Below are 57,671 nucleotides of genomic sequence, written 5' to 3'. Positions count from 1 at the left end.
ACGATGTCGCTCCGCAGGCAGGCGAGTTCGAGATGCCGCAGACGTTCTGCGTTGAGGTGGTGCGGGACAGCGCTTTGCAGCAGGCTGGCCGGGTTGGCCACCCAGATCAGCGCATCGACCAGCTCTCGGTCGGTCGCGTGCCGGGGGCAGACGCTCCACACCGGACAGCCGTGGTCGGACCGGGAAGCCTCCAACTCCATTGCCCCCGCACCCTCCTCCAGCCTCCCGGATTCGTCATGCCGGTACACGGGCATCGGGATGTCCTCGACAGCGGTCGGACGGGGCTTCTTGACTGGGCGCAGTTCCGTGCAGGGGGCGTCGACGTAACGCAGAGGTTCGGACGCTTCCAGTCCGCGCTGCGCGTCGAGGACACACACCGTACTCAGGTCGTCGAAGGCCGGATCATCGTGCTGGAGCAGTGAGGCTTGGCCACGTGCGGCGAGTCGGCGGTGCAGCCGGGACGCGTGCTGCTCGCGGGTCGTGCCGCCGATGACAGGGGCAGCTGTCAGCCCCAGGTCCCTGAACTGACCTACCAGGGTGAGCTGTTCGGCGACGTCACCGACGACCAGAGTGGTACGCAACCCCTTGCGCGCGCCCCAGACGGCGATGAGGTTCATCAGGGTGCTCTTCCCCGCGCCCACCATGCCGACCAGGTGGAGCAACCGGTCCAGGCTCAGCACCAGCGACCCTTCGAAGCGCAGTCCGTCGACGGACAGGACATCGAGCTGCAGGTCCTCCAGGCGTCGCACCCAATGACCGGAGGGGAGACCGCGAGCGGCCTCCACCGCCTCCATCCAGCGTGCTGTGTCGGCGAGTTCAGCCAGGGGGACGTCCAGCGGCCGCCCTGCGGTGTCCGGGACCCGGCTCAGGTCATGACCGGTGGCCGGTGGAAAGCACAACTCGTCAAGGATGGTCACGGAAGCCGGCCGGTGCCGCTCAGTGAACCGGGCCTGGCCTGCCGGTGCGAGCTGCAGCTGGCGCTGGTCGAAGTCCGGAAGCCTGGAGAGCGCACGCTCGAACCGGCCGAAGCGGTCGCCCGCGACCGTCGGTTCAACTCTCCGCGCCGGTACTCCCTCCTCGGGCAGTCGGTATCCGCGGAGCCGTTCGGGCACCTGCCCATACGTCTCCAGGCACTGGTGCCACATGCGGCGACGACGCAACTTCCACAGCAGGTGGCGCGCCACGTCCAGCCGGTCACGCTGGGCCGGCGTGGTCACGATCCCCGCGGCCGCAGCGAAGGGGTATCCGCCCAGCAGGGTGTAGACACCTCGGGCGTCGAGGGACGGATCGAGGCTCTCCATCAGGTAGAGGCCGAGTTCCACCTGGCAGAGCAGGGAGGGGCTCACATCGTGAAGTTCCTGGGGCCATACCGGCTCCAGGGCTTTGGCCAGTGGCTGGTACCACTCGCTGCTGTTACGCACGGGAGGATCCGTTCGTCGGTGCGGAGTCCGTCAGGTGAGGGCCGCCTGCTCCTAGGAGCCGGGCGGTGGCGAGTGCGACGAGCCGGTCGTTGGTGAGCAAGGGCAGGCCCTCGGCCGTGGCAGGCCGGTTTCGCCGGTAGGTGCCGAGGTAGTCGCGATGGGCTTCGGCCTGTTCTCGGGGGACCACCCAGCATGACTCGTCATAGGGCGGCTCTGGGCGAACGGGTTTCGCGGCACGGCCGAGCAGACCGGGATGTTTCCAGTCCTTGACGTCGATGGCCCAGACGTGCCCGTCGGGGAAGATCACGCGCAGGTCGTAGGCGTCGAAGCCGGGCCAGAGCTGGACTTCGAGTCCGAGCGCGCTCAGCCTGGCCTCCAGCTCGACCTCCGCGCGTCCGGGGCTGGTGACAAACTGCCTGAGTGGCCGCATGAGTTGAAGCAGCCCGGCCGCGTCCGCGCCGGCCAGGGTCCGCCCGTGCGGCGGCGCGCCTCGGCGTCGGCATCGGTCGCGTTCGCACCACCATGATGCGCCGCCCGCGACTGGGGTGAGCAGGGTCAGGCAGCGACCGCAGGTGATGTAGGCGCCCTCGCTTTCGTAGGAGGCCGGGACCGGCGCGTAGCACTGATCCAGGAGCTCTTGCACAGGGGCGAGGAACAGGTCGGTCTCGGCCTCGAACCGTTCCACTCCGGTGAGCACCGGACGTTCCACGAGGAGCCTGCGGAAGGCCACGTACGACTCGGGCGACGACGCCCGGCGGCACAGGCGCATCGCTGCGTGGATGACCTCCCGGTCGAATTGCGCGGCACCGGCGTCCTTGCCCCTGATCCACCACTCGTGGCACAGCTGGGTGGGTACCAGCGCCTCGGGGTCCACCAGGTAGTCATCCGGCCCGAAGGCATCCGGCGGCAGGTCGAGGGGCCAGTCCTCAAGGGGACGGCTGTGGCACCAGAAGAGGAGTTCCGGAAGGCTGCGGGGGATCTCCTCGACGCCCCTGAGGAGGCAGGCGAGGACGGTCCGGTCCAGGGCGCGCTGGGCCTCGGCCGGGTAGGGAAGCCTGAAGGAGGAAAGCGGCCCGAGGTCGGCGAGCTGGATCACCGCGCCGGCCAGCGTACGGACGAGTCGTACGTCGGGAAATTCGAGCCAGTCGCCGCTCCGGGCGGCGGAAGCATCAGTTGCGATGGTCATCGGGGCTCCTGCTCCGTCGTGGCCAGATGTTCGAGGCCCGGGTGGCACCATTCGAGGGCTTCGCAGCCGCCGCAGTGCCGGCCTGGTGTGGCCGGGTAGTCCTGGTCCTGGGCCCAGGGCTGGGCGAGTTGCGCGATCACTTCTCTCGCTTCGTCGACGGTTCGCGGGTGCGAGGGGTCCAGCTCCTCGAAGGTCACGTCGTCGGTGTGCAGTAGTTCCAGCTCCACCCTGGAGCGCGCCACGTCACCGCCCAGGACGCCGGCGGCCAGCATCAGCACGCCGAGTGCCAGCTGGGGATAGCGCTTCAACAGCGCCTCCCCTTCGTAGAGATACCTGCTCGCGGTTTTGGTCTCCCGCCAGATCCAGCCCCCGCGACGGGTGTGGAGCAGATCGGGGGTGGCTATCAGCACGAGATCCAGTTCAGAGTCGTAACAGACCGCCTGATACTGGACTCGCACTTCTTCCTCCGCGGCAAGGCCGTCCAACGGGCAGTAGAAGGCGTGTTGTTCGAGCATGGCGGCACCGTCGAGCGCTTCCTTGCCGGTCAGATGGAGGCGGCCCGCGCCCCAGGACGCCGGGTCCGCTGGGCCGAGGAGCGCCTTACAGCTCTGGTAGGGCGTACTGCCGTGCCGTTGGTTCAGGACGTCGTCGACTACGCGGCCCCGCCGCACTTCCGGGCTCTCGGGTTGCGAGGAGCGCAACTTGAGCTGCCTGGTCGCGTGGTATTTCGCCGGGCAGTCCCGGTGGGCACGCAGATCGCTGATCGAGACGCTGCGCCGCGGCCGCCGGGGCTCCGGCGGCGTGATTCGCAGCAGTTCCGGGGCGTGCGGGAGGGCGTTGCATCCGGCCATCGCCTTGCAGTCGACGCAACCGCTACCGGGGCGGGTCCCGGTGCCGTCGATGGCATGGAGGAGCGCAGGCCACCCCTCCCCCGTGAAATGCTGCCGCGCCTGTTGCCCGTTCCAGTCGAGCAGTTCCTTGTGTTTGCCATCTCCACAGCCGAATTCGAAGACCCTGACCTGCGCGGGCTGAACGGTGCGGTAACGCTCCGGCTCGTCGAACCTATCGAGCGGGACCGGTGTGTGCCGCTTGCGCCAGCCGTCGACCGCCGGCCGCCCCCGGGCAGCTACGTACGCGGCCACGGCCTTCTCCCCCTCGGGCCGATTGTCCTTGGCGGCGCCGAAAGTCAGCAGCCACAGGTCCCGGGTGGAGCCGTCGCGGGCTGCGTATCGGCGTCCCCAGGCGGTCATCTCATAGGTGTCCACACCCCGGGCGTCCACCGGCCCAGGCCCCTTGCCGACCACCCAGTTGTCACGGACCGGAACAGTGAGCGGCAGGCCGGCGGCCAGGCGGGCATGCTGGTCCGCGGCTCGGGCCGCCAGGTAGCGCCGAACCGCCGCTGCCGACCAGGACAGCAGAAGAGGGTGCGCCACGGGACGGCGATAGAGCCCGAACGTTCCCTTCGTACGCCAGAGTTCTCCGATCACCTGCTCCGGATCCTTGGGGCCGTGTTCAATGAGGTCGAGCGCGTCCATGAAAACCTTGAGAGTGAAGTCCTGGAATTTTTCGGCGAGTTCGGGGGGTTCGGGATCCGCGATCAGCATCGGGCGGGCGTCGCTACTGCGCTTTGCCGAACAGTCCCGAGGATCGAGCCGCGCCGCACCGAGGTTCGTGCGCACCAGCTTGATGTCACCGCTGGTTCCGGCGGGATGCAGCCAGGTACTCATGGTCTCCTCCAAGCGGTACGACAGGGCAGCCCGACGCGACACGGCCCAGAGCGCCTCGCCGGGTTCTCGACGACTCCAGCATGACACATGTTCCTGTGAACTCAGTCTATGCACGAATTGAACGGTGCTCGCTTTACACTGGGGCGCATCCGCCACGCAACGGTCCGGCGGAACCGGAAACCTGTCACCGCCACGCCTTGCCTGCGTGACGGACGCGGGACGCTTCAGAGGCAAGGGGCGGGCATGAAGAAGGACGATGTGCTGGGCGGCCGTTACAGGCTGCTCAAGCACCTGGGCAGCGGCGGCATGGCCGTGGTCTGGCAGGCGGAAGACCTGCGGGACGGGAGGCTGGTAGCCGTCAAGTGCCTGCGCACGACCGGCGATCTCCTGGACTCACTGGACGAGGACGAGGCGCTCGACGAGCTGAGGCGTATGCGCGGCCGCTTCCGGCGCGAGGGCGCGCTTCTCGGACGCCTGCGCAACAGGAGCATTCCCGAGCTGTACGACCAGGGCACCCACGCCTCCGAGCCCTACCTCGTGATGCGCTTCGTCGACGGCAAGCCCCTGCACCTCTTCCTGGACCAGTACACGCCGACTATCGCGGTCGCCGCAGCCATCGGGGTCCAGATCGCCGAGGCGCTGGCCTGCGCCCATGACCTCCCGGTCGTGCACCGCGACCTCAAGCCGTACAACTTGATCATCGATGCGCACGGTGTGGTCGTCCTCATCGACTTCGGCATCGCCAAGCCGCTCTGGCCCGGCGTCACGGACTACACGCAGCACGGTTCCACCGTGGGCAGCAGGGGGTACGAGGCCCCGGAGCAGATCCTGGAGCGTCAGATCACCCCGCGGACCGACCTGTACGCACTGGGCTGCGTCCTCTACCACCTGCTGACCGGCCACCCGCCTTTCTCCGGGGACGGCTTGAAGCACCAGCACGTCAACGATGCTCCGATCCCGCCGACCTGCCACATCGGGCACATCCCGGCGGAACTGGAAGCACTCGTCCTGAAGTTGCTGGCGAAAGAGCCGGAGGACCGCCCCATGGACGCCCGCACGGTCGCGGAGGTGCTGCGGAAGCACGCGCCCCAACCGGGGGACGCCGCCCCTTCGCCCCGCCTTGAGCCGGACCCTACGCGTCCGTTGCGTCTGCCGGACGAGTACGACCTGCCCGCCGCACCCGCGGCACCGCCGCCCGCGACCAGGCCGAACAGGAGGCATCGCGCCTCCGGATTCCTCAGCCGCAGGGCGTTTCAGGAGGTCACCTCCGAGGCCGAAACCGAGATCGATGCCGGCGAGCCCGCGAGCGCGGTGGACAGGCTGCTGGAGCTGCTGCCGGCCGCCCGCCGGGACTGGGGGGCTTCCGACCCACGGGTCCGAGCGGCCCTCCGCGTGGCCGCGAACGGCATGCGCATCGCAGGGCGTTGCAAAGAGGCAATCGCGCTCTACGAGGATCTGGCCCTGCGGATGGAGGGCAGTGCGGACCCAGATGATCTGGCCGACTATCTGGAGGGCACGCTCGGCGCGGCGGAGTGCCGTATTCCCTTCGGTGACCTGCTCCCTGCGGCAGCGGCGCGGGACATGGTGCTCGAAGAGCTGCCCCGCACCACCGGCTCGCGCGCCGAGGTGCTGGTCGAGCGATGCCACGAGGTAGGTATCGAGCTCGACGAGCTGGGCTACGAGGCATAGAGGGGACGATCGGGGGCGGGCGCCCCGCCGCACTCGCCGGGATGACGCGGCACCGGCAGGCTCACCGGCGCGATCGGTGCAGCCTTCCCGCCGCGAGCCCGTCCCCGAGGCCCCGGAGTAGGTCCTCGCCCACCGCCACGACGGAGCGGAGCGACTCCTCAAGTGCGAGCAGTTCCTTGAAGGCCTCGGCGTACGGCCGCTGTTCATCGAGGGAGAGCTGGAGCACCTGCAATTTACGTACGTCGATGCGGGCCGAACTGGAGGTGTGGGAACCAGCCTGCCGCGCGTTCGCCGGAGCGCGCAGGCAGCCCGCGAGGAACCAGGGATCGAGCATGTCAGGGTCCGGGCGCAGCGCGTAGAGCTGGGGACCGAGCACCAGAGGCGTGTCCGCCTGCACCCACACGCGATAGGCCCGCTCGACGCCCACCACAACGACGTCCCCGGGCTCGGCCACGGTGAGCGTGCCGGTTCCGGCACCGCTCTCCACCTCGGCCCCGGCGAGCCAGCCGCCAGGCCCCTCTCCCAAGACCAGGTCGGGAACACTCAGGACCGGGACCGCACCATGCGGCAGTGCGTCGCCGTGCAGCAGCTCACCGGGAAGTGTCTGTCCCTGCCGCAGCCTGAGCGCCCGGGCGCGGTCCAGGTCCGAGACCGTAACCGTGGATGCGGCGTCGCCGCCCGCCGACAGATCGATCGCTGCGAGGGTGCGTGAGCGACCTCGCACTTCGTCGAGCAGACCGTCGAGGTGTCCCCAGGATTCATGGAGCTTGTCCTGGGCCTCCGTGGCCGCCTCCGGGACATAGCGCGCTGGTGTGAGATCCGTCTGCTCGTCGAGCAGGTCCATGACGGGGACGGTGACGCACCTTTCGGGCAACCGCTCCTCTGCTCCCGGCCGCCGTTCCCCGGACCAGGAGTGGGCCTGTACCGCGTCGAGGACCTGACCGCTCAGTCGCGGCCAGTCAATGCCCTGAGCTCCCCGGACCGCACCATGCGAGGTCGCCGCGTCGAGCAGAAACAGGCGCTCGCCCGGAGCCGTCCCGCCCTCGGAGGCGGGCGCCCGGAGAATCCACAACTGAAGCGAGACGCTGTGCGGTTGCGCGGCGCCGGCTGGCAGCGCGACGACACCCCGCAGCGCGCCGGTGCGCAGCAGCGCCCCGCGGATACGCCTGCCCGCACGCCGGGAGGCCACCGCCGGCGGCAACAGGAGTACGGCCACGCCACCGGGTGCCAGGCGCGCCAACGCGTGCTCGACCCAGGCGAGTTCGGGCTCGGTCCTCGGCGGCAGTCCGTAGATCCAGCGGGGGTCTGTGGCCAGTTCCTCGTGACCCCAGTCGCGTGCGTTGAACGGCGGGTTACACAGGACGACATCGGCCCGTACGGCACCGTTCGGGTCGGCGCGTAGCGAGTCTCCTGTCCGGATCTCCGCGCTCGCCCCGCTCCCGCCCACGCGCGCGAAGCCCAGCCGGGCCGCCGCCAGTACGGCGAGGGTCGGGTCGAGATCGGTCCCGAGGAGCGCCGGAGCGAGGGAGCCGGCCTCCACACCTCGCTCTCCCATGTGCTCGCTGGCGGCCAGGAGCAGCCCACCGACACCGCATGCAGGGTCGAGGACGGTCGTCCACGCAGCCTCTTCCCCCGGCTCGCCGGCCCCGACTGCAGCAGCGATGTCCACCATCAGCCGGGCAAGTGGAACCGGGGTGGTGCTGATCTGCCGCACATGCGCATCGAGCCAGCGCGCCAACAGAAAGTCGAAGGTCTCTCGGTTGCCTTCATGGTGCGCAGCCTCGACCGTCGCATCCACCACACGGACGGCCGCTTCCGGAAGGGACGACAGACCGGGCATGGCCCAGTCCACGCCTTCCGCAGCAAGCAAGCGGCCGCCGGCTTCCGCGAGCGCAGCACCCATGACCGCACGGTCTCCCAGCGCCTCGTAGCGCGGCCACAGCCGCTCGCGCATTCCGACCCGCTCGATCTTCCCCTGGGCGTGGAGCCATCGTTCGACGTCGTCAAGGGAGAAGAGCGGACTGGCGTCCGTCCCTCCGACCGGCGTCGGGAACGAGTCATGACGGCGTCGCCAGTTGCTCACCGCCGCCCTGCCGACACCCGCGATGCGTGCGATCCCCGCCAGGGTTACGGGCGCGTCGATGGGCTCTGCCATGTGGTTCTCCGAGCGGATGGTCGAGGTGCGGACGGGCCCGGCACGGGACGCCATCACCGTAGCTCAGCCTCCCCTAACAAAGCCAATCATTGACAGAGTTCACAGCTGTTTCGTCGATCGAGCTTTCTCCTGTCCGCGCCGCCTCTACACTGACGTCCCAGGAGGATCGATCATGGAACCCATCGGGCGTGGAACCGTCTTCGGCGAGCGCTACCGCCTTGAGAAGCCGCTGGGTCATGGCTCCATGGGCCAGGTCTGGCGCGGCATCGACGAGCATCTACTGCGCCCGGTGGCGGTGAAGACCCTCGCCTCCGCAGTGCTCGACGATCCCGCCGACCGCTCGCGGCTCAAGCTCCGGTTCGAGCGCGAGGCGAAGGCCGCAGCAGCGCTCGACCACGTCAATGTCGCCACGGTGTACGACGCCGACATCACCAGCGAACTGTGCTGGCTGGTGATGCAGTTGATCGACGGCGCAACCCTGGGCATCGTCCTCGACGAGCGGGAGCGTCTCGACACGGAGTCGGCGGCCGCAGTCGCCGCCCAGATCTGTTCGGGGCTTTCGGCCGCGCACACGGCCGGTCTGGTGCACCGCGACCTGAAGCCGGAGAACGTCATGGTGCGGCGCGACGGGGTGGTGAAGATCCTCGACTTCGGCCTGGTGAAGCACATGACGGAGCAAGGAGCCCGCCTCACCGCGAGCGGGGAGTCGCCGGGCAACTTTCGCTATGCCTCCCCGGAGCTGCTCACGGGCTCCGGGAGTCTCGACGCCCGCAGCGACCTGTACAGCGTCGGCTGTCTGCTCCATCACATGCTGGCGGGCTCGACGCCCTTCGGTACGGAGCCTCCCGTCGTCCAGCTCCGAGGCCGTCTGGCCGGTCCTCCGCCTCCGCTCGCCACGCTTGGGGTCGCAGTCCCACCCAGCCTCCAGAACCTGATCGACGCGCTCCTTGCCGCTGATCGCAAGGACCGGCCGGCATCGGCCCGCGAGGTGTACGCCGCCCTCGGCCCCTATCTTCCCGAGTCCCGGTGCGGCGCCGCGCAGGCGCTCGACGCCTACGGCACCGAGGATCCCCGGCGTCCGTTCGCACTGCCCCAGGGGCCGTACCTCGTATGACGGCGAGGGCAGAATGGCAGGATGCCGGAACAGGGGCTGCGAGGGCGCGGGGTCGCCGAGAGTACGCAGGGGGCGGCCGGGGCCCGGTCGCACCGAATACAGGGGACGCGGGGACGGGGCATGGACGAGAAAATTCTGGGACGTTACGAGTTGACCGGCCGGCTCGGCCGCGGCGGCATGGGCGAGGTGTGGGCCGCCCATGACCACAGCCTCGACCGGCAGATCGCACTGAAATTCCTGGCCCCCACCGGGCAGCACAGCACCCCCACCCTCCTGGAGGAACGCTTCCGTCGCGAGGCCCGCTACACCGCCCGGCTGCAGCACTCCGGTGTCCCCGAGATCCACGACGTGGGCAAACTCCCCGACGGCAGGCTGTATCTGGTCATGGAGCTCGTCGAGGGGCGGACTCTCACCGCGCTCCTCAGGGAGCACGGCAGTTGCCCCGTCGACCAGGCCCTCTCGATCGCGGGGCAGATCGCCGCTGTACTCGTCCGCGCTCACCGCTCCGGGCTCGTCCACCGCGATCTCAAGCCGTCCAACCTGATGCTCACCCCCTCCGGCAGGGTCAAGGTCCTCGACTTCGGAATCGCTGCCGCCCTCACCCCTTCGCCGGCCGAGCCGCGTCTGACCCACACCGGCGGGGTCCCCGGCACGCCCGGCTTCATCTCGCCCGAGCAGGCTCTGGGGAAGCCCGCCACCGATCGCAGCGACATCTACGCCCTGGGCTGCGTCCTGTACGAGATCCTCACCGGTCGGCCGCCGTTCACCGCGGCCACGCCCCTCGTGGTCGCCTACCTGCATGTGCACGAACAGCCCGCGCCGGTCGTCGAGCTGCGTCCGGAGACGCCGACCGAGCTGGCCGCTCTGGTGATGCGGATGCTGGCGAAGGAGCCAGCGGAGCGCCCGTCGGCAGAGGAGGTCGTGGCCGCGGTGCGCGATCTACGGAGGGCGGCGGGGGCGGCCACCAGCGCGGCGGCGGTGATACTGCCCCGGCAGCCGGTCCGGGCAGCGAACGAGGTTCCTACACGTGCCACGGCAGCCGAGCGGAACCCGCACGCGCGGGAGACGGAACGGCGAAACCTCGAACGGGACAGTCCGTACCACGTGGCTGAGGACCTCGAACGATGCAGGTCGTACTACGAAGCAGAGGACTACGTACGGGCGTACGCCGGCTACCGCGACCTCGCCGAAGAGCTCGCCGAGGATCCGCACGCGCCGGAACACTTGGCCGTCTTCTACCAGAAGGCCATCGGAGCGTGCCTGCTCAAGCTCGGCCAGGCGAACCAGGCCCGGACCCTGTACAGCTCACTCGCCTCCCGCCTGGTGGAGCTCTACGGGCCGGTCGACGACGGCGTGCTGAGCGTCCGTCTCAATCTGGTATCGGCGCTGGGGCAGTGCGGGCGGTACTCCGAAGCCGTGGAGGCCGCTGTTCTCCTCCGGGCCGATCTCCAATCTCGCCGTCCGGACGATCCCAAGATCACCGACCTTGACGGCCTGATCGCTCGCCTGGCCCGGCTCCAGCTCGCCGCGCAGCGCACGCACCAGCCACCCGCCTGAGCCCTCCCCGCCCCCCGCCCCCTTACGTCCGCTTTCACCGCATTGCGTAGGCTCGACGTCCTACGCCGAGGTTCCGAAGAAGGCCACCCACCGATGACGCAGACCGCACCCACACCCCGCCGCACCATCGCCTCCACCTCGGCGCTTCCCGAGCCCGGCGCTCTCGTCGAGGTCCGCGGCCAGAGCTGGGCCGTCGTGAGCGTCGATCCCTCCCCGGCCTCCGGGGACCGCGCCCCCGCCACCCTCGTGCATCTCCAGTCCGTCGCCGACGGCCGCTTCGGCGACACCCTCTCGGTGATCTGGGAGGTCGAGCCGGGCCGCCGCATCCTCCCTGCCGGCTCCCTCCCCGACGCCTCCACCGGCCGCTTCGACCCACCGTCCCGGCTCGCCGCCTTCCTCGACGCGGTGCGCTGGTCGGCGGTCGCCTCGGCCGACGCGAAGAACCTCCAGGCGCCGTTCCGCTCCGGCGTCGCCGTGGAGCCCTACCAGCTGGAGCCGGTCTCCCGTGCCGTCGGCGCCCCGCGTGTGAACCTCTTGCTCGCCGACGACGTCGGTCTCGGCAAGACCATCGAGGCCGGCCTGGTCGTCCAGGAGCTTCTCCTGCGGGGACGGGCCCGCCGCGTCATGGTGGTCTGCCCCGCCGGTCTGACCCTGAAGTGGCGCGACGAGATGGCTGAGAAGTTCGGCCTGGACTTCACCATCGTCGACTCCCAGCACTGCGCCACGCTCCGCCGTACGCACGGCACGGCCGCCAACCCGTTCCGCATCCACCCGCTGACCATCGTCTCGCTGCCCTGGCTGCGCCGCCCGAAGGCCCAGCGTCTGCTCGACGAGGTACTGCCGCCCGACTCCCCGGACGACAACGCCGGTACGGGCCCGGACCGCCGCTTCTTCGACCTGCTGGTCCTCGACGAGGCCCACCATGTGGCCCCCGCCGCCCCCAAGCAGGTGTACGCCGTCGACTCCCAGCAGACCAAGCTGATCCGCCGCCTCGCGCCCCACTTCGAGCACCGGCTCTTCCTCTCCGCCACCCCGCACAACGGATACCCCGAGTCGTACACCGCGCTCCTCGAACTCATCGACAACCAGAAGTTTGTCCGCGGTGTCGAGCCGGACAAGGCGGCCCGGGACGAGACGGTCGTGCGCCGGCTGAAGTCCAGGGTCACCCGGCCCGATGGCACCCCTCAGTTCCGTACCCGGCGCACCGAGGAGCTGGAGGTCGAGTACACCGACCGCGAACGCGAGATCCACACCCTCCTGGCCGACTTCGCCGCCCTACGCAAGAAGCGCATCACCTGATACCCCCGAGCGCGCCCAGTTCGACCGCCTGCGCGCCCACCACGCCGACTGGCAGTCCGACCCCGTGGCAGGCCAGGGCGCCTGGATCGCCCACCTCCTGCGCGACCTCCTCGAATGGGGCGACGCGCTGACGCTGCGGACCGGCGAGACGGATGAGGCGGCCGAGCGGCTCCTGGACCGCTTCACTGCCCACGTCCCCGAACACGACGCGACGCTGCGCGCCGACTTCTGCCTCACCGACCCCGGCACCGACCCGCTCACCGAGCCGGACACGGCGACCGCGGCCAAGCACGTACGCCTGCTCGGCATGGTCCTGCCCGCCGGCACCGTGCCCACCGTCCGCGACAGCGGCGCGGGCGGCGGTGCCTGGTCGGCAACCCCTGCCGACCGGCTCGCCCGCCTGTGCCGCCACCACGGCGTCCCGCTCGGCCTGGCCACCGACGGCCGCTGGTGGTGCCTGGTCTGGGCCCCGGTCGGCGGCGTCACCACCACCGCCGTCTTCGACTCCGTCACCTGGAACGACTCCGCCGACCGCAATGTCGTACGCGCCTGGGTCTCGCTCCTGCGCCGCTCCCGCTTCTTCCAGTACGCCGAGGCCGAGACCCTTCCCGGCCTGCTCCGCGAAAGCCTGGAGGCGGGTGAGGAAGTCACCAACGCGCTCGGCGTCCAGGTCCGCCAGGCCGTCGAACTCCTCGTCGACGCCATCGGCCGCGCGGACGCCCGCGCCATGAATCGGGGCGCGCCCGGCCTGTACGCCGACGGCGTCAGCGCCAGCGAGGTCTACCGCGGCTCGGTCGCCGTCATGATGCGCGTCGTCTTCCTCCTCTTCGCCGAGGAGTGCGGACTGCTCCCCGCCGACAACGAGGTCTACGCCCACGCCTACTCGGCCCGCTTCCTGCGCACCGAGCTCAAGTCCCGGTCGGACGCCGAAGGCAAGGGCTCGCTGGAGCACACCACCTCCGCCTGGCACCGGCTGATCGCGCTGTTCCACGCCGTGCACGGCGGCGTCGACCACCCCGAACTGTCGCTCCCCGCCTACGACGGCTCGATCTTCGACCCCACCACTTACCCCTGGCTCGAATCCGACACTGCCCCACTGCCCATCGACGACCTCACCGTCCTGCACATGCTCCAGGCCGTCCAGGAGGTCCAGGTCGGTAAGGGCAACAAGCGCGAGAGCCGCACGCTGAGCTTCCGCGCGCTGAGCGTCGAGCAGATCGGTTACGTATACGAGGGCCTCCTCTCCTACGGTGGTGAGCGCGCGACGGAGGAGGTCGTGGGCCTGATCGGCCCAGTCGGCCGAGAACACGAAGTTCCGCTGCGGGAGCTAGAGTTGATGGCCTCCGAGAGTCGCGGCGACGTGAAAAAACTGGCCAGGCTGGTCTGCGAGGCGTACAAGGAACCGAAGCCCGGTATCGGCAAGCCGCCGACCATTGAGAAGCTGCTCGCCCCACTGACCGGCGCCGAGCGCGAGGCCGCCGACCACAAGCTCTTCGCCGCTTGCAAGGACCGCGGGCTCACTGAGCGCCTACTGCCGTTCTTCCGGCTGCTGCGCATGGACCTGCGCGGGCTGCCCCTGGTCATCCCGGCCGGACGCCTGTACGTGACGGAGTCCGCGCTCCGCAAGAACACCGGCACCCACTACACGCCGCGCTCGCTCGCCGAGAACGTCGTGAAGCACGCCCTGGAGCCCCTGGTCTACGAGCTGGGCCCGCTCCAGACCGCCGAACGCAGCGAATGGCGCCCCAAGTCCCACGGCCGAATCCTTGAGTTGAAGGTCGCCGACATCGCGATGGGCTCGGCGGCCTTCCTCGTCGCCGCCTGCCGCTACCTCGCGGACCGCCTCATCGAGGCGTGGGAGCGGGACGAGAACCACGAACGGTACGAGGCCGCGATCCGCTACCGGGCCGGCCGCCAGGTCGACGCACGCACGGCCGTGGACGCCGAGTCCGACCCGATCGTCATCGAGGCCCGCCGCCAGATCATCGAGCACTGCCTGTACGGGGTGGACATCAACCCAATGGCCGTCGAGATGGCCAAGCTGTCGCTGTGGCTGGTCTCCATGGACCCCACCCGGCCGTTCACCTTCCTCGACGACCGCCTGATCGCGGGGGACTCGCTGCTCGGGGTGACGAGCCTGGAGCAGTTGAAGGCGGTCCATCTCGACGTGGGCAAGGGCGACCTGATCGCCTCGATGGCCGACGCGGAACAACGTGTCAAAGCTGTCGCCCGCGAACGCAAGGCCATCATCGAGATCGCGGGCGACGGGATCAAGGCCCTCAGCGAAAAGCGGAAGCTGCTGGGCGAGGTCGTGCGGCACACGGCCCGACTGCGGCTGATCGGCGACCTGCTGTCGGGCGCGGCACTCGCGACCTGCGCCTCGGGACGGACCGAGTGGTACGAGGGTGGGGAGCGACTGCGGGACCTCTTTCCGACGGCGGCGGAGGTCGCAGCCGAGCTGGGGGCGGAGGGCGCGGGCGAGGGGAGCGGGCTCGGGGAGTTCGTGGAGGCCGCGCAGGAGAAGGCGCGGGAATGGCTGGCGAGCGAGCTCCCGGAGGGCGGGCTCGAACGGGAGCCGGTGCACTGGCCGTTGGTGTTCCCGGAAGTGTTCGTGGACCGGGGCGGATTTGACGCGGTGGTGGGGAACCCGCCGTTCCTGGGCGGCAAGAAGATCACAGCAGCAATGGGGGAAGCATACCGCGAATTCTTGGTCGACTACCTTGCCAACGGAAAGCGCGGAAATGCAGACTTGGTTGCTTATTTCGAACTCCAAGCACACGCACTACTTAACCCTGACGGGCAAAGCGGACTTATTGCCACCAACACCCTGGCACAAGGCGACACTAGAGAAGTAGGATTGGATCAACTGGTCAGCCAGGGTGCAGAAATTCGACGGGCGGTCAAGAGTAAGCCATGGCCGTCCAGTTCGGCAGTATTGGAATATTGCGCAGTATGGACGACTCGACGCAAAGTATCGACAGCGGCCGAGCGTGTGATCGGTGACGTAGTAGTCCCGCTGGGCATCTCGACCTCACTCAACCCGGCCACAAGAATGGCCTCGTGGGCCGAGGCGCTAAAGGGAAGCAGCGGGGTAGCCTTCATCGGGAACTTCGTAAACGGGATCGGGTTTGCGATGAGTGAAGACGAAGCGATGCGGATTCTAAACGAATCGCCGGAGTCATCTGCCGTCCTGTTCGACTACCTTAACGGTCACGACCTCAACAACAGCCCGACCCTACAAGCCAGCCGGAAGATCGTTGACTTCCACAACTGGCCTCTCCATGAAGCGGAACGATTCCCTGCAGCACTCGAAAGAGTTCGCATGCTCGTGAAGCCGCATCGCGATACCCTTAAAGACGATAAAAAATCCGTGCGCGAAAAATGGTGGCAGTACGAGAAGCTGGCGCCCGGAATGCGCAAAGCGATTTCCCCACTTCAAAACTGCATCACCATGGCCCTGGTGAGTAAAGTCGTGATGCCAGCAAGAGTTCCAACCGGGTCGGTATTCTCCCACAAGCTTGCCGTGTTCGCTTCGAACGACTTCGCCCTACTTGCATTTCTCAGCAGCGCTCCTCACTACTGGTGGGCGCTCGATCGCAGCTCAACGATGAAGGCCGACCTTAACTACAGCCCGTCCGACGTCTTCGAGACGCTGATCCGTCCGCCGATGACGGATGACCTCCGCTCGACAGGCGTTCGACTCGACGACTTTCGTCGCGAGCTGATGCTCCGTCGCAATATCGGCCTGACCGCCACCTACAACCTCGTCCACGACCACAAATGCGATGATCCCGACATCGCTGAACTCCGCGCCATCCACGAGGAGATCGACCGCTCTACCGTCGCCGCCTACGGCTGGCATGATCTCCTCGATCCGACTGGCCAGACACCCCCGGCCGGTCCCACCCACCTCAGCTTCCCGCTCGATCACGGCTTCCACGAGACCGACCAGGGCACTCGCTACACCATCGGTCTGCTCGCACGCACCGAGATCATCGACCGCCTTCGCCAGCTGAACCACCAGGCGTACGCGGACGAGGTCTTCCTCGGCAAGCACAAGAAGCCGAAGCAGCACCCCGACATGCCGCCCGCCTCCGCCAATGCCCGAGCCGAGCGTGGCGCGCAGCCTATCGCCGCCCAAGGCTTCGACGACGGCGGCCTCTTCACCATTGGCGACACCATCTTCTGAGCCGCCAACGTGGGTGTGCCCTTGCCCTCCACCCGGCTTCCCGGCGGAGGGCACCCACAGAGGCCGCCTGGTCAGATGACTCGCCCACTCGCGAACCGCACGAACTCCGCCCACTCCCCCGCCGCGACACTCAGCACCGGGCCCCACCCGCGCTTCGAGTCGCGGACGTACACCGCGCTCTCGGCGGTGGCCACCTCCACGCACTCACCTCCGCCGGTGCCGCTGTAGCTGCTCTTGAACCACTTCAGGTCCGAAGTGCCATGCGGGGACTGGTTGTTGCTCATAGCTCTCCCATGACGCGTTCGATCAGGCGCGCAGACTCGCCGATGTTGAGGGCCTGCGACCGCAGCATCCCATAGCGCAGCCAGAGGTCACTGACCTTATCCGGCTCCGAGACGACCATCCCGATGTCCTGCGACTCCACATAGGCCACCTGCTTCCGCTCCGCTGTTTCAAGGAGCACCATCGACCCGTTGAGGCCCGGATGCGCCCCGAGAGCGGTGGGCACGATCTGAATCTGGATGTTGCGCTCGCCGCCCCGCTCCAGGAGTTGCTGGAACTGGCGCTTCATCACCACAGCTCCACCCACCGGCCGATGCAGTACCACTTCCTCGATCAAGAACGTCGCCACAACCGGAGGTTCCTGCCGGTCAAGCAGCCGCTGCCTGTCCATCCGGGCCGACAGGCGTCCCTCAAGCAACTCGTCGGACACGGGCGGGAAGTGCGCCCCGAGGAGCGCCCGCGCGTAACCCTCGGTCTGCAACAGGCCAGGGACGACATAGCCGCCGTACCAGAAGAAGCTCAGCGCCTCCGCCTCAAGCACCGCATAGTTGCGGAAGAACCTCGGCAGTCGCGCCAGATCCACCTCCTCCTGCAACGCCGCCAACACCCCACCAGCCCCCAGCACTTCCTCCGCCCGCTCCGTAAACCGCGCCTTCGCCGGCCGCCGACCCTGCTCGATCGAGGCCGTCTGCTCGTACGAGTAGCCCACCGCCTCCGCGAGGGCTTCCTGGCTCAGGCCCGCCTTGTCCCGGAACAGCTTCAGCAGCTTGCCGTAGCCGACCCAGATCGCGGGGCGGTCGTCATCAGGCCCCCTCCCTCGCTCCCGCCGGGCGCGCGGGCTCCGTTGCTCAAGGCCGCCACCCGCCGCGCCGCTCCCGCTGCCCCTCGCGATCATCCGCCTCACACTCCCGCTGTCGCACCGTGCTCGCGTACGAGCCGAATCCAACGCGCCCCATCCTCATGAGGTCACGGCCCGCACCCCGTACAAACCAACACCCCACCCGCACCCGCCGATTCGGTACGGACAGACGACCTGGTCAGGCTATCCGCGTGACGGGACAGTTACCCTATGAAGTAAAACTCCCCCCACCGCACCCCTGGTTCCCCCCTCGACCGCCCAACTCCCGTTTTTCCGGATGCGGTTCAGCTCCACCCTGCGCGGCGCCCGCCTCGCCCGCCTCCTCGCCGTACAGCACCTCGCCGAGCACGGCACACCGCCCGCCGGCGACCTCTCCCGTGCCGTGGCGACCGTCCTCGCAGAGTTCGCGGCGAACGCGATCACCCACGGCCGTACGCCCGGCCGGGACTTCGAGGTCGGCCTCCACCTCGCACCCGACCTCACCCACGTCCGCGTCGAGGTCACCGACACCCGCCCCGACCGCTTCCCGCGCACCCCCGCCGACAGCAAGCACGGGCTCCCCACACCCCCTCCCCCGTACACGACATCCGGCCGCGGCCTCCTCCTGGTCGCCGCGACCGCCGACCGCTGGGACTGGTTCGTACGCGACAACTGCACCAAGACCGTCTGGGCCGAACTGACCCGCAGCCCACAGCCCCACTCCCCGAACAACAGTAATCAGCTTGTGAACTAAGTCAACGCCCCGCATGCTGTTCCGGAGTCGATTGTCAGTGGCCCCGGATAGTCTCGTGGTATCCCCTCAGCCGTACGGAAAGGGCCGTGACCCACCCCATGCCCGCACAGTCCACGCCGCCCCCGGCCCCCACGGTCCCGCACCCGCTCACCGAGGTGCCGAACACCTTCCTGCCCGGCGACTCCTACGACGCACGCGACGGCCTCGGCACGTACATCCGCCGCGATCTGCTCGGCCCCTGGGACGGGGAGACCGAGCAGCTGCCGCAGCACTCCGCAGGGCCGCGCGACCGCTATCTGGTGGGGATGCTCGGGCCCCGGGCCGGCGACGACACGCGGGTGCGGATCGCGCGGGCCGCCGCCCAGGAGGGCGACATGGAGCAGGGCGGGGATGCCGAGGGGGATGACGGCGAGCTTCCCGAGCGGCTGACCCCGCAGGCGTCCGGGCGTATCTGGGCCTCCTCCATGGGGCTCTCTTTCGTCGTCCCCGCCTCGATCGGCACGCTCACCGTGACCGCCTCCTGGGGGCGGTATGCGCTGACCGAGGAGCACGGCGAGGACGAGCACGCGCAGGCGCCCACCCGCAACCGTGTGCGCCGGGCGTGGGGCCGTGAACCGGTCAGCCACACCCGGGACATCGACGTCACCCGGCCGGGGAACCACTCCCCCGACCCGCTGGAGGGGGACGCCGACGCCGGGGTGATCCTCGACGTGAGGGTCCGCGAGAGGGCCGGCGCACCCGGGGAGGAGGACCTGCGCGTGGTGGAGGTCTCCCTGGTCAATCTCCTGCCCGAGCTGAACGAACAGCGGGACGCCAACTGGCTGTTCCAGGCCGGGCTCGCCGCCACCGCCTTCGCCGACGGGACGGCGGCCGTCTTCCTGCCCGTCGACGACCCGCTCACCGCGGGAGTCGGCACGGGAGCAGCCGCCGAAGACGCCGAGGAGCGCCGCCTTCGGCTGCTCTACCGCGACAGCCTGCGGCACGCCATCGGCCGCAATGTCGCCGTCCACGCCGCGGTGCGGCGCGGCGAGCGGCGAGCGTACCGGCTGGCGACCACCTGGCTTCCCGAGTACGACGTACGGGACACCACCGCGCCCGACGTCCGCGCCGAGGACCGGCTCGCCGGCCTCGAACTCTCCATGGACGCACTGTCCGAGCTGGCCGTGCCCGGCCGCCGCGCCGAGCTGACCGACGCCCTGTCGCCGCTCGCCGCGGGCTACCGGAGCTGGCTGGCCGAGCAGCGGGCGACCGCACAGACGCTGCCGGAGGACCTCCGGGAAGCCGCGCTCGCCGCGATCGTCCAGGCCGAGGACGTGTGCGTCCGGATCGGGGCGGGAATCTCCCGGCTCGGCACCGACGACACCGCTCTTGAGGCGTTCCGCTTCGCCAACCGGGCCATGGCGCTCCAGCGCCGTAACACCGCCATCGCCGCCGAGCGGGCGCGCCTGGGCGCCGAGGACGACGTCGCCTCGTACGCCGTCGCCCGGAAGACCGTGTACGACAGGGGCCCTGCGGGCGCGAGCTGGCGCCCCTTCCAGCTGGCGTTCGTGCTGCTCAACCTCGACTCGCTGACCGACCCGTCCCACCCCCATCGCGGAACCGGCCGCGAGGCCCTCGTCGACCTGCTGTTCTTCCCGACCGGTGGCGGCAAGACAGAGGCATACCTGGGCCTGGCCGCCTACACGTTCGCGCTGCGCCGGCTCCAGGGCGTGCTCGGCAGCGGCGCCGGGGCGTACAGCGGTGAAGCGGGCGTCGGCGTGCTGATGCGCTACACGCTGCGGCTGCTCACAGCCCAACAGTTCCAGCGCGCCGCGGCCTTGGTGTGCGCGGCCGAGCAGCTGCGCCGCGAGGAGTACGGGCGGGTGCGCTGCGAGCGGCCGGAATGCGAGGCGCGCGGGGCGTGCGAGCACCCCAAGCGGTGGGGGAAGACCCCGTTCCGGATCGGCTTGTGGGTAGGGACCTCGGTCTCGCCGAACTGGTACAACGAAGCGCGCGAGCAGATCGCCGGGTCCCGGGAGAGCGGCAGCGACAAGCACGCCCGGGTGATCCAGGTCCTCAGCTGCCCGTGGTGCGGACAGGGTCTCAAGGCGCACCGGGACATGCGGGAGGACGACGACCGGCGGCGGGTGCTGCTCTACTGCCCGCGCGGGGAAGGCCCCGAAGAGTCACGGTGCCCGTTCTCGCGGCTGAGCGCTCCGGGCGAGGGCATCCCCGTGCTCACCGTGGACGAGGAGATCTACCGGCTCGCCCCGGCCATGGTCATCGCCACCGTCGACAAGCTCGCCCAGCTCCCTTGGAACGGATACTCCGGGCTGCTCTTCGGCCGGGTCACCACCTGGTGCGAACGTCACGGCTACCGCCATGACGACCTCGACGAACAGACTGGCTGCCGCAGCCGGCACACCACCCGCGGCGCACTGCGCGCCACCACGGCCCGGCCCGTCACTCGACTGCGGCCTCCGGACCTCATCATCCAGGACGAACTGCACTTGATCTCCGGTGCATTGGGCACCACGGTCGGGCTCTTCGAGGCCGCCGTCGACCAGCTGTGCACCTGGAGTCACACCGCCCCGGACGGTCGACGGGTGGAGACCGGACCGAAGATCGTCGCCTCGACGGCCACCACCAAGCGCGCCGCCGACCAGGTGCGCGGCGTCTTCGGACGACAGGTCGCCGTCTTCCCGCCCCAGGTGGTGGACGTGGGCGACACGTTCTTCTCCCGGCAGGTCGAATTGAGCCGCGAGCATCCCGGCCGCCGCTACCTCGGGATCTGCGCCCACGGCACCCGCCTCAAGGCCGCCGAGATCCGCGTCGCCGAGATCCTGATCCTCGGCGCACAGCAGCTCTTCGACAACCACGGCACACCGGCCGACCCGTACATGACGCTCGTCGGCTACTTCAATGCCACCCGTGAACTGGCTGGCATGCGGCGCTACTTGGACGACGACATCACCACCCGGGTGCGCAGGAACGGCAGCCGCAAGGGCCGGGACACGATCGCCGACCGCATCGTCTCCCGCACCGGCATGCTGGAGATCCAGGAGTTGACCTCCCGTATCTCCTCCGCCGAGATCGGCGCCACGCTCAAGCGCCTGGAGTCCGGCTTCGACCCGGAGCTTGAGACGTCCGCGCGTCGTCGTGCCGTACTCGCCGAGGTCATCGAGGCCCGGCGCGACAAGCGCGACCCCCGGGTCCTTCCGGCGCACCCGCACAAGCGGGCGGTGGACGTGGTGCTCGCCACCTCCATGCTCCAGGTCGGCGTGGACGTCTCCCGGTTCGGGCTGATGCTGGTGGTGGGCCAGCCCAAGAACACCGCCGAGTACATTCAGGCGTCCTCCCGCGTCGGACGTGACACCCAGCGCCCCGGCCTGGTCGTCACCCTCTACAACTGGTCGCGACCGCGCGACCTCGCTCACTTCGAGGACTTCGGGCACTACCACGCCACCTTCTACCGGCAGGTCGAAGCCCTGTCGGTGACCCCCTTCACCCGCCGCGCCCTCGACCGGGGCACCGCCCCCACCTACATCGCGGCGCTGCGGCAGGCCGCGCACGAGAACTCACGCAATACCGATGCCTCCACCATCGACCTCGACGGCGAGATCGCCGCCCGCGTCGAGCAGCGGCTCCTCGAACGCGCCGACCGAGTCGGCGGGGAACGGGCCAGGGAGTACCTGGCCGACCGGATCGCCACACTCAAGGACGAGTGGATGAACCGGCGTTCAGCCGGCGGAGTGCTCGGCTACCGCAAGGAAAAGAAGAAGGACGCCCTCGTCACCCCGCTCCTGCGGCGGGCCGACGGAGCACGCTGGGATGTGCTGACCGTACCGATGTCCATGCGTGAGACGGAGAACGAGCTCAACCTCCTACTCCCGGGCGGCGGCAACGGCGGGATCTTCATGGAGCAATCCGCGCACGGCGGACCCGGATGGCGTTTCGGGACCGGTGGACGAGCCGACGGCGAGCAGGCGGACAGCCCCGTCGACACCGACGAATACGGACAGCAGCCGGACACCGGCACGACGAAGCGAAACGGACGGGGACAGCGATGAGCGGCGGCTACTTCCGCAAGGTCGGCTCGGCACGGCCCAGCCACCTGATGTTCACGGCAGGCGTGGGAGCCCTCATCGACCTGCCGAACTTCTCCGTCCTGGTCAAGGGACTCGACTCCTGGAGCCACACCGGCCTCGCCGACTACGTCATCGACGAACCCCGGCTGCGCGCCGCCGTCAACCGCTCTCTCCAGCTCTACGGCGAGAACCAGATCACCGAACTGCGCTCCGCCCCCTGGCTGGAGGGCAGCGACAACGACCCGAAGGGCCTGGCCGCGCAGGGCATCGGAGTGCCGGTGAGCCCGTTCCCCCAGTGGATGCGCTGCACCGCCTGCAATGAGCTGGCGGCCATCGACACCGAGGCGTTCACCTTCGTCAACAACAACCCGCGCACCCCCCATGAGGCGAAGTTCGTCCACGACTGCCGGGCCAAGGGCAAGAAGCCCCTGGCCGTGGCCGCGCGTTTCACCCTGGTCTGCACCGCGGGCCACCTGGACGAATTCCCGTACACCCCGTTCGTCCACCACGGCGCCCCGTGCACCCACGCGCCTCGGCCGCGTCTGCGCATGAAGGACCACGGCGGAAACCAGGCAGCCAACGTCACGCTCGAATGTCTGGCCTGCGGCACTCAGCGCAACATCCGTGACGCCATGGGCGAGCGCGGCCGCCAGAACCTGCCCGCCTGCCGGGGCCGCCACCCTCATCTGGGGACGTTCGAGCGCGAGGGCTGCGACCAGGAGGCCACCCTCATGGTCGCCGGCGCCTCCAACCAGTGGTTCCCCATCACCCTCAGCGCACTTGCCCTCCCGCCCGGCACCACCGAACGCGTCGCCGAGCTCGTCGAGGAGCGGTGGCCCGAGCTGAAGATGATCACCTCCACCGCGGTGTACGACGTGCTCGCCGCGACCCCGGCGTACGGCTATCTCAAGGACTACGACCCGGCCGAGATCATCGGCGCGGTCGAAGCCCGCCAGCGCGTTCTCGACCGCGCGGGCGCGGCGCCCGAGCAACCAGCAGCGGCAGTGGCGGCCGATCTCCTCGGACCCGAATGGGCCGTCTTCGCCGCACCTCAACTCCCCGCTCCCACCGACGACTTCGCGCTCGCGCCGGTCCCCGTCACCTCTCCTCTCGGCGGCCTCTTCTCGGACCTTCGCCAGGTGGAGCGACTGCGGGAGGCTCGCGCCCTGACCGGGTTCACCCGCCTCGACGCCCCCGACCCCGAGTCCCCCGAGATCGCCACCCCGGTCCGGCTCACTCGCGCCGCGCAGCACTGGGTGCCCGCCAGCGAGGTCCGCGGCGAGGGAATCTTCTTGCGGGTCCGCGAGGACCTGATGGCGAACTGGGAGGAGCGGATGCGGAAATCGGCGGCGATGGACGCGCATCGTGAGGCGTACAAGCGCTTCCGCAGGAACCGTAAGTCCGACCGCATCACGAGTGACTTCGACGAGATGTACGGCTGGCCGGGAGAGCGCTACCTCGCCCTGCACACTCTCTCCCACCTCCTGATCCGCACCATCGCCCTGGAGTGCGGCTACAACTCCGCCTCCCTCGCGGAACGCATCTACGCCGGCGACACCGACGACCCCCGCACCGGAATCCTTATCTACACCGCCGTCCCCGACTCCGAAGGAACCCTCGGCGGCCTGGTCTCACTGGCCGAGGATCCCCACTTCGAGCGCATTGTGCGCCGGGCCCTGAGCGATGCCTCGCACTGCTCGTCCGACCCGCTGTGCGCCGAACGTCTGCCTCAGCACCCGGCCGACTTCCTGCACGGGGCGGCCTGCCACGTCTGCCTGTTCGTCTCCGAGACGACCTGCGAGCGCGGCAATCGCTTCCTGGACCGGCGCTTCCTCGTGCCGCTCGGGGACGACCTCGGCGACAGCGTCGATCAGGTCCTCACTCCCATGGAACTCAGGCCGTGAGCCGCAGCGCCTTCGAGGACGCCGCCCACCTGCTCGCCGACTCCCTCGGCTCGTCCCGCACGAAGGACGTGGCCGGGGTCCTCGCTCGGGGCCGGGGACACGAGCACGCGCTGGCCGCCGTACAGGGAGCGGGGTCCGGCGAGTTGGTGACGGCCCTGTACGTCGCGGCGGACCGGGCCGGGATTCCGTACGCCGAAGCCGCCGCCTATCTGCGCGGTTACGTCGCGGGCTGGACCCAGCGGCGCGACGAGGTGGACGTCCGCACCGTCTGGAGCGGCCCGGCCACCCCCGGAGTCCCGGTCCGTTCGACCGCCAGGGTCCTGGTTGAGGTAGTAACGGCCGCCCGTACCGAACTCCTCGCCATGACCTATTCCGCCCGCCACTACGCCCCGCTGACCGCAGCGCTCAACGCGGCCGTGGCACGCGGAGTGGAGGTCCACATCGTGGTGGAGACACAGCATGGCGCCGGCGGCCTGCTGAGTGGACCTGAGCCCTCTGCTGCGTTCACGGGAATCGCGGGCTTGCGGCTGTGGCACTGGGACCCGGCCATGCGGGAGACGCCTCACGCCCGGCAGCACGCCAAGCTCGCGGTCGCCGACCGCCGGACCCTGTTCTTGGGAAGCGCGAACCTCACCGAGTCTGGCGTACGCAGAAACCTCGAAGCTGGGGTCCTGATCCGAGGCGGCTCCGTCCCACAGCGGGCTGCCGACCATATCCGGGAACTCCAGCGCCGACACGTACTGAAGCCACTGTCCACAGCCTGATGCTGAGCCTGGGCCACACAGCCCTGCTCCCCCACACCCGGAATCGTCGGTTGGGCGGCGAACAGGCCGGGTGAGGCGGAGCGGTCGTGGTAGACGGCGGACGAGTCGGCCGCTGCGCCGGGTTCTGCCCGGCGGCAGGGTGCTATCCGAGGTACCGGGTCGTGCCGCGAGGAAGGAAGGTGCCGTGGCCGGCGCGGCCGGTGTATTGGCCGTTGGTGATGACGAGTTCGCCGCGTGTGAGGACAGTCTGGACCTGGCCTCCGACGCATTTGCCCTCGTAGGCCGACTAGTAGGATTTTGTTAGGTGGCTGGTCGCGGGTGGGGTCCGGTAGTTCGATGGAGGTATGACTCCGGAGGAGCTTGCTGGGTGCCGTGACCGGCTGGAGGAGTTCGCGGGGGAGGTCTTTGCCCCGTTGGTCCGGTCCGACCAACGACCGGCTCTCCCCCGTTCCCATGTTCCGGGTCATCAGCCGGGGGCTCGAACCTGCGCGGCAGTAATTCACGTCGCCAACACGGACCAGATGGAAAGTCAGTTGATCCCCCGGTCCAGGCCGGACCAGTACGGCTCGCGGAGCTTGAACTTCTGGATCTTGCCGGTGGCCGTGCGCGGGATGGCGTCGCGGAACTCGACGGTCGTCGGCGCCTTGTAGCCGGCCATCCGCTGCTTGCAGTGGGCGATAATATCGGCCTCCTGCGCCGTCGCTCCTTCGGCGAGGACTACGAGGGCTTTGATCGTCTCGCCCCACTTCGCGTGCGGCACACCGATGACGGCGACCTCGGCGACCGCCGGGTGGCTGAAGATCGTGTCTTCCACCTCGATCGACGACACGTTCTCGCCGCCGGTGATGATCACGTCCTTCTTCCGGTCGGAGATCGTCAGATGGCCGTCGGTCTCATCGATCGTGCCGCCGTCGCCGGTGTGGAACCAGCCGTCCTCCAGGGCCGCCGAGGTCTCCTGCGGCTTGTCCCAGTAGCCGTCGAGCACGACGTTCGAGCGGGCCAGGACCTCGCCGGAGTCGGCAACCTTCAGCTTGACCCCGAGCGCCGGCAGTCCCGCACGGGACAGCTTGCGCGCCCGCTCCTCGGCGGGCAGCTCGGCATCGGCAGGCTGCGCCCGGTTGAAGGTGAGCAGCGGCGAGGTCTCGGTCAGCCCGTAGATCTGCGTGAACTCCCAACCCAGCTCCTCCCCCATCCGCTGGATCATCTTGCTCGGCGGGGGTGCCCCGGCGCAGACGATCCGTACGCGGTCGCGGCCCGGGATCTCGCCCTGCCAGGTCGCCGCCGCATCGAGCACCGCGTTCCACACTGCGGGCGCGCCGCACATGAGGGTGACGCCATGTTCCTCGACCCGGCGCAGGATTTCCGCGCCGTCGACCTTGCGCAGCACCACCTGCTTGACGCCGAGTCCGGCCATGACGTACGGCATTCCCCAGCCGTTGCAGTGAAACATCGGCAGTGTGTGCATGTAGACGTCACGTTCCCACACACGGGTGTGCAGGCCGAAGGTCAGACCGTTGACCCAGATGTTGCGGTGGGTCAGCTGCACGCCCTTGGGCCGGGCGGTGGTCCCCGATGTGTAGTTGATCGTCGCTGTGGCGTCCTCGTCCGGGTTCGACCACGGGCGCGGCTCGACGCCGAACCGCATCAGCTCGGTGTCGGTCCGCTCGCCGAGGACGAACCGGTGGCGCGCCTTTACGCCGGACAGCGCGTCATCCAGTTCTGGGTCGACGAGCAGAACCGAGGCCCCGCTCTGCTGCACCACGTAATCGATCTCTTCGGGCTTGAGGCGGAAGTTGACCGGCACACAGATCCGACCGCTCATCGGCACCGCGAACAACAGCTCAAGCAGCCGCGCGGAGTTGTGGCTGACCACCGCCACCCGCTCACCCTCGCCAACGCCGAGCGCGTCGAGCCCCGCCTGCCAGGCCCGAACCCGCTCGCCCAGCCGCCCATACGTCGACTCGGGCACCGGCGGGCCGGGCTGATCCGGCTCGTCGACCACACCAGCACTGGAGGAGAACCCCAGCTCTGCCCGGTCGAGGAAGTCCGCGACGGTCATCGGAATCCGCATTGCTCTCTCCTGTGTCCGAAACAACTACTTCAGGTGGGGAGTCCGGCACTTGCCGCTTCCGCCACCCGGCACAGCGGCTTGACGGGCTTGCGGCCACCCTTGGCCGCCGCGTCTATCTGCGCAACATAGGCCTCGTGGGTCGGCGGGGCGCGCCCTCCACCCATGCCCAGTAGCCCGTCAAGCGTGACGGCGCCACCGAAACGGCGACGGTCAAGCACCCAGCCGCATTTGAAAAGGAATGCCCCCTGATCTTGACGCCTTGAAAACATCGTCGGAACGACCGACATAGGTCACATATCCGTCGGCGTCCCGCGAGCCGATGTCGCCGGTGCGGTAGTAACCGCCCGCCATCGCCTCCGCCGTACGCTCAGGATCGCCGTGGTAGCCGGTCATCAGCCCGACCGGATCCGCGGACAGATCGAGGCAGATCTCGCCCTCACTCGCGCCCGCCTCCCCCGTGACCGGGTCGAGCAGTTCGATGACGTAGCCGGGGCTCGGCCGCCCCATGGAACCGGCGAGTAGCCGCTGCCCGGGGGTGTTGGCGACCTGGACGGCCGTCTCCGTCTGCCCGAAGCCGTCCCTGATCGTCACGCCCCACGCGCGCCGCACCGTCTCGATGACCTCGGGGTTCAGCGGCTCGCCGGCCGCCAGGGCCTCGCGCGGCGGCGTGCGCAGCTGTCCGAGGTCCGCCTGGATCAGCATGCGCCACACGGTGGGCGGGGCGCAGAAGCTCGTGACGCCCGCGCGGTCCATCTCGGCCATCAGCCTGGCCGGGTCGAAGCGCGTGTAGTTGTGGATGAAGACCGTCGCCTCGGCGTTCCACGGGGCGAAGAGATTCGACCAGGCGTGCTTGGCCCAGCCGGGCGAGGAAATGTTGAGATGGACGTCGCCGGGCTTGAGCCCGATCCAGTACATCGTCGCCAAGTGCCCGATGGGGTACGACACATGGGTGTGCTCGACGAGCTTGGGCCGGGCAGTCGTACCGGAGGTGAAGTAGAGCATCAGCGGGTCGGTGGCGTGCGTAACGCCCTCGGGCACGAAGGCTTCCGGGCTGCGGTAGGAATCGGCGTACGACAGCGGGCCCTCATGGCCGCCCACAACAATCCGGGTGTAGTCCCCCGGTACGTCGTCGAACTTCGCCGCGTCCTCGTCCCGCACGATCACATGCCGGGCCCTGCCGCGCTCGATCCGGTCCCGCAGATCGGCGATCCCGAGCAGCGGCGTAGCCGGGATGACCACGGCGCGCAGCTTCATCGCGGCGAGGGCGGTCTCCCACAGCTCCACCTGGTTGCCGAGCATGACAAGGACGCGGTCGCCCGGTCCGACGCCTTGCGCGCGCAGCCAGTTGGCGACTTGCCCGGAGCGCGCCGACAGTGCCTCGAAGGAGATCTCGGTGCGCCGGCCGTCCTCCTCCACGATGTGCAGTGCGGTCCTGCCGTTGCCCTCGGCGATCCGGTCGAACCAGTCGAGCGCCCAGTTGAACCGCTCGGGGCGCGGCCAGACGAAGCCTTCGTACGCCGCCTTGTAGTCCTCCCGGTGCTGGAGCAGAAAGTCCCGTGCCGCGCGGAATTGCTCCGTAGCGTCGCCTCGTGCCGCCATGCGTCCTCCTCGTTGCCGGACCATTGCCGGACCATTGCCGGACCGCTCCCTGACATCGTGTAATCAGTGACCTGATCTCACTACCCCCGTACGGGGGTGAAGGGAAACTCTCGTGGGGGATGTCACCGAGGCGGTGGAGATGCAAGCGGCTCTGTCGCGGATGCGGCGCACCACGGGGTTGCCGGTCGCTTTCGGCGGACTGCTGTCGGACGACGGCCACAACCGCCGGCTGCGTATCGCCGAGCTGAGCGGCGCGGCGACGCGCGCGCTGCACGGCCTGGTCATCACGGCGGGCAGCGGACTGGGCGGAAAGTCCATGGCGCTGTCGCGCCCCTGCGCCGTCACGGACTACCACTCGTCGCGGCACATCAGCCACGAGTACGACGTGGCGGTCGCCGCCGAGGGGCTGCGCGCCGTGCTCGCGGTGCCCGTGGTCGTACGCCACAAAGTGCGCGGTGTCCTGTACGCCGCCCTGCGCGAGGCGCTGCCGCTCGGCGACCGCGCGCTGAACGCGGCGATGGCGGCGGCGCGCGATGTGGAGCAGTCCCTGGTCGTACGGGACGAGGTGCACCGGCTGCTGACGGCGGCGCGCGAGCCGGTGGCGGGACCCGGCGCGTGGGAGCTCGTCAGGGGCGCGCACAGCGAACTGCGCGCGCTGGCGCCGCGCATCGTGGACCCCGCGCTGCGCGGCGAACTCCTCTCCGTCTGCGGCCGGCTGGCGGCCGCGGCGGGCGACGGACCCGCGCCGCAGCGCGAGCATCAGGTGGCGCTGACACCGCGAGAGGTGGACGTACTGGCCTGCGTGGCGGCGGGCTCGACGAACGCCGTGGCGGCGCAGCGGCTCGGTCTGCGCCCCGAGACGGTGAAGGGCTACCTGCGCTCCGCGATGCGGAAGCTGGGCGCGCGCACCCGCCTGGAGGCGGTGGTCGCGGCCCGCCGCGCGGGCCTGCTGCCGTGACGTCCGGCTGGGCGCCCCGCCCTACGCCGAGAAGACACCGAACCGTACGTCGCGCGTGCCGGCCGACGTCATCGTGGCGAGGACGTACTCGCCCTCCTCCACCAGCGCCGCCCGCTGCGCCCGGCCGAGCCTGCCGAAGGGCTCGATCGTCAAGGTCGCGGCGTCGCCGCCCTTGGCCTCCTCCAGCCGCCAGACGCCCGCCAGGAACCCGTCCACCAGGAAGGTGGAGTGGCTCTGGTTGCCCTTCCAGATCCGCACCTTGTACTCCGCCGGCACGACGCGCGTGCGGTCCGCGTGGGACAGCAGCACGTTGTCGTACTCCGGCAGGAACCGCGGCGGCGCCGGAGTGTCCTCGTCCGGCCGGGGCGCGTCCGGGAGGTCGAAGAGCTCTACGCCGTACACGTCCTGAAAGGTGACGAGCCGCGGCCGGAGCCGTTCGAACGCCTCCCGCAGCCGCGTCAGCCCGCACCAGGTCTGCATGTCCTTGACCGAGGCGGGGCCGAAGGCCGCGAGGTAGCGCAGTACGGTCGCGTCGGGCGCCGGGGCCGGCTGCGACTCCCGGCCGAACCACTGCTCGGCTGTGGTCAGCGCGACCTGGCCGCTGCACCCCCACAGCCCGCGCGGCGTGACCTGCACGAGCGGCAGCAGGCAGCGCGCGGCGACTCCCAGCGCGAGCGGATCCGCGTCGGGCCACTCCTTCAGCAGCAGCTCCCGGATCTCCTTCAGCGTCCTGGGCCGCTCCTCGACGAACTCGCGGGTCATGGCCGCCAGCCGTTCCAGATCCACACCCGTGAGCCCCTTGCGGAACATCTGGAGTTCGCGGTCGCGCGCGCCCTGGACGAGCGGGCGCAGCGTGAGGCAGTCGTCGGCGGTGTGCGTGTGGATGGTGGAGCGCAGCGTCACGAGGCGCGCGACCTCGCGGGAGGCCATCAGCCCTGACAGCGCCTCGGGGGCGAAGCCCTCCAGTCGCGCGGCGAGCTGGTAGTACGGCGGCTTGGTGTTCTGCGCCTGGAGGCCGACGAGGTGCCCGACGGCGTCCTTGGCGGACATCGCGGTACGCCGGAGGAGGAGCTGGCGCGCCAGGGTGGCGCGGTTGAGTGCGCGGGTGCTGAGCACGGCCGGTGCCGGTGCGGGGTTCGTCGTCTGCGGGGCCATGCCCGCACGCCACTCATCCTTGCGGACAGTTTCTGTCCGCGGTGGCAGAACGATGCCGACGACATTTGGGGCGTATATCCTGCCCGTGCCCGACGGCGCGCCCTCGCGCGCGCCCGACCGACGCGGGAGGTGAGATCTGCGATGACGGAGCGACGCGTCCGTCCCGCGCTGTCCCCGAGGAAGAACGCCTGGCGCAGGCAGTCTCCGACGCCGCCCGGCCCTCCCGCAGGCCCGCCGTCGCCCGACGGCGCCGCCGCGTCCCCCGACGGCGTACAGCGCAACGGCGCCAGCGTCGTGCACGCCGCGCTCTACCGCGACGGCCGTCGCGTCTGCGCCCCCGACTCGCTCGCCGAGACCTTTCGCCAGCTGCGCGAGTACCCGTCCGGCATGGCCTGGATCGGCCTGCACCGTCCGTCCGAGGACGAAATCCACTCCCTCGCCGCCGAGTTCGACCTGCATCCGCTCGCCGTCGAGGACGCCCTGGAGGCCCACCAGCGTCCGAAGCTGGAGCGTTACGGGGAGACGCTCTTCGTCGTACTGCGCGCGGCGCGCTACATCGACTCCGCGGAGGAGGTCGACTTCGGCGAGCTGCATGTCTTCGTCGGCCGGGACTTCGTCATCACGGTCCGCCACGGCGCGGCGCCCGACCTCTCCGCCGTACGCAGGCGCATGGAGGACGCCCCCGAGCTGCTGGCGCTGGGGCCGGAGGCGGTGCTGTACGCGATCCTCGACGCCGTGGTCGACGGGTACGCCCCGGTCGTCGAGGGCGTACAGAACGACATCGACGAGATCGAGACCGAGGTCTTCCGCGGCGACCCCGAGGTTTCCCGCCGCATCTATGAACTCTCCCGCGAAATGGTCGAGTTCCAGCGCGCCACCCGTCCCCTGGTCGGCATGCTGCACGGCCTGATGGCGGGCTTCGCGAAGTACCGTACGGACGAGGAACTCCAGCGCTACCTGCGCGACGTGGCCGACCACGTCACCCACACCAGCGAGCGCGTCGACGGCTTCCGCCAGGCCCTGGCCGACATCCTCACGGTCAACGCCACGCTGGTCACGCAGCAGCAGAACGCGGAGATGCGGGCGCTGGCCGAGGCGGGCTTCGAGCAGAACGAGGAGATCAAGAAGATCTCCTCCTGGGCCGCTATTTTGTTTGCACCCACACTGGTGGGAACCGTCTACGGCATGAACTTCGAAGACATGCCGGAGCTGAAGTGGGCCGGCGGCTACCCCTTCGCGATCCTGTTGATGGCCGTGGTCTGCGTGAGCCTCTACGTCATCTTCAAGAAGCGCGACTGGCTCTAGCCGACAGACCCACGCTCTTGATCGAAGTACGTGCTCGGGCACCGTGCCGAGCAGCGGTCCCCTTGCCGTAACGGGCCGTGCGTTCACGCTTGCCGGTGACAGGGTAGGCGGGTGTGCCGATCGCACTCCCAGCAGTGTTCAGGGCAGGCCGCCAGCCGTCCAAGTGGCGAGCGATCCCGAAGTCGACGACCTTGCCCGTGGCTCCGGCCATCAAGTTTCCAATCACGAGGGTGGCGACCGGGCGGCCTCCAGATCGGCTCGGCCGACGTCGTGGACGGTGTCGTGGACGGTAACGATGTGGCGGCTGTGCGCACGCATGGCCGATGGGCCCGACGTCATGTCGGGCCCATCGGTCGTTTTCACAGAACGCCCTCGGCGGGGTTCAGCGGCACAGGGCGGCGTCCACTGCGCGCTCGAGGTCCATCCGGCCCGCCTCGTCGGTGAGCTGCATGGTGACCACGACGTTGGCGGCGCGGCCGTCGTCGGTGGCGCCGCCCCGGGTCTCGTACCCCGGGAAGCTGCCGCCGTGGCCCCAGGAGAGGCCGCCGCACGGCAGCGGCCTGCTGACGATTCCAAGTCCGTAGCGGGAGCCGGAGCCGAAGGTCGCTTCGGCGGGGACGGTGGAGCGCATCTGGGCGAGCTGGGCCGAGGGCAGGAGGCGGCCGGCCAGAAGTGCCCTGAGGAAGCGGTTGAGGTCGGAGCTGGTGGAGACCATCTGGCCTGCCGCCCAGCCCCAGGAGGGGTCGATCTCCGTGATGTCGCGCAGCGGCGCGTCCGCCGATTCCCGGTAGTAGCCGTGGGGGTGGGGCTCCCGGATGCTCGCGTCACCGGGGGCGGGGAAGTAGGTGTGACGCAGCCCGACTGGCTTGATGATGCGCCGGTCGATCTGCTCGGCCAGGGGGCGGCCGGTGACCTTCTGGACGAGCAGGCCGGCGAGCACGTAGTTGGTGTTGCTGTACTTCCAACTCGTCCCGGGGGCGAAGTCGGCCGGGTGCTGGAGGGCTATAGCGAGCAGTTCGCAGGGGGCGTAGTACCGGACATCGTCCCCGAGGTGGTCGCTGTAGTTGGGGAGGCCGCTGGTCTGCTGGAGGAGCTGGCGGACGGTGATGCGCCGTCCGTCGATCCCCTCCCCGCGGACGAGGCCAGGCAGGTAGGTGTCGACGGTGGCGTCCAGGTCCATCCTCCGCTCGGCAACGAGCTGGAGGAGGACGACCGCGACGAAGGTCTTGGTGTTGCTGCCGATCCGCACCTGCCCGTCGACGGGTACCGGTGCGCCGGTGGCCAGGTTGCCGAGCCCTGCGGTGTAGGTCCGGGTGCGGCCGTCACGGTCCTTGACGCTCGCCAGCGCGGCGGGCATCCCGTCGTCCCGCACCAGCGCGTTCAGGCTCTGCTGGACGGCGTCCGGCCTGGCGACGGAGGCGGCGGGCGGGGCGAGGGCGCCCAGCGCCATGACGCCGATGGCCACCGCGGCTGCCGCGGGCAGGGCCCGTCGCCGCGTGCCCTGCTGCCGGCCCGGCGAGCGAAGCCCTTGCCGTGTCTGTCCACGCATGAGTCAACTCCTGAGGAATCGTTGGATCGTCGTTCGGGTCGCCGGGTTGCCGGGTGCCTGATTCATCCGCACAGGGCCCTGTCCACGGCGTCCAACACGTGCTGCGTGGCCGCACCGGTCGACGGGATGCTGGTCACCGCGACGTTGGCGGCGCGGCCGTCGTCGGTGACGCCGCCCCGGGTCTCGAACCCCGCGATGTCGCCGCCGTGGCCCCAGTAGACGCCGCCGCACGACAGCGTCCTGCTGGTGAGCCCGAGTCCGTAGCGGAGTCCGGAGGGCCCGCCGACGGCGACGGTGGTGCGCATCTCAGCGAGCTGGGCGGCCGGGAGGAGGCGGCCGCCGAGCAGCGCGCCGAAGAACCGGTTGAGGTCGGAGTTGGTGGAGATCAACTGACCTGCGGCCCATCCCCACGAGGGGTCCATCTCCGTGAACTCGCGCAGCGGGCCGTCCGTCGGGTTGCGGTGGTAACCCTTGGGGTGCGGCTCCCGGATGGTCATGTCACCGGGGGCGGGGAAGTAGGTGTGGCGCAGCCCGACCGGCTTGATGATGCGCCGGTCGATCTCCTCGGCGAGGGGGCGGCCGGTGACCTTCTGGACGATCAGGCCGGCCAGGATGTAGTTCGTGTTGCTGTACCCCCAGGTCTTCCCGGGGGCCGCGTCGGCCGGGTACCGGAGGGCGATGTCGAGCAGGTCGTGGGGCTCGGCGTACCGGTACCTGATCTCGTCGTCGTTGACGTGCTTGCCGTACTCGGGGAGTCCGCTGGTGTGCTGGAGGAGCTGACGGACGGTGATGTTACGCCCGTCGATTCCCTCCCCGCGGACGAGGCCGGGCAGGTAGGTATCGACGGAAGCGTCGAGGCCGACCTTCCCTTCGGCGACCAGCTGTATGACCACGACCGCCGTGAACGCCTTGGTGTTACTGCCGATCCGCACCTGGCCGTCCCTGGGCACCTTCGAGCCGGTGGCCAGGTCGCCGACTCCAGCGGTGTAGGTGCGGGTGCGGCCCTTGCGGTCCTGGACGCTCGCCAGCGCGGCGGGCATCCCGTCGTCACGCACCAGCGCGTTCAGGGCCTGCTGGACGGCGTCCGGCCTGGCGGCGGCAGCAGCGGAGGCGGAGGCGGCGGGCGGGGCGAGAGCGCCCAGCGTCATGACGCCGATGGCCACCGCGGCCGTGGCCGACACGGCTCGTCGCCACCTGCCGCCCTGCTGCCGGGTCGAGGAACGAAGGCCCTGCCGGGTCTGAGCACGCATGAGTCAACTCCTGGGGAATCGTTTGGTCGGAGCACGATCCTGGTTTCCAGGGCCCTCTGACCGCATCGCGGGAAGGCGGGAGAAATCGCTCCCCCGATCGGGGGAGGCTGCCAGTGGGCTGCCCGGCGATACTGACGACCATGATCAGGGGAATTCGGCCGCTGCTGCGCGGCTCCACGTATTCGGGTGTGCTGTTCGCCTATTGCGGCGCGCTGGCGAGCCTTCCGCTGCTGCCTCTTGCCCTGTTGCCGGCGCTGTCGTGGCGATCCGCACCCGAGAGCGTGCAGATCGTCCTGGTCCTGCTGGTCTGGGCGGTACTGGTCGGCGTGGTCGGACTGGCGCGCCCCGTACGGCGGGCGCTGGTCGTGTCCGCCCGCCGACTGCTGCGGGTGCCGCTGCCGAATCCGGTGGCCGGCAGCCAGACCTCCGGTTCCCTCGGCCTGGACCGCTGGCGGACCCCGCTCTGGCTGGTGCTGCACGTGGCCGTCGGGTGGACGGGGGCGCTGGCGAGCGGGGTGCTGTTCATCATGGGCCTCTCCCTGCCGGGGAACTGGCTCGGCGGCGAGGCGCGGGCGAGTCTGTTCGGCACGTCGGTCCGGGTGTCGGGCGGGTGGAGCTGGGTGGTGGCGGCCGTGTGCATCCTGCTGGCGGTAGCCGTCTGCGTACTGGTGACGAAGGCCCTGCGGTGGTCGGCACCACGGCTGCTGGGGCCGTCGGCGGCCGAACGGCTCGCGCTCGCTGCCGAGCGGGAACTGCTGCTGGCCGAACGCAACCGGATCGCCCACGAGTTGCACGACTCGATCGGACACACACTGACGGCGGCCACCATCCAGGCGGCGGTGGCGGGCGAGGTGCTCTCCGCCGACCCGGCGGCGGCGCGGGCCGCCCTGCGCAGCATCGAGGAGTCGACGCGGGCCGCGCTGGAGGACCTGGACTACGTACTCGGAGTGCTGCGCGAGCAACAGTCGGGGACGGCGCCGACGCGGACTCTGGCCGACCTCCCCGAGCTGCTGGACCGCCTGCGGCACGCGGGGGCGGTGGTGGAACCGGAGCTGTCGGGCGAGCTGGCGCAGGTGCAGGGGACGCTTTCCCGGGCGGCGTACCGAATCCTCCAGGAGGGGCTGACGAACGCGCTGCGCCACGGGGCGGGCGGCCCGATCGAGGTCCGGGTGGCGGCCGGGCCGAACGAATTGGATCTGAAAGTGGTCAACCGGACCGGGTCACGGACGGGCCCGGGCCCGGGTGCCTTCCCGACCTCCGGCCACGGTCTGCCCGGACTGGCCGAGCGCGTCCGGCTGCTGCACGGTGAGTTCCAGGCCGGCCCGGACGGGCCGCAGCACTGGCGGCTGGCCGTCCGGCTGCCGGTACGGGTGTCGGCGTGAGTGGATCCGACGCCGGCGATGGCATGGCCCTACCCGCCGTCACCAGCGCCGCCGTCACCCTCCTGATCGCGGACGACGACGAGGTTACCCGCAGCGGCCTGCGCATGCTGCTCGCCGCACAGCCGGGGATCACGGTGGTCGGCGAGGCCGCCGACGGCGTCGAGGCGGTCGAACGGGCGCGGAGCCTGCGGCCGGACGTGGTCCTGATGGATGTCCGGATGCCGCGTCGCAACGGGATCGAGGCCACCCGCCAACTGCTGGCCGAAGCGGCCGACCCTCCGAAGGTCGTGGTGATCACCACCTTCGAGAACGACGGCTACGTCACCGCCGCCCTCAGCGCGGGCGCCAGCGGCTTCGTCCTCAAGCGCCTCCCGGTCCGCCAGATCGCCGAGGCGGTCCGGGTCGTGGCGGCGGGCGAAGCGGTCCTCTTCCCGGCCGCACTGGGCCGCATGGTCGCCCCCCGCCCGCTGGACTCCGCCGAGGCCCTGCCGCAGGCCGCCCTGACCGGCCGGGAGGAGGAGGTGCTGCGCCTTATGGCCACCGGGCTCTCCAATCCGGAGATCGCGGAATCCCTCACGGTGAGCCTGGAGACGGTCAAGACCCACGTCGGAAACGTGCTGACCAAGCTCGGCGCGCAGAATCGGACCCATGCGGTCGTGATCGCGTACGAGTCCGGCCTGGTGGTCCCGGGCTTCGCCGGCTGACCGGCTTCCGCTCCTCTTCCCGGTCGTCCGGCAGCCACGGCTGGGGAGAATCTGGGGAGAATGAAGCCGCGTTGGGGAGCGGCTGGGGAGGATCGACCGCACCAACGGGCAACACGGTGAAAGGCCCGGAAAGGCCGATCGCCGCAGATCAGAGTGCTTCTCCAGCCAGTTTCCACAGGTCAGCAGCGTGAGGGTGACAACATCAAGAAGATCTCGGCCTGGGCGGCCATTCTGTTCGCACCCACACTCGTGGGAACGATCTACGGCATGAACTTCGACGCGATGCCGGAGCTGAACCGGACGTACGGCTACCCGTTCGCGATCGGCCTGATGGCGCTGGTGTGCACGAGCCTGTACTTCATCTTCAAGCGGCGGGACTGGCTGTAGGAGTGAGGCCGGACACGTTGATCACATTCGCATCCGCGAACGCTGTTGAAGAGTCAGCGCAACTACGCAACGTAACGAAACGGGCGGCCCCGCAGCCCCGGTCAGTCTTCGGTGCGGAGCCTGAACTGCGGGTTGCCCACCAGGCCGCGGACCTGCCCGGCGACCGACCCGATGCCGAGCATCAGCTCCAGCGCGGTGCGGGCCATCTGCTCCTTCGAGACGGTCTCGGCCGCCAAGGCCAGCATGACGTGCTGCATTTCCTCCTTGAACACGTCGATGAGGGACAGTTCCGGGGCCAGGTGCCGCACTGAACCTTCGATGTTGGCGAAGGCCTTGCCGAGGACGGCGATCGTGGGACTGGTGCGGATGCCCCGCTTGGTGGAGCAGGTCAGGATGCGGGTGAGGGTCAGGCCGAAGTTGAGTTCCTCCAAAGAGGCTTCGGCGATCTGCGGCACCAGGACGGCCATGTCGGAGCCGAAGGCACCTGTCTGCGCCCAGGGCGTGGCATGCCCCAGCTCGATCCACGCCTTCGCCAGGCCGTGACCGTCGTTCTGGGCCAGCGCCAGGAGGATCAGCATGAGCAGCATGCCGGTTCGCCGGTCGGTGCGCCCCACCATGCCCCAGTCGATCAGGGTGGCCTTCTCACCCGGCGCGACGAAGACGTTTCCGGGGTGGAGATCGGCATGGAAGAAGCGGTCGGTGAAGAAGCCGCGGAACACGAACGCCAGCAGGTCCTCTCCGATGCCCAGCCGTTCGTCCGTGGAGAAGTCCTCGTGGTCGGCATGGCGGATGGACCGGCCCGGCGCCAGGCTCTGCACCAGGACCCGTGACGTGGCCAGATGAACCTCTGGCACGGTCAAGTGCTTGAAAGACGAGGTGAGTTGAGCGGCCCGCCGCATGTTGCGTGCCTCGGTGACGAAGTCCAGTTCGGGCCGCATCGCGTCGAAGAGGACGTCGAGCATGGCCTCGACGTCGATGACAGCGGTGAAGCGGGGTGCCAGCCGACCCGTCACACGCGCGGTCCGGCGCAGCATCGACATGTCCTGGGACCCGGTCTCGCGTACCCCCGGTCGCTGGATCTTGACCACGGCAGGCCGTCCGTCCGCCAGGGTGGCGCGGTAGACCTGGGCCAGGGATGCCGCACCCAGTGGCTTCCGGGTGTCGATGTCCCGCAGTTCCCTGGCCCAGTTCGCACCAAGCTCCGCACGCAGTACGGGCTCGAGTTCGGAGAAAGGCAGCACGGACGCGTTGTCGTGCAACTTCTCCAGCTCCGGGATCACATAGTCCGGAACGATGTCGGGGCGGGTGGACAGGATCTGGCCGACCTTCATATAGAAGGGGCCGAGCTGCTCGAAAGCCCTGCGCAAGCCTTGAGCGCGCTCCGACTTCTGCTGCTCCCGCTCGTCGAAGGACGTCCTGTTTCCCGGACGGCCGTTGCGCAGGGTCCGGGACAACTCCTCGGCAGCGAGTTGTCCGAACACTCTGGACACCTGGCTCAGACGGCCGCTGCTCACTATGGGACCGCCTTGACGATAGACAGAGCAGGAAAGTACTGACCGGACCGGAACGTCAGCTGCGCCTCGGCTCCTGACCGCTCGCGGGGTCGCGCGCGACCGACGTGTCCCTCAACGCCTCGACGAAGGAGGTCAGTTCGGACCTCAGGGCCTGAATGGTCTCCTTGAGGTCCTCCTGCTCATCCCGCTCGTCCCGCCGGCTCTGACGGGGAAGGTCGACCCGTCGCGGGAATCGGTCCCTGGTGTCACGGCCGACGTCCTCGACGACGGACCGGCGGCCGCGTTCGCGCTCGCGCTCGCGCTCGCGCCAGTGATCGTCGTCCCGATCGCGCCACCGGTCGTCGTCCCGGTCGCGCCAGCGGCCGGTGTCCTCGCGACCGCCCACGCCGACCGCCCCGCAACCCGTGCCCCGGGCTCCGTCCGCCGCGGAGAACCCAACCACGCGCGCAAGAGCAGCGACGCCGACACGCACCCGCGACCTGCGGGGATTACGTTCGGGCCGACACGGCACCCAAGAGGCCATCGCCGAACGGGAGCATCAGGCGGGTCGAGGCTGGAGCCTGGTGGTGACACCGTCCACATTGGCCGGTCACCGCCTTTATCCCGGTGTCCTCGCCGACGCACAGTGGTGTTTCGAGCACCGCTCACCGCCGGTTTCCGCACCGGCGAAACGCCTACGGCTCGAATCGAGGAGAGGCCATGGTCGGTGTCCCGCGGCGCATGCCCAGTGCTGCGGTCCGTACCCGCGAGCGTTCTCAGCCGTGGACGTACTCCACTCCCATGGTGTGCGCGGCAGCGTTCATCGGATCCGCATGTCTCCTGCCCATGCTCGGTGTGGTGGGTGGTCTGCACCACCCGGCGGCCGCCTTGGCCGCGTACTGCACACTCTCGCTGGCAGTGGGCTTGCGCGCACACCCCCGAGCAGTTCCGCTTGCTGCCGCGGTGTGCTGGCTCTTCTACGACGGCTTCATAGTCCACCAGCAGGGCGAACTGGCCTGGGACGGCTGCACCGATGTGTCCCGGATGGGACTCCTCGCCGGAGCCTTCCTGCTGGGCACAACGATTGCCAGGGCCAGCAACGCACTCCGCGTCTAGCCCAGATCACATCGCGTGGCAGGCGCGGTACTGCGTCGATCCAGCACCTACAAGCCGAACTCCAGCAAGACGGGAGGAAGGTCAGCAGCCTCGCAATAAATGTCCACTGCCCAGGGGAGCAAAGCCGTATGGGGGTGGAGACGCGCGCCAGGATGAGTCGCCAGAAAACGAGCCGCGTGGCGAGGGCAGCCAGTGATCTCGTTCCCCTCGCAGTCGACGATCGTCACGGCACGGTGTGAACTCTCACACGGTGCCGGATCCTTTACGTGCGCTGCGACGCACCGCCGTGCCGAAATCGCTGCTGATCCGCTCATCATGCCCCTCCCCGATCCTCACCATCGGAGCTTGTCCCCCAACCTGGCTGATTTATACCGGTGTTGAGACAAACATAGAGAATCCATGGTCCTGTCATTGCACTCTCAAAGGCGTGATCAGTCTTGTCGCAATCACGATTGGCACACTCACACGGGGGCGCTGTGCCATGGGTCGGCGGCTCCTCCGCTGACGTCGGGCGAATACACCCCTCCTCAGCGCCTGGAGCCGGACCGGAAGGTCACGAACGGGCACCACCTAGCGGTGATTCCTGAGACGCCCCCGCTCTTGGTTAGCCGTGGATCATCCTTACGCACTACCCGCGGTTTGGTGAGACAGGAGGGGGTCTGAGACATGTGAGCTGTTCCTAACCCCGAGCAACTGGGCGGCCTGTTCGCCGACTCCGGTGCTGCCGGTGTGATGGTTGCCGACCTCCCCGACGCCGCGGCCGGCAGCTGGCATCGGGTCGTCGATGGCTTTGCGGGGCCGGGTTCCCTGCCAAGCCGTTGTCCGGCTGGTGCCGTGCGTAACAGGTCGACTTCAGCTGGTCGCCTTGATCTTCTTCATCGTGAGGTGGGATGTCAGGCGCAGGACGGCGGGCAGTCCGCTGAGTTTGCCGGTGAGGAAGGCTTCGTAGGCAGTGTGGTCGGCGACGGCGACGCGGAGGAAGTAGTCGGGGCGGCCGTACATGCGCCGGAACTCGGTGACCTCCTCGTAGGAGGCGACGGTCGTTTCGAACTCCTCGACGGTCTTGCGGTCGTTGGCGTAGATCTCGACGTCGATGAAGACTTCCAGCCCGCGGCCGAGGGCTTCGGGATTGATGACGGCGCGGTAGCCGGTGATGACGCCGGCCTCTTCCAGGCGCTTGACCCGGCGCAGGCACGGCGGCGGTGTCAGGCCGACCCGCTTGGCCAGCTCGACGTTGGTCAGCCGCCCATCCTCACGCAGATGAAACAAAATTTCTCGGTCTAGCGAATCCACATGCAGTTCATTACCCATATGGAGATCATAGCGGCCGAATATGCAACCACATGAGGCACAAACCTTACTAAAATTGCCGCATGGAAACGAGTCCCGTCGTTGAGCGGTCCCGCCCCGCCTTGGCCCTTCCGTCGCGGAAGCAGTCGGAGGCGCGGGCTGCTTTTCACGACTGTGCGTCGGTGGGGCTGGGGATGATCCCGCTCGGTCTTGCCTTCGGGGCGCTCGCAGTGCAGTCCGGCCTGGACTGGTGGTGGGCGGGGCTGTCCGCCGCACTGATCTACGGCGGCTCGTTCGAGTTCCTCCTCATCGGGATGGTCGTCGCCGGCGCACCGCTGCTTTCCATAGCCATGGCGGCCTTCCTGGTGCAGGCCCGGCACGTCTTCTACGCCCTGTCCTTCCCCCTGGACCGTGTGCGGGGCCGGCTCGGCAAGACGTACAGCACGTTCGCGCTCACGGATGAGGCGTACGCCCTGACCGCCACCGAGCAGTCCCGCTCGTGGTCCAGCCCGCGCATCCTGTGGCTGCAGCTGTTCATGCACCTGTACTGGGCCGGCAGCGCGACCGCCGGAGCCCTCCTCGGCTCCCTCATCCCCGAGGGCGTCACCGGCCTGGACTTCGCACTGACCGCCCTGTTCACCGTCCTCGCCCTGGACGCCATCCCCGACCTGCGCGGCGACGTGCCCACTCCCGTGCTCGCCCTCCTGTCCGCCGTGGCGGCCCGGCTGATCTTCCCCGACCAGATGCTCCTGGCCGCCTTCGCCCTGTTCACCGTCGGCCTCCTGGCCCGCCACCTCACCACCGGCAGGAAGCACCGCCATGCCTGACACCGGCTACGCCATCGCCGCGATCCTCGTCACCGCCGCCGTCACCTGGGCACTGCGCGCCCTGCCCTTCGCCGCCCTTGCCCCGCTACGCGCCAGCACCACGGTGCAGTACCTCAGCACCCGCATGCCCGCCGGCGTCATGGTGATCCTGGTCGTCTACTGCTTGCACGACCTCCCGGTGACCGAGGCTCGCGCCGCGGCCCCGCTCGCCGCGCTGGCCGCCACCGTCGGCCTGCACCTGTGGCGGCGCGACGGGCTGCTGAGCATCCTCGGCGGCACCGCCGTCCACGTGGCCCTGGCCAGCACCGTCTTCGCCCACTGAGAAGGACAACTGTTGAGCACCGGCAGCTACTTCGAGCCCATCGACGAACACCGCTACAAGCCCACCGCGCACGCGAGCGGAGCGTGGGACCCCGACGAACAGCACTTCAGCCCGCTGGGCGGCCTGCTCGTGCACGCCATCGACCGCCACTTGGCCGGACGGTCGGACCACCGCCCGCTCGTGTCCCGGATCAGCTTCGACACCTCGGGCGCCTCGCCCTCGACGAGTGCGAGATCCGGGTGGAGACCCTCCGGCCCGGCCGCACCATCGAACTGATCGAAGCCGTCGCCCTCATCGCCGACCGCCCCGTCGTACGGGCGCGCGCCTGGCTCCTCGTCCCGGGCGACACCACCGCCGTCGCCGGCGGCGCCCCGGCACCGCTCACCCCTCCCGACGGGCTTGCCTCGTGGCGGCTGACCGATGTGTGGCCCGGCGGATACATCGCCTCCTTGGACGTCCGCCCACTCGCCGCCCCGCAGCAGGGTCGCACGACCGCCTGGATCACCACCGACCTCGACCTCGTCGCCGGGCGGAGCTCCAGTCCGCTCGCGTCCTACGTCGCGCTCGTTGACACCGCCAACGGCATCGCCGTACGCCAGCCGCCCACCACCTGGATGTTCCCGAACGTCGGCCTCACCATCCAGCTCCAGCGCCAACCCGAAGGCCGCTGGACCGGCCTCGACACCACCGCCACCTTCGGCCCCACCGGCCAAGGCGTCACCACAACCGTCCTGCACGACCTCACCGGCCCCATCGGCCACGCCCAGCAGATCCTCACCGTCCGCCCCCAGCCCGCCGCAGGCGGACGGTAACCCGCACCTCCGTCTCCCTGACCGCCGGCACCGTGCAGGCGATCCGTGAGCGGGTCGGCAAGCGGGGCGTGTCCGCGGACCTGGAGAAGGCCGCGCAACGGCAGATCGAGCGCGACAACCTGGACGAGCTGATCGCCGACTTCGACAAGACCAACGGCCCCGCCGATCAGGAAGCCGTGGCCGCGAGCCCCTCGCCCAGTCCGCCGCCACCCTGCTGCGCGCGGCGGGGCTGCACGGCCACAAGTACGCCATCGACGCGATGCTCTGCGCCACCGCCTTCGCCCAGCAAGGCCCTAGACGAGCGACGCACCGAGCTAAACGCCGACGTCGACGAGATGCGGCAGTTGGATGGGCTTTGTCGGGGCGTCCCACGACGGGTTCCTCCACAGCTCGGTAGAGAATGGGATTCGAACCGGTGGACTCCGCCATCAGGCCCCACACCTCGACCTAATCGACCAGGCGTTCATCGACATGGCGGCGGGGCGAGCCGACCGCGTCATGCTCACCGTGCCCCCGCGCCACGGCAAGAGTCGACGGGCCAGCCGCTGGGCACGTCCTGGTCGTAGCCGGTGCCGTTGAGGTCGGGTAGTTCGGCAAGGATCTCGGCCAGGAGGGCGGTGTCGTATCCCGCGAGGTCCGAGCTTCGGTTGTCGACGATGACGATGCGCGCGGCTGCTTCGTCGTCCACGTCGACCCATGTGGCGGCGATGTGCTCCCAGCCGAGTTCGGCGGCGGCCGCATAGGTGTGATTGCCCGCCAGGATTTCGTTCGGGCGTCCGGTGTGGGTGCCCCGGTTGACGACGATCGCCTTGTACTGGCCGTTGACGGTCAGGCTCTTGGTGATGGCGGGGACGTCACCGTCGGGGGTTCCGGTGGTACGGCTTGATGTCCTGGGTGGGGACGACAAGCGACTGAAGGTCCTCGGGGATGTTGGGGGGCGTCGCGGTCACGTGGCGGTTCCCTCTGTGTAGGCCGTTCCCCGCGTCCTACGCGACCACCTTAAAGGATCTCTCGTTACCGCCTGTCCGGTCAGCATCATGCGACTTCAATTTGTGCAACGAGACTTCATGCTTGGAATCTTGGCTCTACCCTGCTGCACAAGGGGGTTGGCATGCTTGATGAGCTATTGCTAGCTACTGCGGCAGCCGGTGGGACAGCCGTGGTACAAGCTGCGGGAACGGACGTTTGGCTTACCCTGCAGCGGCATGTGGCCGGGTGGTTCGGCCGTGGGAATCCTGAACGTGAGACTGGAGCGATACGCAGGCTCCAAGATACTGCTGACCAGATCGCCGATGCTGAGCCGCAGGCCGTTGAATCCGTACGCGCCCGACATGAAGGATTCTGGCAAGGCCAGTTCGAGGGGCACCTGATGGACCTGCCCCCCGATGCTCGCGAGGAGGCTGTCGCCGGCCTGGACCACTTGGTGGAATTGCTTCGTCGAACCGAGGCAGCCGAGTCCCAGCAAGTCACCGTGAAGGTGAACGGCGGTTCTGGCACGAACAACACCGCTATTGGCGTCGGAATTAACAACGGGCACGTTGGGAACGTGTACAGTCAGCCGGCCTCCTCTCGCACCGAGAAGGCTGCCGAGCTGGTTGGCCATGTCAGGGACTTCACCGCGTTGCTCGGTCCCGACCATCGCAATGTACTCATCGGTCGCGCCAACCATGCCAACGCGGTCGGGGAATCGGGAAATCCTTCCGAGGCTGCAAGACTGTACGGTGACGTGGTGGACCACTGGTCCAGGTTGTCCAGCCCCGCTGATCCCGAAGTGCTCATGATTCGCTACCAGCATGCGAAGTGGGTTGGGGAGGCGGGCCGGGCAGGGGAAAGCGTTCGACTGTACGACGACTTGATCCCTCAACTGGCCGAAGCGCACGGCACAAACGGCCGCTACGTACTTCAAGCTCGCAGATGGCAGGCGATACTTGTGGCCGAGGCGGGGGACGCAGAGCGGGCTGTGCGTCTCTATAACGAGTTGATCGCTCACCAGACCGACCTGTTCGGCGAAGACGACGTCGACACGCTCGAAGCACGATGCTATTTGGCGCAGTGCGTCGGTGCTGCTGGAGATGCGGCGAGGGCCGCACAAATGCACGATGCGCTGTGCAGCGATCTACGCCGCGTGTTGGGGCCAGAGCACGCTTCACTCGTGGTCGCTGAACGTTGGTACCATTTCTGGCACACATACCAGGAAGGCACTCCGCTGGGGTGGCGGGTATTTCACCCGCTTTCCTTCTACAGCCCTTCGTGGCGTGAATGATAAACGTCCGACGGCGGCAAAGGGGCGCCCGCGGCAGCCGGTATTCACGTCACCCCGGAACTCTCTGGATGCTCGGATACCCGTTCGCCGTCGCCCTCATGGGCGTTGTCTGTCTTGCTTTGTACCTCGTCTTCAAGCGTCGCGACTGGCTGTAAGGCCGCACAGGCCGATCGGCCGGCACCGGTCGGCGGCTCAGCCGGCCCTCAGGGCCGCAAAGAAGTCCAGTCTGGTCTCGAGCCGGGCCAGGTCCCGGCCGGTGAGCTGCTCGATGCGGGCGATGCGGTGGCGCAACGAGTTGACGTGCAGGTGGAGTTGGGCGGCGCATTTGGTCCAGGACGCGTCGCACTCGAGGAACCTCTCCAGTGTGGGCAGCAGGTCGGTTTGGTGGCGGCTGTCGTGATCGCGCAGGGGGCCGAGTAGACGGGCGGCGAAGGCTTGCCGGGTCTCGGCCGGGATGAGGGGCAGCAGCGACAGAATGTGCGAGGTGAGGTCGTCGGGGCCGCGCACGGTCACTCGCTGCGGGCCGCCATCGGCGACCCGCAGCGCGGTGCGGGCCTCGTCGAGCGCCCGGCGCGCGTTCCCGGGTGCGGCCACCGGCGAGCTGACGCCGATGGAGATGTTGCCTCTCGGGCCGAGCCAGCGCGCGAGCGCCGCGGCGAGTCTCCGCTGGAGGGCAGCGCAGTCGAGCACCGGTTCGGGGAGCGCGTCCGTCGGCTCGGGCACCAGTACGAAGAGCACGGCCTGTTCGTTGTCGACGGTGGCGGCGATGTCCTGCGGCAATACCGGCACCGGGCCGTCCTGTTGGATCAGGGCCTCCTCCAGGAGTACGCGCAGGGCCGAGGCAGGGATGGGTCGGGTTCCGTGCCACCCTCCCCTGGCAACCACGAACTGGCAGCGCTGCCAGGTGTCCTTCTGGCTGACGACAGCCTGCGCGGTGCGGCTCAGCCGGGCGGGAATCTCGTCGGGTGGGACGCGGCTGTACAGCAGGTCCAGGAGTTGACGGGCCAGGTCGTTCAGCGCCACCTTCGCCTGGTCGTGTGCGGATCGCGCGTCAGCGGCCAGTTCGACGAGCCGGTCGAGGAGTTCCACATCTGTCACAGGCCAGGTTGACGTGTCGGCCTCCACGACCAGCAGCCAGTCACCCAACTCGGCGGCGTGCTCCGTCGCGGTCGACGGTGTCGACGGCCCGGCGGCGTCGCGTACCGGCACGAGAGAGTAGAGCCGATCCCCGATCGTGACCCGATGGGGAGCCGCCTCGCGCGAGCGGCGCACGGCGAGATACCTCCCGGCCAGTGCCACCGCCGTCTTGGCATGCAGGGGAGGGCGCGGCCCGGCGATCTGACGTCCGGTCGCGGACAGGACGCACACGTCGAGGCCGACGCTGTGCCGCAGGAGCTCCAGTACGGAGTCCAGGGCACTCCGGTCGGTGAGGAGCCGTCGGTGGCGTTCGACCACGGCGGCGAGGTCGCCGTCGTGGCGGCCGGGCAGACGGCGCAGGACGTGTTCGGTGACCGTGCTGAACGATGTCTCCGGTTTCACGGCAACGAGTGGGAGGCCGTGGCGTCGGCAGGCACGTACGAGGTCGTCCGGGACGAGTCTGTGTTCGACTTCGCCGGCGGCGAGGACCGTGACCCCCGCCTGGTCGAGGACGCGCACGAAAGACTCGGCGTCTCCGTCCTGTCGCCACCAGGCAAGCCCGGTGAGGACGAGTTCGCCGCCGGTGAGGAAGCGACCGGGGTCGACCAGGTCGGTGGTCAGAACGGCGCCCAAGGCTCGGTCGAGAGCGCTGTCGTCGGCGTCCTGACCCACGAGCAGCACAAGCCCCAGCTCGTCTATGTCCAAGAGTTCACGCAACCGCATGATCGCCACTTTCTCACGCGCCCTCGAAAGCTTCACTTTCTTTGCGTAACGCGGATCGACTCAGCTCACAGGCGCTAGGCAGTGGGAAAGCACCGTGGTCCACAGCCGACGGAGATGCCGGTTTCGGGGGATCGGTGACTGCCTCGTCCGCTTGATCGCCCGGTCTACTTCAAGGCGTCCAAAACGAACCCCCCGGACGAACAACTCACCACGAACGACCCGATACGAAGAAGAGAGCCGCTCATGGATTTCCTTCGCCCCGCCAGCTGGGAGGAGGCACTCGCCGCCAAGGCCGAGTACCCCACAGCTGTGCCGATCGCGGGCGGCACCGATGTGATGGTCGAGATCAACTTCGATCACCGTCGCCCCCAGTACCTCCTGGACCTGAGCCGCGTCACCGAGCTCCAGGAGTGGCACGTCGGCCAACAAACCATCCAGCTCGGCGCGTCCATGCCGTACACCAGGATCACGGAGGAGCTGCGGGCCGAGCTCCCGGGGCTCGCGCTCGCCTCGCACACCGTCGCCTCGCCGCAGATCCGCAACCGCGGCAGCGTCGGCGGAAACCTCGGCACCGCCTCGCCGGCCGGTGACGCGCACCCCGCGCTGCTCGCCGCCGACTGCGAGGTCGAGGCCGCCTCGCACGCCCGCGGCAGCCGCCTGATCCCGATCGACGCGTTCTACACCGGCGTCAAGCGCAACGCCCTCGCCGCCGACGAGCTGATCAAGGCCGTCCACATCAAGAAGGCGGACGGGCCCCAGCAGTACTCCAAGGTGGGCACGCGGAACGCCATGGTGATCGCTGTGTGCGCCTTCGGCATCGCGCTGCATCCCGAGACCCGCACCGTGCGTACCGGCATCGGCTCCGCTGCCCCGACCCCGATCCGGGCGGAGGCCGCCGAGGAGTTTCTGGGCGCCGCGCTCGAAGAGGGCGGGTTCTGGGACAACGGCAAGGTCATCACCCCGTCGATCGCCAAGCAGTTCGCGGTGCTCTGCGCCGGCGCGGCCAACCCGATCGACGACGTCCGCGGCACCGCGAGCTACCGCCGCCGCGCCGTGGGCGTCATGGCCCGCCGCCAGCTCGTCTGGACCTGGGAGCAGTACCGCGGCTCCGGCAACGGCCGCTCGCTTGAAGGGGCTGCGTGACCATGCGCGTCAATTTCACGGTCAACGGCCGTCGGCAGGAAGCCGACGACGTCTGGGAGGGCGAGTCCCTTCTCTACGTCCTGCGGGAACGCCTGGGCCTGCCCGGCTCGAAGAACGCCTGTGAGCAGGGCGAGTGCGGCTCCTGCACCGTGCGTCTCGACGGCGTCCCGGTGTGTTCGTGTCTGGTCGCCGCCGGGCAGGTCGAGGGCCGCGAAGTCGTGACGGTCGAGGGCCTCGCCGACTACGCCGAGCAGCGTGCCGCGTACGGGGGTCGCGGCACCGACGACGGCGAGGTCACCTCCCTGCAGGACGCACGGCAGTGGTCCGCCAAGGGCACCGGCTCGCAGGCCGGCGAGGGCGCCGAACTCTCCCCGGTCCAGCAGGCGTTCATCGATGCCGGCGCCGTCCAGTGCGGCTTCTGCACCCCGGGTCTCCTGGTCGCCGCCGACGAACTCCTTGAGCACAAAAGCGAGCCGTCCGACGCGGACATCCGCGAGGCGCTCTCCGGCAACCTCTGCCGCTGCACGGGTTACGAAAAGATCCTGGACGCGGTCCGTCTGGCCGCGGCCCGCCAGGAACGTCAAGGGCTCCAGAAAGGCGCGGTCTGATCATGGCTGGTTCCACCACCGGTATCCCCACCGAGGTCACCCAGGGCTCCCGGACCAAGGGCGGCATCGGCGAGTCCACCCTCCGCCCCGACGGCACCCTGAAGGTCACCGGCGAGTTCGCCTACTCCTCGGACATGTGGCACGAGGACATGCTGTGGGGCCAGATTCTCCGCTCCACGGTCGCGCACGCCGAGATCGTGTCCATCGACACCTCCGAGGCTCTGGCCTTGTCGGGCGTCTACGCGGTGATGACGTACGACGACCTGCCGGCCGAGATGAAGTACTACGGCATGGAGTTCCAGGACACCCCGGTCCTGGCCCACGGCAAGGTCCGTCACCACGGTGAGCCGGTCGCCCTGGTGGCCGCCGACCACCCGGAGACCGCGCGCCGCGCCGCCGCGAAGATCAAGATCGAGTACAAGGAGCTGCCCCTCATCACCGATGAGGCCTCGGCGCTCGCCCCGGACGCGATCCTGGTCCACGAGAACCGGGACGACCACCACGCCGGTCACGTCCCGCACCCGAACATCGTGCACCGCCAGCCGATCGTCCGCGGCAACGCCAACGAGGCCGCCAAGCGCGCCGACGTCATCGTCAAGGGCGAGTACACCTTCGGCATGCAGGACCAGGCCTTCCTCGGCCCGGAGTCCGGCCTCGCCGTGCCCGCCGAGGACGGCGGCGTCGACCTGTACTGCGCCACCCAGTGGCTGCACTCGGACCTCAAGCAGATCGCCCCGGTCCTCGGCCTGCCCGAGGAGAAGGTGCGCATGACGATGGCCGGCGTCGGCGGCGCGTTCGGTGGCCGCGAGGACATCTCGATGCAGATCCACGCCTGCCTGCTCGTGCTGCGCACGGGCAAGCCGGTGAAAATCGTCTACAACCGTTTCGAGTCCTTCTTCGGGCACGTCCACCGGCACCCGGCGAAGCTCTACTACGAGCACGGCGCCACCAAGGACGGCAAGCTCACGCACATGAAGTGCAAGATCGTGCTCGACGGCGGCGCCTACGCGTCGTCGACGGCCTCGGTCGTCGGCAACGCCGCGTCCCTCTCGGTCGGTCCGTACGTCATCGACGACGTCGACATCGAGGCGATCGGCCTCTACACCAACAACCCGCCCTGTGGCGCCATGCGCGGCTTCGGCGCGGTCCAGGCGTGCTTCGCGTACGAGGCCCAAATGGACAAGCTTGCCGCCAAGTTGGGCATGGATCCGGTCGAGCTCCGCCAGCTCAACGCCATGGAGCAGGGCACGATCATGCCGACCGGGCAGCCGGTCGACTCGCCCGCCCCGGTCGCCGAACTGCTTCGCCGCGTCAAGGCCCGCCCGATGCCGCCGGAGCGCCAGTGGGAGACCACCGACGGCGCCGACGTCCGCGCGCTGCCGGGTGGTCTGTCCAACACCACGCACGGCGAGGGCGTCATACGGGGTGTCGGCTACGCGGTCGGCATCAAGAACGTCGGCTTCTCCGAGGGCTTCGACGACTACTCCACCGCCAAGGTGCGCATCGAGGTCATCAACGGCGAGCCGGTCGTGATGGTCCACACGGCCATGGCGGAGGTCGGCCAGGGCGGTGTCACCATCCACGCGCAGATCGCGCGTACCGAGCTGGGTGTCACGCAGGTCACCATCCACCCGGCCGACACCCAGGTGGGCTCGGCCGGTTCGACCTCCGCGGGCCGCCAGACGTACATGACCGGCGGCGCCATCAAGAACTCCTGCGAACTCGTCCGCGAGAAGGTCCTGGAGATGGGCCGGCGCAAGTTCGGCTCGTACCACCCGGCGTGGGCCACGGCCGAGCTTCTCCTCGAGGGCGGCAAGGTCGTCACCGACGGCGGCGAGGTCCTCTCCACCCTCGTGGACGTCCTGGAGGACGAGGTCGTGGAGGTCGAGGAGGAGTGGCGGCACCGCCCCACCGAGCCCTTTGACCTGCGCACCGGACAGGGCAACGGCCACGTCCAGTACTCCTTCGCCGCGCACCGCGCGGTGGTGGAGGTCGACACCGAGCTCGGCCTGGTGAAGGTCATCGAGCTGGCCTGCGCGCAGGACGTCGGCAAGGCGCTCAACCCGCTGTCCGTCGTCGGCCAGATCCAGGGTGGAACCACCCAGGGCCTGGGCGTCGCGGTCATGGAGGAGATCATCGTCGACCCGAAGACCGCGAAGGTGCGCAACCCCTCCTTCACGGACTACCTGATCCCCACCATCCTCGACACCCCGACCATCCCGGTCGACTACCTCGAGCTGGCGGACCGGAACGCGCCGTACGGAGTGCGCGGCATCGGTGAGGCTCCGACCCTGTCGTCCACTCCGGCCGTCCTCGCGGCGATCCGGAACGCGACCGGCCTGGAGCTCAACAGGACGCCGGTCCGCCCCGAGCACCTCACCGGGGTCTGACCGACACCTTTCTCCAGTCCGTGTTCCGGGCGGCGCGCGTCGGTACACCGCGCCGCCGCCCGGAATCACCCACCACGTGCCAAGGCCCTGGCAGGGCGATGAGTGGCAACGGTGGTCAGGAGCTTATGGGCGAGTGGCCGGGTGTCGTGTGGACGCGGGCGAAGGACAGGGAAATGTCGAAGCACCGCTCGACCTCCTCGTCGGGCAGGCCGGCCCACGCGTGGTCGGCGCCGGGCACCGGCTGGAAGTCCACGTCCGCGCCCGCGTCGCGCAGGGCGGCGGCGAGCTCTTCGCCCTGGGCGAGTGGGATCGCGGCGTCCTCGGTGCCGTGGAGGATGAGGAAGGGCGGCGCGTCGGCGGTCACATGAGCGACCGGGCTGGCCGCGCGGGCGCGGTCGGGCGCGTCGGCTATCGCCGCTCCGATGAGCAACGCTTCGGGGGTGCGCGGGTCGGCGGGGTCGTACGCGCCGGGCGGGGCCTGGGCGGGCAGGGTGGTCAGATTGGTGGGCCCGTACCAGGCGACGCAACCGCTGACCGGGGCGGTGAGCGCGAGCAGGGCAGCGAGGTGGGCGCCCGCGGATTCACCCCAGGTCACGATGCGGCGGGTGTCCAGCCCGAGTTCAGCGGCGCGGGCGTTCAGCCAGGCCAGGCCGGCGGTGACGTCGTCGAGCTGGGCGGGGTAGAGGGCCTCGCCGCTGAGCCGGTAGTCGAGGCTGGCGACGGCGAACCCTGCCTGTGCCAGCCTGGCGAAGGGACCGGGCCGCCAGCCGCGCATGCGCGGCCCCATGTCCGTCCGCGTACCGGTACGCCAGGCGCCGCCGTGAATGCAGACGATGACCGGCAGTCGGCCCGGCGGTTGTTCGGGCAGCCACAGGTCGAGCTCCAGGGGCCGGGTGTTGCCGGGGGTGGAGTAGACGGCACCGCGCAGCAGCCGGACGTCGGGGGCGGGGTGCGCGGCGGGCGGCAGTGGCAGCCGGTCCGGGGCGGGCGGGGTGAGCAGGTCGACGAGCTCAGGTGACAGAGGCACAGGTCTCTCCAGGACAGGACCGGAGCTGGGGGCGACGGCCGATGCTGACGGTAAATCAGTTACGGGTGTGCCACTGGTGGTTCGGCAGGTAACGGACATCGAAGTTCTCCTCCGCGGCGCGGAACTCGTCCGGGCCGGGGATGCGCGGCTGGTGCGGCAGTCCGATCTCCTCGGTGGGGTCGCCGAGGCTTTCGAAGAACCGCTCGAATGTGCTGCTGGGGCCGGCGGCCACGCCGACGATCCGGCTGTGGTGGCGCTCGATGCGGTAGGAGTGCGGGCAGTTCTTCGGTACGAAGCCGAAGTCGCCGCTGGTGAGCAGCTTTTCCTGCTGTTGGCCCTGGAGGTCCTCGACGAAGAGACGCACCGCGCCGTCGGTGACGTAGAAGACCTCGTAGGTGTCCGCGTGGAGGTGGGCGGGGATCAGGTCGCCCTTTACTCCGTCGCAGGTGAAGAAGTTGAAGGTGTTCTCGGTCTGTTCGCCGCCGCAGTAGAGGGTGAACAGGTCGGTGATCAGGTGGGCGCGGTCGCCCATGCCCTTTTCTATGAAGTAGGGCTTGCCCGGCTCGGCGGGGATGTGGGAGCGCGATCGGTAGCGGGTGGCGAACTCCATGGTCATGAACACAGCCTCCAGGAGGAGCAGGGAGCCGGAACACTACCGTCAGGCTGCCTGACATTCAAGGTCTGGGTATCCGCGCTCAGCTTCCACCGCTGCCTATCGCCGCTACCCGGCCAGGGCCGGCGGGCCTGAAGTCAGGGCGCTTCCACCACGGGTGCTTCCACCAGAGGCGGCTCCCCCCAGGGCGCAGTCAGCGCCTCACGCAGCGCGGTGGTGGCGGCAGTGCCGATGCGCTCGGCGAGGACGCCTTCGATGACGGCGATCGTGGCCAGGGCACGCTGATGGGCGCGGGCACCTTCAGCGGTGACACGGACCAGACTGCTGCGAGCGGAGGCGGGGTCGGGCGCCTGTTCCAGCAGCCCCATGCCGATCAGGCTATGGACGGCCTGGTGTGCGGTCTGCCGGGTGACACCGATCCTGCGAGCGAGCTCGGAGATCGAGGTGCCCTCGTCGTCGAGAGTGGCGAATACGGCGGCCTGGGCGGCGGTCACCGGTCGCTCACCTGCCGCCTGCATGCCGGCGAGCAACGCGTCCTCGAACCAGCGCTTGGCCTGGACGAGCAGCTGAGGCAGGTTCTGTGCGGGCTCGCTCATGGCTCCTCTGAAAGCGCGGGGATCTTGAGCATAGCCACCGCCCGGCGCGTGGTCACGATCGGCGTCGTCCAACCTGATCGCAGCCGGCCTCTCCAAGCACTTCGCCGCCCGCTCGGCAACGCTCAAATCCCCCCCAGGCGCGGGCGACGTACCTCTGGCCCAAGATCGGCGCGTCGGTGAGCAGGCCCAGTCGACGGTTCAGGCGGTCTCGCTCAACCAGTAGTAGGGCCCGAAGGCATTCAGTACGACCTACGGCGAATCGGGAACAGCAGGGGTGAAATCGCCGTGCAGCGTGGCTTCCTCGCCGCTCGATCTCGCTGCCGCCGACGCACTGTACGTATCGTCTCCCGCGTCCCGACCGCCCTCCGCATGGTTGTACTGGCCCGCGAAGACGTGCTGTCCCGAAGGGACCGTACGGCCCGGCTTGAGCGTCCAGCGGAAGACGAGGGCGCCGTTCTCCTCGCGGCTGGAGACGGTGAAGTCGTCGACCGGGAGTGAGCGCCAGCTGCCGGTGTCCGTGACGCCGCCTGTCTGGGTGACACGCAGTTCGACCGTGAGCGCATTGAGCGGTTCACGGGTCTTCAGCCTGACGTTGCTCTGCGCCCAGAAGCGATTGCTGTGCGGGTCCACCACACCCTCGCCCCGCAGGTAGGCGTCCTCCGCATGGTCCGCACCGGTCGTCGGTGGCGGGGCCGGGGTGGGGGTCGGGGGTGGCGGCGTCGCGGTCGAGTGCGTGGGTTTCGCGTCCCGGGTGGCGGAGGCCACCGCGTAACCGCCCGCCACCAGCACCCCGGCCACAGCGGCCGTCGCTCCCGTGATGCGCAGCCAGGACGCCGGCGATCCGGTGCGCCCACCCGCCGCCCCGGCCGTGGGTGGTGTCATGGCGCGCTCCACCCGCGCCAGCATCCGCGCACGGTCGGGCCGATGTGCGGCGGCCGCTTCGCGCAACTGCCTGCGGAGCTCGTCCATCAGCGCCTCTCTCCCACGAGTTCCGCGGTGGCATCGCTGTCCAGCAGCTTTTCCAGCTGCGCCACGCCCTTCGACGTCTGGCTCTTCACCGTACCGACCGAGATTCCCAGGGCCAGCGCCGTGTCCCGCTCGGAGAGGTCGAAGGCGTGGCGCAGTACCACGCAGGCTCGTTTACGGAACGGCAGTGTGCGCAGCGCCTGTTGTACGTCGACGACCGCCGGTACGTCCGGGCCGTCCGCGTGCTCGGCGCGAAGCGGCCAGACAAGAGCGACCCGGCGGCGCTCCCGTACGGCGCTGCGGATTCGGCTGCGCGCCAGATTGGCGACGACACCGCGTGCGTACGCCGCGGGGTGGTCGGCGGCCCGTACCCGGTCCCAGCGGTGCCAGAGGGCGACCAGCGCGTCGGCCGCCAGATCGTCGGCGGCGTCCGCGTCACCCGTAAGGAGGTGGGCGAGGCGGGCAAGTCCGGCGTGGTGTCGCTCGAAGAAGTCATGGAACTCCGCGGCGGCGTCCGGCGGAACTGTGCCCACGGCTGGCCTCCTCCCCTTGCCCGGCGTAGATGTCCCGCGCCATTTGTATATTGGCCTGCTTAATAGTGCGCCCGCTCCCCTGGTCCGGGAACGCGGCGTCACGTAATTTGTTCGGCGTACGACCAAAATGGTGCCGGAGAACGGCAGCCGCCGCCCTGCCTCGCCTGATCCCCGCAAGGAACCACTGTTGAGTTCACCGACGGCTTCTGGCTCATGCGCGAAGGCGTGCACGCCTCGTACGCCACCGAAGTCCGCGATCTGCATGTCAGTTCCGACCACATCACCGCGTACGCCGCCGTCAGACGCGTCGAGCACCGCGGCGCCACCCTCAACACCCCGCTCATCACCGTCGAGTTCTTCTCACCGGCCGAGGGCGTCATCGGCGTACGCGCGACCCATCACGCCGGAAAGGCCCACCACGGGCCCGAGTTCGAGCTGTCCGGCGTGGACGGCGGACCGGCTGCCACCACCCGGCGGGACGGCACGCTCACCGAGCTGACCAGCGGGCCGCTGACGCTGCGGTTCGACACGGAGCAGGACTGGGGACCGGCCTTCCTCGATGGGGAAGGGCGCAGGCTCACCGCCGTCGAGAGCAAGGGCACGGCGTTCGCGACCACCCCGGACGGCGGGCACCACATGATCGCCCAACTCGCCCTGGGGGTGGGCGAGAACATCTACGGGCTGGGTGAGCGTTTCACTCCGTATCTGCGCAATGGCCAGAGTCTGGATCTCTGGCAGGCGGACGGGGGGACGAGCAGCGAACAGGCGTACAAGAACGTCCCGTTCTATCTGTCCTCGCGCGGTTACGGCGTCTTCGTCAACCATCCGGGGAAAGTCTCCTTCGAGATCGGCTCGGAGTCGGTCGGGCAGGTGCAGTTCAGCGTCGAGGACCAGTCGCTGGAGTACTACGTCGTCGCCGGGCCCACGCCGAAGGATGTTCTTACCCGCTACACCGCTCTGACCGGCCGGCCCGCTCTGCCTCCCGCCTGGTCGTTCGGACTGTGGCTGACTACTTCCTTCTGTACGGCTTACGACGAGGAAACCGTCACGTCTTTCGTCGACGGCATGGCTGAGCGGGAGATCCCGCTGTCCGTCTTCCACTTCGACTGCTTCTGGATGCGCGAGTACCAGTGGTCGGACTTCCGGTGGGACCCGGATGTCTTCCCGGACCCGGACGGCATGCTGGCCAGGCTCAAGGAGCGGGGCCTGCGGATCAGCATGTGGATCAACCCGTACATCGCGCAGAAGTCCGCGCTCTTCGCGGAGGGGGCCGAGGCCGGCTATCTGGTGCGGCGGGCCAACGGTGACATCTGGCAGTGGGATCTGTGGCAGCCCGGCATGGCTCTGGTGGACTTCACCAATCCGGCCGCGCGCGAGTGGTACGCGGACAAGTTGCGTACCCTGCTCGACCAGGGTGTGGACTGCTTCAAGACCGACTTCGGTGAGCGCGTGCCGACGGATGTGGTGTGGCACGACGGCTCCGACCCGGAGCGGATGCACAACTACTACACGCACCTCTACAACCGGACCGTCTTCGAGCTCCTGGAGAAGGAGCGCGGCAGCGGCGAAGCAGTGCTCTTCGCGCGCTCGGCGACCGCGGGCGGGCAACAGTTCCCGGTGCACTGGGGCGGTGACTGCTTCGCCTCGTTCAACGCGATGGCGGAGTCCTTGCGCGGCGGTCTGTCGCTGAGCCTGTCCGGGTTCGGCTTCTGGAGCCATGACATCGGCGGGTTCGAGGGGACGCCCGACCCCGATGTCTTCAAGCGCTGGCTCGCTTTTGGGCTGCTGTCGTCGCACAGCAGACTGCACGGCAACGTCTCGTACCGGGTGCCGTGGGCGTTCGGCGAGGAAGCGGTGGATGTGGCGCGGCGGTTCACGCTGCTCAAGCACCGGCTGATGCCGTATCTGTACGGGGCGGCCGTCGAGGCACACCGGACGGGTGTGCCGGTGATGCGGCCGATGCTGCTGGAGTTCCCGGAGGACCCGGCGTGCCGGCCGCTGGACCGGCAGTACATGCTCGGTCCGGATCTGCTGGTCGCGCCGGTCTTCAGCGCGGACGGTGACGTTGAGTACTACGTGCCGGCCGGTACGTGGACGCATCTGCTGAGCGGTGCGGTGGTGACCGGGCCGGTGTGGCGGCGTGAGACGTACGGCTTCGACAGCCTGCCGCTGTTCGTGCGGCCCGGGGCGGTGCTGCCGCTGGGCGCGGACGACCAGCGGCCGGACGGGGAGTGGCTGGAGGGGCTGACCCTGAGGGTGTACGAGCCGTCGGCGTTGGCGGAGTGCGGGGTGACGGTGCGGGTGCCGGATCCGGTGCCGGATCGGGTGGGGGCGGATGCGGGGGTGTTTCGGGTCGTGCGCGACGGGGACTGCGTCCGGGTTACGGCGGAGGGGCCGGGGGCGGCGCGGCGGTTGCCGTTCCGGGTGGAGTGGGGGGATGTTGCCGCGGAGGGGGCGGGGGAGGTGGTGTTGAGGGTGGGGGGAGGGGTGCGGTGGCGGTGCGGTC

At 69.3% G+C, this 57,671-nt stretch carries 41 protein-coding genes and 5 pseudogenes (1 of these 46 running past the window's edge); 24 read left to right on the top strand and 22 right to left on the bottom strand.

The annotated features are described in order from the left end of the window. The 3 genes in view from J7E89_RS31690 to J7E89_RS31680 are tightly spaced (each overlapping or abutting the next) and all read right to left on the bottom strand, a layout consistent with a single transcriptional unit that may run on beyond the window. A protein-coding gene (locus J7E89_RS31690) for a hypothetical protein (RefSeq protein ID WP_214978289.1) crosses the window boundary here: on the bottom strand, positions 1-1,421 show its 5' portion. The gene continues 2,245 nt to the left of window position 1, outside the view; the window shows 1,421 of its 3,666 coding nt (coding positions 1-1,421); its start codon is at positions 1,419-1,421; its stop codon lies beyond the left edge, outside the window. Then, positions 1,414-2,607 (bottom strand): hypothetical protein, encoded by a 1,194-nt coding sequence (locus tag J7E89_RS31685; RefSeq protein ID WP_214978287.1) that lies wholly within the window; start codon positions 2,605-2,607, stop codon positions 1,414-1,416. Before J7E89_RS31685 ends, J7E89_RS31690 begins: the two co-directional genes overlap by 8 nt. Then, a complete protein-coding gene (locus tag J7E89_RS31680; protein WP_214978285.1) occupies positions 2,604-4,334 on the bottom strand; it encodes a PD-(D/E)XK nuclease family protein in 1,731 nt (576 codons plus the stop codon). Before J7E89_RS31680 ends, J7E89_RS31685 begins: the two co-directional genes overlap by 4 nt. 243 nt (positions 4,335-4,577) lie before the next feature. On the opposite strand from J7E89_RS31680, the gene J7E89_RS31675 reads away from it, so the two are divergent. Beyond that, entirely contained in the window at positions 4,578-6,023 is a 1,446-nt protein-coding gene (locus tag J7E89_RS31675; protein ID WP_214978283.1) for a serine/threonine-protein kinase, read from the top strand. A gap of 61 nt (positions 6,024-6,084) precedes the next feature. Here the strand turns inward: J7E89_RS31675 and J7E89_RS31670 are convergent, their stop codons facing one another. Next, positions 6,085-8,178, bottom strand: coding sequence for an N-6 DNA methylase (locus tag J7E89_RS31670; RefSeq protein WP_214978281.1), 2,094 nt, complete (start codon positions 8,176-8,178; stop codon positions 6,085-6,087). A 172-nt stretch (positions 8,179-8,350) separates the two neighbouring features. On the opposite strand from J7E89_RS31670, the gene J7E89_RS31665 reads away from it, so the two are divergent. The 4 genes from J7E89_RS31665 (at position 8,351) to J7E89_RS31650 (ending at position 16,337) form a co-directional block, all read left to right on the top strand. Next, entirely contained in the window at positions 8,351-9,292 is a 942-nt protein-coding gene (locus J7E89_RS31665) for a serine/threonine-protein kinase (RefSeq protein WP_214978279.1), read from the top strand. A gap of 120 nt (positions 9,293-9,412) precedes the next feature. Continuing rightward, positions 9,413-10,849 carry a serine/threonine-protein kinase gene (locus tag J7E89_RS31660; protein ID WP_214978277.1) on the top strand — a complete coding sequence of 479 codons (1,437 nt, stop codon included), beginning with the start codon at positions 9,413-9,415 and terminating at the stop codon, positions 10,847-10,849. 93 nt (positions 10,850-10,942) lie between these two features. Continuing rightward, entirely contained in the window at positions 10,943-12,148 is a 1,206-nt protein-coding gene (locus tag J7E89_RS31655; RefSeq protein ID WP_374196934.1) for an SNF2-related protein, read from the top strand. A gap of 64 nt (positions 12,149-12,212) precedes the next feature. Beyond that, positions 12,213-16,337 (top strand): Eco57I restriction-modification methylase domain-containing protein, encoded by a 4,125-nt coding sequence (locus tag J7E89_RS31650; RefSeq protein ID WP_214978276.1) that lies wholly within the window; start codon positions 12,213-12,215, stop codon positions 16,335-16,337. 71 nt (positions 16,338-16,408) lie between these two features. On the opposite strand, the gene J7E89_RS31645 is transcribed toward J7E89_RS31650, so the two are convergent. Then, on the bottom strand, positions 16,409-16,621 hold the full coding sequence (locus J7E89_RS31645; RefSeq protein ID WP_214978274.1) for a DUF397 domain-containing protein: 213 nt from the start codon (positions 16,619-16,621) through the stop codon (positions 16,409-16,411). Next, a complete protein-coding gene (locus tag J7E89_RS31640; RefSeq protein WP_214978272.1) occupies positions 16,618-17,514 on the bottom strand; it encodes a helix-turn-helix transcriptional regulator in 897 nt (298 codons plus the stop codon). Before J7E89_RS31640 ends, J7E89_RS31645 begins: the two co-directional genes overlap by 4 nt. A gap of 241 nt (positions 17,515-17,755) precedes the next feature. On the opposite strand from J7E89_RS31640, the gene J7E89_RS31635 reads away from it, so the two are divergent. The 4 genes from J7E89_RS31635 to drmC all read left to right on the top strand — a co-directional run bounded on the left by J7E89_RS31635 (position 17,756) and on the right by drmC (position 24,946). Beyond that, on the top strand, positions 17,756-18,211 hold the full coding sequence (locus J7E89_RS31635) for an ATP-binding protein (protein WP_214978270.1): 456 nt from the start codon (positions 17,756-17,758) through the stop codon (positions 18,209-18,211). Between the two features lie 86 nt (positions 18,212-18,297). After that, on the top strand, positions 18,298-22,260 hold the full coding sequence (gene drmA / locus J7E89_RS31630; RefSeq protein WP_308315669.1) for a DISARM system helicase DrmA: 3,963 nt from the start codon (positions 18,298-18,300) through the stop codon (positions 22,258-22,260). Continuing rightward, positions 22,257-24,182 carry a DUF1998 domain-containing protein gene (drmB, locus tag J7E89_RS31625; protein ID WP_214978268.1) on the top strand — a complete coding sequence of 642 codons (1,926 nt, stop codon included), beginning with the start codon at positions 22,257-22,259 and terminating at the stop codon, positions 24,180-24,182. The genes drmA and drmB overlap by 4 nt, the downstream gene beginning before the upstream one ends. Next, a complete protein-coding gene (gene drmC / locus J7E89_RS31620; protein WP_214978266.1) occupies positions 24,179-24,946 on the top strand; it encodes a DISARM system phospholipase D-like protein DrmC in 768 nt (255 codons plus the stop codon). The genes drmB and drmC overlap by 4 nt, the downstream gene beginning before the upstream one ends. Positions 24,947-25,088: 142 nt before the next feature. Here drmC and J7E89_RS41315 read toward each other — a convergent pair. The 3 genes and pseudogenes from J7E89_RS41315 to J7E89_RS31610 form a co-directional block, all read right to left on the bottom strand. Then, positions 25,089-25,232, bottom strand: a pseudogene (locus J7E89_RS41315) (dihydropyrimidinase); the annotation flags it as partial. A 243-nt stretch (positions 25,233-25,475) separates the two neighbouring features. Beyond that, on the bottom strand, positions 25,476-27,017 hold the full coding sequence (locus J7E89_RS31615) for an AMP-binding protein (protein WP_214978264.1): 1,542 nt from the start codon (positions 27,015-27,017) through the stop codon (positions 25,476-25,478). A gap of 225 nt (positions 27,018-27,242) precedes the next feature. Further along, a pseudogene (locus J7E89_RS31610) lies at positions 27,243-28,616 on the bottom strand (AMP-binding protein); the annotation flags it as partial. A 139-nt stretch (positions 28,617-28,755) separates the two neighbouring features. Between J7E89_RS31610 and J7E89_RS31605 the strand changes: the two are divergent. After that, positions 28,756-29,574, top strand: a complete 819-nt coding sequence (locus J7E89_RS31605; protein WP_251061370.1) for a LuxR C-terminal-related transcriptional regulator — start codon at positions 28,756-28,758, stop codon at positions 29,572-29,574. A 21-nt stretch (positions 29,575-29,595) separates the two neighbouring features. On the opposite strand, the gene J7E89_RS31600 is transcribed toward J7E89_RS31605, so the two are convergent. Next, a complete protein-coding gene (locus J7E89_RS31600) occupies positions 29,596-30,729 on the bottom strand; it encodes a winged helix DNA-binding domain-containing protein (protein ID WP_214978260.1) in 1,134 nt (377 codons plus the stop codon). Positions 30,730-30,870: 141 nt separating this feature from the next. On the opposite strand from J7E89_RS31600, the gene J7E89_RS31595 reads away from it, so the two are divergent. Further along, positions 30,871-32,034, top strand: a complete 1,164-nt coding sequence (locus J7E89_RS31595; protein ID WP_214978258.1) for a magnesium and cobalt transport protein CorA — start codon at positions 30,871-30,873, stop codon at positions 32,032-32,034. Positions 32,035-32,416: 382 nt separating this feature from the next. Here the strand turns inward: J7E89_RS31595 and J7E89_RS31590 are convergent, their stop codons facing one another. After that, positions 32,417-33,583, bottom strand: coding sequence for a serine hydrolase (locus J7E89_RS31590; RefSeq protein WP_214978256.1), 1,167 nt, complete (start codon positions 33,581-33,583; stop codon positions 32,417-32,419). 62 nt (positions 33,584-33,645) lie between these two features. Beyond that, on the bottom strand, positions 33,646-34,833 hold the full coding sequence (locus J7E89_RS31585; RefSeq protein WP_214978254.1) for a serine hydrolase: 1,188 nt from the start codon (positions 34,831-34,833) through the stop codon (positions 33,646-33,648). A gap of 140 nt (positions 34,834-34,973) precedes the next feature. On the opposite strand from J7E89_RS31585, the gene J7E89_RS31580 reads away from it, so the two are divergent. The 3 genes and pseudogenes from J7E89_RS31580 to J7E89_RS31570 form a co-directional block, all read left to right on the top strand. After that, entirely contained in the window at positions 34,974-36,215 is a 1,242-nt protein-coding gene (locus J7E89_RS31580; RefSeq protein WP_214978252.1) for a sensor histidine kinase, read from the top strand. Between the two features lie 23 nt (positions 36,216-36,238). Continuing rightward, positions 36,239-36,919 (top strand): response regulator transcription factor, encoded by a 681-nt coding sequence (locus J7E89_RS31575; protein ID WP_214978295.1) that lies wholly within the window; start codon positions 36,239-36,241, stop codon positions 36,917-36,919. 189 nt (positions 36,920-37,108) lie between these two features. After that, positions 37,109-37,306: pseudogene (locus J7E89_RS31570) on the top strand (CorA family divalent cation transporter); the annotation flags it as partial. Between the two features lie 101 nt (positions 37,307-37,407). Here the strand turns inward: J7E89_RS31570 and J7E89_RS31565 are convergent. Both J7E89_RS31565 and J7E89_RS31560 read right to left on the bottom strand, forming a co-directional pair. Next, a complete protein-coding gene (locus J7E89_RS31565; protein WP_308315668.1) occupies positions 37,408-38,787 on the bottom strand; it encodes an AarF/UbiB family protein in 1,380 nt (459 codons plus the stop codon). Positions 38,788-38,875: 88 nt separating this feature from the next. Continuing rightward, positions 38,876-39,262, bottom strand: coding sequence for a hypothetical protein (locus J7E89_RS31560; RefSeq protein ID WP_214978250.1), 387 nt, complete (start codon positions 39,260-39,262; stop codon positions 38,876-38,878). A 257-nt stretch (positions 39,263-39,519) separates the two neighbouring features. Here J7E89_RS31560 and J7E89_RS31555 point away from each other — a divergent pair, with 257 nt between their 5' ends. Further along, the gene (locus J7E89_RS31555; protein ID WP_214978248.1) at positions 39,520-39,915 is read left to right on the top strand and encodes a hypothetical protein; all 396 of its coding nucleotides are present in this window, start codon (positions 39,520-39,522) and stop codon (positions 39,913-39,915) included. 852 nt (positions 39,916-40,767) lie between these two features. Here J7E89_RS31555 and J7E89_RS31550 read toward each other — a convergent pair. Beyond that, the gene (locus J7E89_RS31550; RefSeq protein ID WP_214978247.1) at positions 40,768-41,226 is read right to left on the bottom strand and encodes an Lrp/AsnC family transcriptional regulator; all 459 of its coding nucleotides are present in this window, start codon (positions 41,224-41,226) and stop codon (positions 40,768-40,770) included. Positions 41,227-41,288: 62 nt separating this feature from the next. On the opposite strand from J7E89_RS31550, the gene J7E89_RS31545 reads away from it, so the two are divergent. The 4 genes and pseudogenes from J7E89_RS31545 to J7E89_RS41310 form a co-directional block, all read left to right on the top strand. Next, complete coding sequence (locus tag J7E89_RS31545; RefSeq protein WP_214978245.1) at positions 41,289-42,032, top strand: AzlC family ABC transporter permease; 744 nt, start codon at positions 41,289-41,291, stop codon at positions 42,030-42,032. Continuing rightward, positions 42,025-42,354: a branched-chain amino acid transporter permease gene (locus J7E89_RS31540; protein WP_214978243.1), complete on the top strand. Its 330-nt coding sequence runs from the start codon at positions 42,025-42,027 to the stop codon at positions 42,352-42,354. Before J7E89_RS31545 ends, J7E89_RS31540 begins: the two co-directional genes overlap by 8 nt. Positions 42,355-42,366: 12 nt before the next feature. Beyond that, positions 42,367-43,166 (top strand): annotated as a pseudogene (locus tag J7E89_RS31535) (thioesterase family protein). Positions 43,167-43,350: 184 nt separating this feature from the next. Further along, a pseudogene (locus J7E89_RS41310) lies at positions 43,351-43,458 on the top strand (DNA-binding protein); the annotation flags it as partial. Positions 43,459-43,668: 210 nt separating this feature from the next. Here the strand turns inward: J7E89_RS41310 and J7E89_RS31530 are convergent. Further along, positions 43,669-44,073, bottom strand: a complete 405-nt coding sequence (locus J7E89_RS31530; protein WP_214978241.1) for a ParB N-terminal domain-containing protein — start codon at positions 44,071-44,073, stop codon at positions 43,669-43,671. Positions 44,074-44,277: 204 nt separating this feature from the next. Between J7E89_RS31530 and J7E89_RS31525 the strand changes: the two genes are divergently transcribed. Then, complete coding sequence (locus tag J7E89_RS31525; protein ID WP_214978239.1) at positions 44,278-45,429, top strand: hypothetical protein; 1,152 nt, start codon at positions 44,278-44,280, stop codon at positions 45,427-45,429. 192 nt (positions 45,430-45,621) lie between these two features. Here J7E89_RS31525 and J7E89_RS31520 read toward each other — a convergent pair whose 3' ends face one another. Next, positions 45,622-47,289, bottom strand: a complete 1,668-nt coding sequence (locus J7E89_RS31520) for a PucR family transcriptional regulator (protein WP_214978237.1) — start codon at positions 47,287-47,289, stop codon at positions 45,622-45,624. A 243-nt stretch (positions 47,290-47,532) separates the two neighbouring features. On the opposite strand from J7E89_RS31520, the gene J7E89_RS31515 reads away from it, so the two are divergent. Genes J7E89_RS31515 through J7E89_RS31505 form a run of 3 tightly spaced genes read left to right on the top strand, consistent with a single transcriptional unit; the run spans position 47,533 to position 51,430 of the window. After that, positions 47,533-48,432, top strand: a complete 900-nt coding sequence (locus J7E89_RS31515) for a xanthine dehydrogenase family protein subunit M (protein ID WP_214978235.1) — start codon at positions 47,533-47,535, stop codon at positions 48,430-48,432. A gap of 2 nt (positions 48,433-48,434) precedes the next feature. Further along, a complete protein-coding gene (locus J7E89_RS31510) occupies positions 48,435-49,040 on the top strand; it encodes a (2Fe-2S)-binding protein (protein WP_214978233.1) in 606 nt (201 codons plus the stop codon). Between the two features lie 2 nt (positions 49,041-49,042). Beyond that, positions 49,043-51,430: a xanthine dehydrogenase family protein molybdopterin-binding subunit gene (locus J7E89_RS31505; protein ID WP_214978231.1), complete on the top strand. Its 2,388-nt coding sequence runs from the start codon at positions 49,043-49,045 to the stop codon at positions 51,428-51,430. Positions 51,431-51,545: 115 nt separating this feature from the next. Here the strand turns inward: J7E89_RS31505 and J7E89_RS31500 are convergent, their stop codons facing one another. The 5 genes from J7E89_RS31500 to J7E89_RS31480 form a co-directional block, all read right to left on the bottom strand. Then, positions 51,546-52,457 (bottom strand): alpha/beta hydrolase, encoded by a 912-nt coding sequence (locus J7E89_RS31500; protein ID WP_308315667.1) that lies wholly within the window; start codon positions 52,455-52,457, stop codon positions 51,546-51,548. A gap of 55 nt (positions 52,458-52,512) precedes the next feature. Further along, positions 52,513-53,073: a quercetin 2,3-dioxygenase gene (locus J7E89_RS31495; protein ID WP_214978222.1), complete on the bottom strand. Its 561-nt coding sequence runs from the start codon at positions 53,071-53,073 to the stop codon at positions 52,513-52,515. Positions 53,074-53,207: 134 nt separating this feature from the next. Beyond that, positions 53,208-53,666, bottom strand: coding sequence for a MarR family winged helix-turn-helix transcriptional regulator (locus J7E89_RS31490; protein WP_214978220.1), 459 nt, complete (start codon positions 53,664-53,666; stop codon positions 53,208-53,210). A gap of 249 nt (positions 53,667-53,915) precedes the next feature. Beyond that, positions 53,916-54,635 carry a hypothetical protein gene (locus J7E89_RS31485; protein ID WP_214978218.1) on the bottom strand — a complete coding sequence of 240 codons (720 nt, stop codon included), beginning with the start codon at positions 54,633-54,635 and terminating at the stop codon, positions 53,916-53,918. Next, on the bottom strand, positions 54,635-55,165 hold the full coding sequence (locus tag J7E89_RS31480) for a SigE family RNA polymerase sigma factor (RefSeq protein WP_214978216.1): 531 nt from the start codon (positions 55,163-55,165) through the stop codon (positions 54,635-54,637). Before J7E89_RS31480 ends, J7E89_RS31485 begins: the two co-directional genes overlap by 1 nt. A gap of 213 nt (positions 55,166-55,378) precedes the next feature. Here J7E89_RS31480 and yicI point away from each other — a divergent pair. Next, positions 55,379-57,671 (top strand): alpha-xylosidase (gene yicI, locus J7E89_RS31475; protein ID WP_214978214.1); only part of this gene is annotated, 2,293 nt, incomplete at its 3' end.

The sequence above is a fragment of the Streptomyces sp. ISL-100 genome (assembly GCF_018614615.1).
In the GTDB taxonomy this organism is placed as follows: Bacteria; Actinomycetota; Actinomycetes; order Streptomycetales; family Streptomycetaceae; genus Streptomyces.
This window is presented reverse-complemented; position numbering and strand designations above follow the sequence as displayed.

Coding starts and splice junctions, on each gene's coding strand:
- J7E89_RS31685 (WP_214978287.1), bottom strand. CDS start 2,607: ATGACCATCGCAACTGATGCTTCCGCCGCCCGGAGCGGCGACTGGCTC.
- J7E89_RS31680 (WP_214978285.1), bottom strand. CDS start 4,334: ATGAGTACCTGGCTGCATCCCGCCGGAACCAGCGGTGACATCAAGCTG.
- J7E89_RS31675 (WP_214978283.1), top strand. CDS start 4,578: ATGAAGAAGGACGATGTGCTGGGCGGCCGTTACAGGCTGCTCAAGCAC.
- J7E89_RS31670 (WP_214978281.1), bottom strand. CDS start 8,178: ATGGCAGAGCCCATCGACGCGCCCGTAACCCTGGCGGGGATCGCACGC.
- J7E89_RS31665 (WP_214978279.1), top strand. CDS start 8,351: ATGGAACCCATCGGGCGTGGAACCGTCTTCGGCGAGCGCTACCGCCTT.
- J7E89_RS31660 (WP_214978277.1), top strand. CDS start 9,413: ATGGACGAGAAAATTCTGGGACGTTACGAGTTGACCGGCCGGCTCGGC.
- J7E89_RS31655 (WP_374196934.1), top strand. CDS start 10,943: ATGACGCAGACCGCACCCACACCCCGCCGCACCATCGCCTCCACCTCG.
- J7E89_RS31645 (WP_214978274.1), bottom strand. CDS start 16,621: ATGAGCAACAACCAGTCCCCGCATGGCACTTCGGACCTGAAGTGGTTC.
- J7E89_RS31640 (WP_214978272.1), bottom strand. CDS start 17,514: ATGATCGCGAGGGGCAGCGGGAGCGGCGCGGCGGGTGGCGGCCTTGAG.
- J7E89_RS31635 (WP_214978270.1), top strand. CDS start 17,756: ATGCGGTTCAGCTCCACCCTGCGCGGCGCCCGCCTCGCCCGCCTCCTC.
- drmB (WP_214978268.1), top strand. CDS start 22,257: ATGAGCGGCGGCTACTTCCGCAAGGTCGGCTCGGCACGGCCCAGCCAC.
- J7E89_RS31615 (WP_214978264.1), bottom strand. CDS start 27,017: ATGCGGATTCCGATGACCGTCGCGGACTTCCTCGACCGGGCAGAGCTG.
- J7E89_RS31605 (WP_251061370.1), top strand. CDS start 28,756: ATGCAAGCGGCTCTGTCGCGGATGCGGCGCACCACGGGGTTGCCGGTC.
- J7E89_RS31600 (WP_214978260.1), bottom strand. CDS start 30,729: ATGGCCCCGCAGACGACGAACCCCGCACCGGCACCGGCCGTGCTCAGC.
- J7E89_RS31595 (WP_214978258.1), top strand. CDS start 30,871: ATGACGGAGCGACGCGTCCGTCCCGCGCTGTCCCCGAGGAAGAACGCC.
- J7E89_RS31590 (WP_214978256.1), bottom strand. CDS start 33,583: ATGCGTGGACAGACACGGCAAGGGCTTCGCTCGCCGGGCCGGCAGCAG.
- J7E89_RS31585 (WP_214978254.1), bottom strand. CDS start 34,833: ATGCGTGCTCAGACCCGGCAGGGCCTTCGTTCCTCGACCCGGCAGCAG.
- J7E89_RS31580 (WP_214978252.1), top strand. CDS start 34,974: ATGATCAGGGGAATTCGGCCGCTGCTGCGCGGCTCCACGTATTCGGGT.
- J7E89_RS31575 (WP_214978295.1), top strand. CDS start 36,239: ATGGCCCTACCCGCCGTCACCAGCGCCGCCGTCACCCTCCTGATCGCG.
- J7E89_RS31555 (WP_214978248.1), top strand. CDS start 39,520: ATGGTCGGTGTCCCGCGGCGCATGCCCAGTGCTGCGGTCCGTACCCGC.
- J7E89_RS31550 (WP_214978247.1), bottom strand. CDS start 41,226: ATGGGTAATGAACTGCATGTGGATTCGCTAGACCGAGAAATTTTGTTT.
- J7E89_RS31545 (WP_214978245.1), top strand. CDS start 41,289: ATGGAAACGAGTCCCGTCGTTGAGCGGTCCCGCCCCGCCTTGGCCCTT.
- J7E89_RS31540 (WP_214978243.1), top strand. CDS start 42,025: ATGCCTGACACCGGCTACGCCATCGCCGCGATCCTCGTCACCGCCGCC.
- J7E89_RS31525 (WP_214978239.1), top strand. CDS start 44,278: ATGCTTGATGAGCTATTGCTAGCTACTGCGGCAGCCGGTGGGACAGCC.
- J7E89_RS31520 (WP_214978237.1), bottom strand. CDS start 47,289: ATGCGGTTGCGTGAACTCTTGGACATAGACGAGCTGGGGCTTGTGCTG.
- J7E89_RS31515 (WP_214978235.1), top strand. CDS start 47,533: ATGGATTTCCTTCGCCCCGCCAGCTGGGAGGAGGCACTCGCCGCCAAG.
- J7E89_RS31510 (WP_214978233.1), top strand. CDS start 48,435: ATGCGCGTCAATTTCACGGTCAACGGCCGTCGGCAGGAAGCCGACGAC.
- J7E89_RS31505 (WP_214978231.1), top strand. CDS start 49,043: ATGGCTGGTTCCACCACCGGTATCCCCACCGAGGTCACCCAGGGCTCC.
- J7E89_RS31495 (WP_214978222.1), bottom strand. CDS start 53,073: ATGACCATGGAGTTCGCCACCCGCTACCGATCGCGCTCCCACATCCCC.
- J7E89_RS31490 (WP_214978220.1), bottom strand. CDS start 53,666: ATGAGCGAGCCCGCACAGAACCTGCCTCAGCTGCTCGTCCAGGCCAAG.
- J7E89_RS31485 (WP_214978218.1), bottom strand. CDS start 54,635: ATGGACGAGCTCCGCAGGCAGTTGCGCGAAGCGGCCGCCGCACATCGG.